Source organism: Holdemania sp. 1001095H_141210_F2 (genome assembly GCF_015558105.1).
Lineage (GTDB): Bacteria > Bacillota_I > Bacilli_A > Erysipelotrichales > Erysipelotrichaceae > Holdemania.
In genome coordinates, this window is sequence record NZ_JADNPO010000019.1 from 1 (window position 1) to 51818 (window position 51818).

The 51818-nt window shown below is 52.6% G+C and carries 40 protein-coding genes; 7 read left to right on the forward strand and 33 right to left on the reverse strand.

The genetic code is table 11. The annotated features are described in order from the left end of the window. Positions 1 to 109: 109 nt before the first annotated feature. The 3 genes from I2G61_RS11290 (at position 110) to I2G61_RS11300 (ending at position 3147) form a co-directional block, all read left to right on the forward strand. On the forward strand, positions 110 to 706 hold the full coding sequence (locus I2G61_RS11290; protein ID WP_072682993.1) for a recombinase family protein: 597 nt from the start codon (positions 110 to 112) through the stop codon (positions 704 to 706). A gap of 60 nt (positions 707 to 766) precedes the next feature. Continuing rightward, positions 767 to 1885, forward strand: coding sequence for an aldo/keto reductase (locus I2G61_RS11295; RefSeq protein WP_072682992.1), 1119 nt, complete (start codon positions 767 to 769; stop codon positions 1883 to 1885). Between the two features lie 113 nt (positions 1886 to 1998). Then, on the forward strand, positions 1999 to 3147 hold the full coding sequence (locus tag I2G61_RS11300; RefSeq protein WP_195548282.1) for a MupG family TIM beta-alpha barrel fold protein: 1149 nt from the start codon (positions 1999 to 2001) through the stop codon (positions 3145 to 3147). A 309-nt stretch (positions 3148 to 3456) separates the two neighbouring features. Here the strand turns inward: I2G61_RS11300 and I2G61_RS11305 are convergent, their stop codons facing one another. From I2G61_RS11305 to gap, 8 genes are all read right to left on the reverse strand, one after another. Beyond that, positions 3457 to 5700, reverse strand: a complete 2244-nt coding sequence (locus I2G61_RS11305) for a transglutaminase family protein (protein ID WP_072682990.1) — start codon at positions 5698 to 5700, stop codon at positions 3457 to 3459. A 10-nt stretch (positions 5701 to 5710) separates the two neighbouring features. Then, a complete protein-coding gene (locus I2G61_RS11310; RefSeq protein ID WP_072682989.1) occupies positions 5711 to 6865 on the reverse strand; it encodes a DUF58 domain-containing protein in 1155 nt (384 codons plus the stop codon). Continuing rightward, entirely contained in the window at positions 6862 to 7812 is a 951-nt protein-coding gene (locus I2G61_RS11315; RefSeq protein ID WP_195548283.1) for a MoxR family ATPase, read from the reverse strand. Before I2G61_RS11315 ends, I2G61_RS11310 begins: the two co-directional genes overlap by 4 nt. Then, positions 7809 to 11210: a leucine-rich repeat domain-containing protein gene (locus I2G61_RS11320; RefSeq protein ID WP_195548284.1), complete on the reverse strand. Its 3402-nt coding sequence runs from the start codon at positions 11208 to 11210 to the stop codon at positions 7809 to 7811. The genes I2G61_RS11315 and I2G61_RS11320 overlap by 4 nt, the downstream gene beginning before the upstream one ends. Continuing rightward, the gene (locus tag I2G61_RS11325; protein ID WP_195548285.1) at positions 11207 to 12943 is read right to left on the reverse strand and encodes an ATP-binding protein; all 1737 of its coding nucleotides are present in this window, start codon (positions 12941 to 12943) and stop codon (positions 11207 to 11209) included. The genes I2G61_RS11320 and I2G61_RS11325 overlap by 4 nt, the downstream gene beginning before the upstream one ends. A gap of 534 nt (positions 12944 to 13477) precedes the next feature. Then, positions 13478 to 13744 carry a DUF4339 domain-containing protein gene (locus tag I2G61_RS11330; RefSeq protein WP_072682985.1) on the reverse strand — a complete coding sequence of 89 codons (267 nt, stop codon included), beginning with the start codon at positions 13742 to 13744 and terminating at the stop codon, positions 13478 to 13480. Further along, on the reverse strand, positions 13731 to 15818 hold the full coding sequence (locus I2G61_RS11335; RefSeq protein ID WP_195548286.1) for a helix-turn-helix domain-containing protein: 2088 nt from the start codon (positions 15816 to 15818) through the stop codon (positions 13731 to 13733). Before I2G61_RS11335 ends, I2G61_RS11330 begins: the two co-directional genes overlap by 14 nt. Before the next feature lie 211 nt (positions 15819 to 16029). Continuing rightward, positions 16030 to 17040, reverse strand: a complete 1011-nt coding sequence (gene gap, locus I2G61_RS11340) for a type I glyceraldehyde-3-phosphate dehydrogenase (RefSeq protein ID WP_072682983.1) — start codon at positions 17038 to 17040, stop codon at positions 16030 to 16032. Positions 17041 to 17194: 154 nt separating this feature from the next. Between gap and I2G61_RS11345 the strand changes: the two genes are divergently transcribed. Then, the gene (locus I2G61_RS11345; RefSeq protein ID WP_072682982.1) at positions 17195 to 17776 is read left to right on the forward strand and encodes an ATP-dependent Clp protease proteolytic subunit; all 582 of its coding nucleotides are present in this window, start codon (positions 17195 to 17197) and stop codon (positions 17774 to 17776) included. A gap of 364 nt (positions 17777 to 18140) precedes the next feature. Next, positions 18141 to 22799, forward strand: a complete 4659-nt coding sequence (locus tag I2G61_RS11350) for a GGDEF and EAL domain-containing protein (RefSeq protein WP_195548287.1) — start codon at positions 18141 to 18143, stop codon at positions 22797 to 22799. Between the two features lie 108 nt (positions 22800 to 22907). Here the strand turns inward: I2G61_RS11350 and nagA (I2G61_RS11355) are convergent, their stop codons facing one another. The 22 genes from nagA (I2G61_RS11355) to uvrA form a co-directional block, all read right to left on the reverse strand. Continuing rightward, positions 22908 to 24101: an N-acetylglucosamine-6-phosphate deacetylase gene (gene nagA / locus I2G61_RS11355; protein ID WP_195548288.1), complete on the reverse strand. Its 1194-nt coding sequence runs from the start codon at positions 24099 to 24101 to the stop codon at positions 22908 to 22910. A gap of 196 nt (positions 24102 to 24297) precedes the next feature. Beyond that, the gene (locus I2G61_RS11360) at positions 24298 to 26520 is read right to left on the reverse strand and encodes an FAD-dependent oxidoreductase (RefSeq protein ID WP_195548289.1); all 2223 of its coding nucleotides are present in this window, start codon (positions 26518 to 26520) and stop codon (positions 24298 to 24300) included. Positions 26521 to 26589: 69 nt separating this feature from the next. Then, positions 26590 to 27393 (reverse strand): MerR family transcriptional regulator, encoded by an 804-nt coding sequence (locus I2G61_RS11365; protein WP_195548290.1) that lies wholly within the window; start codon positions 27391 to 27393, stop codon positions 26590 to 26592. A gap of 281 nt (positions 27394 to 27674) precedes the next feature. Then, positions 27675 to 27902 carry a hypothetical protein gene (locus tag I2G61_RS11370; RefSeq protein WP_072682977.1) on the reverse strand — a complete coding sequence of 76 codons (228 nt, stop codon included), beginning with the start codon at positions 27900 to 27902 and terminating at the stop codon, positions 27675 to 27677. Between the two features lie 167 nt (positions 27903 to 28069). Then, entirely contained in the window at positions 28070 to 28984 is a 915-nt protein-coding gene (locus I2G61_RS11375) for a GNAT family N-acetyltransferase (RefSeq protein WP_195397091.1), read from the reverse strand. Further along, a complete protein-coding gene (locus I2G61_RS11380) occupies positions 28981 to 29895 on the reverse strand; it encodes a DUF2156 domain-containing protein (protein WP_195397090.1) in 915 nt (304 codons plus the stop codon). The genes I2G61_RS11375 and I2G61_RS11380 overlap by 4 nt, the downstream gene beginning before the upstream one ends. Beyond that, positions 29864 to 30166: a hypothetical protein gene (locus I2G61_RS11385; protein WP_195397089.1), complete on the reverse strand. Its 303-nt coding sequence runs from the start codon at positions 30164 to 30166 to the stop codon at positions 29864 to 29866. Before I2G61_RS11385 ends, I2G61_RS11380 begins: the two co-directional genes overlap by 32 nt. 97 nt (positions 30167 to 30263) lie before the next feature. Next, positions 30264 to 30791: a hypothetical protein gene (locus I2G61_RS11390; protein WP_072682973.1), complete on the reverse strand. Its 528-nt coding sequence runs from the start codon at positions 30789 to 30791 to the stop codon at positions 30264 to 30266. A gap of 54 nt (positions 30792 to 30845) precedes the next feature. After that, positions 30846 to 31805, reverse strand: a complete 960-nt coding sequence (whiA, locus tag I2G61_RS11395) for a DNA-binding protein WhiA (protein ID WP_195397088.1) — start codon at positions 31803 to 31805, stop codon at positions 30846 to 30848. 2 nt (positions 31806 to 31807) lie between these two features. Beyond that, positions 31808 to 32779, reverse strand: coding sequence for a uridine diphosphate-N-acetylglucosamine-binding protein YvcK (gene yvcK, locus I2G61_RS11400; RefSeq protein ID WP_072682971.1), 972 nt, complete (start codon positions 32777 to 32779; stop codon positions 31808 to 31810). Further along, on the reverse strand, positions 32769 to 33632 hold the full coding sequence (rapZ, locus tag I2G61_RS11405; RefSeq protein ID WP_072682970.1) for an RNase adapter RapZ: 864 nt from the start codon (positions 33630 to 33632) through the stop codon (positions 32769 to 32771). Before rapZ ends, yvcK begins: the two co-directional genes overlap by 11 nt. Before the next feature lie 261 nt (positions 33633 to 33893). After that, on the reverse strand, positions 33894 to 35879 hold the full coding sequence (locus I2G61_RS11410; RefSeq protein ID WP_195548291.1) for an HTH domain-containing protein: 1986 nt from the start codon (positions 35877 to 35879) through the stop codon (positions 33894 to 33896). Between the two features lie 168 nt (positions 35880 to 36047). Further along, a complete protein-coding gene (locus I2G61_RS11415; RefSeq protein WP_195397086.1) occupies positions 36048 to 36869 on the reverse strand; it encodes a PTS system mannose/fructose/sorbose family transporter subunit IID in 822 nt (273 codons plus the stop codon). Beyond that, positions 36866 to 37666 carry a PTS sugar transporter subunit IIC gene (locus I2G61_RS11420; RefSeq protein ID WP_195548292.1) on the reverse strand — a complete coding sequence of 267 codons (801 nt, stop codon included), beginning with the start codon at positions 37664 to 37666 and terminating at the stop codon, positions 36866 to 36868. The genes I2G61_RS11415 and I2G61_RS11420 overlap by 4 nt, the downstream gene beginning before the upstream one ends. A gap of 18 nt (positions 37667 to 37684) precedes the next feature. Next, positions 37685 to 38161: a PTS sugar transporter subunit IIB gene (locus I2G61_RS11425; RefSeq protein WP_195548293.1), complete on the reverse strand. Its 477-nt coding sequence runs from the start codon at positions 38159 to 38161 to the stop codon at positions 37685 to 37687. A gap of 339 nt (positions 38162 to 38500) precedes the next feature. Further along, entirely contained in the window at positions 38501 to 39712 is a 1212-nt protein-coding gene (gene nagA / locus I2G61_RS11430; RefSeq protein WP_195548294.1) for an N-acetylglucosamine-6-phosphate deacetylase, read from the reverse strand. A 181-nt stretch (positions 39713 to 39893) separates the two neighbouring features. Further along, positions 39894 to 40802: a 1-phosphofructokinase gene (gene pfkB / locus I2G61_RS11435; RefSeq protein WP_195548295.1), complete on the reverse strand. Its 909-nt coding sequence runs from the start codon at positions 40800 to 40802 to the stop codon at positions 39894 to 39896. 99 nt (positions 40803 to 40901) lie between these two features. Next, the gene (locus tag I2G61_RS11440; RefSeq protein WP_072683278.1) at positions 40902 to 41288 is read right to left on the reverse strand and encodes an OsmC family protein; all 387 of its coding nucleotides are present in this window, start codon (positions 41286 to 41288) and stop codon (positions 40902 to 40904) included. 106 nt (positions 41289 to 41394) lie between these two features. Further along, on the reverse strand, positions 41395 to 42312 hold the full coding sequence (gene trxB, locus I2G61_RS11445) for a thioredoxin-disulfide reductase (RefSeq protein WP_195548296.1): 918 nt from the start codon (positions 42310 to 42312) through the stop codon (positions 41395 to 41397). After that, positions 42291 to 43745, reverse strand: coding sequence for a prolipoprotein diacylglyceryl transferase (gene lgt / locus I2G61_RS11450; protein WP_195548297.1), 1455 nt, complete (start codon positions 43743 to 43745; stop codon positions 42291 to 42293). The genes trxB and lgt overlap by 22 nt, the downstream gene beginning before the upstream one ends. 6 nt (positions 43746 to 43751) lie before the next feature. Beyond that, positions 43752 to 44723: an HPr(Ser) kinase/phosphatase gene (gene hprK, locus I2G61_RS11455; protein ID WP_195548298.1), complete on the reverse strand. Its 972-nt coding sequence runs from the start codon at positions 44721 to 44723 to the stop codon at positions 43752 to 43754. A gap of 4 nt (positions 44724 to 44727) precedes the next feature. Then, positions 44728 to 47553 carry an excinuclease ABC subunit UvrA gene (uvrA, locus tag I2G61_RS11460; protein ID WP_072682960.1) on the reverse strand — a complete coding sequence of 942 codons (2826 nt, stop codon included), beginning with the start codon at positions 47551 to 47553 and terminating at the stop codon, positions 44728 to 44730. Between the two features lie 239 nt (positions 47554 to 47792). Between uvrA and I2G61_RS11465 the strand changes: the two genes are divergently transcribed. Beyond that, complete coding sequence (locus I2G61_RS11465; RefSeq protein ID WP_195548299.1) at positions 47793 to 48461, forward strand: DUF4272 domain-containing protein; 669 nt, start codon at positions 47793 to 47795, stop codon at positions 48459 to 48461. 201 nt (positions 48462 to 48662) lie between these two features. Here I2G61_RS11465 and I2G61_RS11470 read toward each other — a convergent pair whose 3' ends face one another. After that, positions 48663 to 49532 carry a DegV family protein gene (locus I2G61_RS11470; protein ID WP_072682958.1) on the reverse strand — a complete coding sequence of 290 codons (870 nt, stop codon included), beginning with the start codon at positions 49530 to 49532 and terminating at the stop codon, positions 48663 to 48665. Positions 49533 to 49826: 294 nt separating this feature from the next. Here I2G61_RS11470 and I2G61_RS11475 point away from each other — a divergent pair, with 294 nt between their 5' ends. Continuing rightward, positions 49827 to 50465 (forward strand): TetR/AcrR family transcriptional regulator, encoded by a 639-nt coding sequence (locus I2G61_RS11475; protein WP_072682957.1) that lies wholly within the window; start codon positions 49827 to 49829, stop codon positions 50463 to 50465. Between the two features lie 199 nt (positions 50466 to 50664). Here the strand turns inward: I2G61_RS11475 and I2G61_RS11480 are convergent, their stop codons facing one another. After that, positions 50665 to 51267, reverse strand: coding sequence for a hypothetical protein (locus I2G61_RS11480; protein WP_195548300.1), 603 nt, complete (start codon positions 51265 to 51267; stop codon positions 50665 to 50667). 16 nt (positions 51268 to 51283) lie between these two features. Further along, a complete protein-coding gene (locus I2G61_RS11485) occupies positions 51284 to 51541 on the reverse strand; it encodes a hypothetical protein (protein WP_072682955.1) in 258 nt (85 codons plus the stop codon). Positions 51542 to 51818: the final 277 nt, after the last annotated feature.

Below are 51818 nucleotides of genomic sequence, written 5' to 3' on the forward strand. Positions count from 1 at the left end.
TTTTATAAAGGTGTACCTTTATAAACGGCAGACAATTTCAGCTATTCAAGGGAGGGGATAGCTGTTTTTGTCTTTCGTGCCAAACGTTTGTCAAGGAGGAATTAAAAACGTGAATTATGGCTATGCGCGAGTATCTTCTCGAAGTCAGAATCTGGATCGCCAGATTGAAGAATTAAAGGCTTTCGGCTTGACGGAATCGCAGCTTTATATTGATCAGCAGAGCGGCAAGGATTTTGACCGTCAGGCTTACCGTCAGTTAAAAGAAGTTCTGCGGCCGCAGGATTTATTAGTGATCAAAAGTATCGACCGGCTGGGCCGCAATTATCAGGCCATTCTGGAGGAATGGGCGGATTTGACCAAACGCCGGGACGTTCAGATTGTCGTGCTGGACATGCCGCTATTGGATACCCGCAGCCGCCCGGATAACCTCGTCGGCTGTTTCATCAGCGATCTGGTGCTCCAGATTCTCAGCTTTGTCGCGGAGAATGAGCGGATCAACATTAAGACCCGTCAGGCGGAAGGGATCCGGATCGCGAAGGAAAAGGGTAAGCACTTAGGCCGCCCCCGCTACATCCCGCCGGAAAACTTCAGCCTTGTGGCCGCCCGTTATCTGCGGCATGAATGCACGCTGCAGCAGGCTTTAGATCAGCTGCAAATCAAAAAAAGTACGTTTTATAAATACATCCGGAACCTCGATGCAGTATAATGAAGTTAACAAATGGATTGAACAGCGGACGCCGTTGTGAATCATAGAAAGAGGATTGTTATGAAATACAGAGAAAAAGGGAAAATCCCGGCGCGGACTTCCTTGCTGGGCTTCGGCTGCATGCGTTTCCCCGTCAACGAAGATGGAAAAATCAATCGCCCGGAAACGATGAAAATGCTCGACTACGCCTACGAACATGGCGTCAACTATATCGACACCGCCTATCCGTACCACAACTTTGAAAGCGAGGAAGTCGTCGGCCAGTGGGTCGCCACCAAACCCCGCGGCAGCTTCTACCTGGTCACGAAATCACCAACCTGGATGTGCAAGGACATCGCCGATTTCGATCGGATTTTAGAGGAACAGCTGACCAAGCTGCAGACCTCCTACATCGACTTTTATCTGCTTCACGCCTTAAGCCGCGAGCGGTGGGAGCACATCAAGGAAATGAATCTGCTTCCGCATCTGAAATCCGTGCTGGACAGCGGCAAGGTTCGCCGGATCGGCTTCTCGTTCCACGACGATTATGAGGTCTTTGAGGAAATCCTCAACGCTTACGACTGGGACTTCTGCCAGATTCAATTCAATTATATGGACACCGAGATTCAGGCGGGATTGCGCGGCTACGGGCTGGCAAAAGCCAAAAATATCCCGATGACGATCATGGAGCCGGTCAAGGGCGGCATGTTAGCGAACGTTCCGGAGGAAATCCAGGCGGAATTCCGGCGCGTCCATCCGGATTGGAGCGACGCTTCCTGGGCACTGCGCTGGGTCGGCGGCCACGACAACGTGCAGACCGTGCTTTCCGGCATGAGCACGATGGAGCAGGTCATCGACAACGTCAAGACGTTCAGCGAAATTGAACCGCTGAACACAGAAGAACAAGCGACCATCGAACAGGCTCGCCAGCTGTTCCAGGCCCGGATTCAGGTGCCGTGCACCGGCTGCCGCTATTGCATGCCATGTCCGTTCGGCCTGGACATTCCGAAAAACTTCCGGCTGTTAAATACCGCTCACGTCTACAATGTCCACGCGGCCCAAAAGGAAAGCTACGACGCGCTGGACGTCACCGCGAAAGCATCCCATTGTCAGAAATGCGGCGCATGCAAAACCAAGTGTCCGCAGCACATCGACATCCCGACGGAAATGGAAAAAGTCGTGCGGGAATTTGAAAAATAAGCTGAGAATTACGGCGGAGGCGTTCCGGATTATCACCCGGATCAAGTCCGCCTTTTTCTTTTACCCGGAGTGCGCTATAATGAGAAAGGAAAAACAAGAAAGAGGAAAATACCATGAGTCTTTTAGGGATCTCTCTCTACCCGCATCTGCAGTCAGAAGCGGTGATGAAACAACAATTAAACCTGGCGGTCACGCTCGGTTACAGCCAGGTCTATACAACCGTCCAATCGCCCCAGGCCTGGAACGGACCGACACAGTTAAAGCCGCCGTTTCAATGGCTGATCGGTGAATGCCGGAAGCTGGGGCTGACGCTGCATGTCGACATTAATCGCCGCGTCATGGAACAGGTCGGCGCCCAACCGGACGATTTATCGCCGTTTGTCCGTCTTGGCATCCGGATCATCCGTCTGGATTTCGGCTTTGAGGAAGATCACGAGCTGGTCGCGCAGATGACCTGCAACGAGGATGGCGTATTGATCGAAGACAACGCGTCGATGCAGGCGGAACCGATCAATCGGATTAAGGCGATCCAGCGCCATGGCAACCTTGAAAATTACATCGCCGTGCATAATTTCTTCCCGCATCCGGACACCGGCATGTCGTTTACCGACACGTTTAAAAACGCGAAGCTGTTTAAAGCCTGCGGCATCCGTACCGGGGTATTCATCAACTCGCTGGACGCCGACAACCTGTTATTCCGGTATGGCCACGGGTTATGCACGGTGGAAAATCACCGCTACAAACCGGCTTATTTAAGTGCCGGGGAACTGACGGCAACCGGGATGTTCGATTACATCTTTTTCGGCGATGGCAATCCTTCCCGCACCGAAATGGAACAGGTTCAGGAAATCGTACATCATCATTGCGTTTCCGTTCCAGTCTACTTTAATTCCCGGCTGGATGATGAGCTGCGTCAGAAGCTCTTGAACGTGGTACTGAAATCCCGCAGCGATCAGCCGGAATTCATCCTACGCGCCACGCAGACCCGCGGCTTGGGACATGTCCCAGCTCATCCGGGATCGGATCGCGATAAACTGTGCATCACCCTCGATAACGAATTATCCGGCAAATATGAAGGCGAATTGCAGATTGCCTTAAAAAGCATGCCGGGTGTGGAATATGCCACGGTGATCGGACAGGTAGATATGTTAGCGGAAAATCTGATCTCGCTGATCCGTTATGGCAAGGTTGCCTTCCGGTTAGTGGAAGCGGAAAAGATCCGGAATGCGACTGTGGGTCAGGAACAGACGCATCAGGAGTAATTTCCCAGGCAATATGGAACAAGGCCCCGCTTTCCCTGTCGGACAGTTCCCGCGGATGGCGCTGACCTTCGCCTTTCACTCGCCAAGACTTCCGGTTTACGGATGCTTTAAAAACTACGCAAGCAGCTCTCAGGAACACTCTGAAGCTGCTTTTTTCTGTTCCTTGTTCATGAAATAGAGCAGAATAGACAAAGAAAAAGAATGCTTGAAATGACAGTGGATAACGCTGAGAAAGCAGCTAGAACACGAAAAAACCGCAATCCGGCAGGGACAGCTTGTCCTCCATACCGATTGCGGTTTATTAAATTTTTACAATGCGATGCGATAGCGCAGCCGCAGCCGTTCTTTGCCTGTCAGCGATTTCCGGTTGGCGTAAATCTGTTCGATCACAGAAATCAGGACGCGTTGTTCATGGGGCTGCAGCGACTCTTGAGCATAGATCAGCTTTTCAATCAACGCCTGCGCCCGCAGAATATCCGCTTCCGCGATCCCCGGCAGTTTCTGATTCAGCCTCCATGCGGTAAGCTCAGCTTTCCAGCCAGGCTGATAAGGAACTGCCAGAGCTTTCATCAAGCTGCCGATCAGCTTGTACAATATTTCATCCCGCGCCGAAGCGTCTTTCCAACGCCGCCGCCAGCGGCTTATCCGCAGCTGACGCCGGACTTCCAGCACGATCAGCAAGAACAGAACAAAATCGCACAAAAGCAGGATTGCTCCAAGAACACCGCTGACTGGCGAAAGCAGCGGCGTCTGGGGTTCGGTTGGTTGGGAAGCGAGATCGTCCAACAGCTCGCCCGGATCTTCCGAGTCCTTCAAGGCTGCCGTCATTTCAATATCCTGCGGTTGTTCCGCCATCTGCAGCAATGCAAATGTATCGTAATAACAGCCGGGAGTTACATCGACAGGAATCCAACCCAAGCCATCCAGATACACCTCGCACCAGGCATGGCTGTCCTGAGCGGTCAGCTCTGCGATCCCCCCGGCGCTGATCTGTTCTCTGGTCAGCCGGTAGCCTTCCGCGTAACGGGCTGGAATTCCCATAACACGAAAAGCCATGACGGCCGCAGAGGCGTACTGCACTGCATTGCCGGTTCGGCTCTCGCTTAAAAACCAGCGGACCGGATCCGCTGACTGCGGCGTTTGCGGCGGTGTTTCGGCATATTGAACCTGCTTTTCCAGAATATCCCGAATTCGCGTCACAGCCTCATAAATTCCCGGAGAGCTCATCGGTTCCTTGAGAAACAAAGTGCGGATCAGCGACTCAGTTTCCGCATCGACATCCAGATAATTCTGATAGACAAAACTACGGTAGACGGCTTCAGCCTGAATGTATTGACGCTGCGCATCCGTTTGAGGTGCTTTTATCCAATCCGGGGCGTGAAGCAGTTCGCCCGGCTGATCGCCAGACCATTCGACAAACTCCCCATGCCGAAAACCCAACAGAGCGTTGGCATGATAGCCCATATCCAGCCAGCTGCGGACTGAACCTGTTATAGTGTCTGCTTCCACTGAATAAGGAAAGTAGGAATATTTCCGATTTGCGCCGTGATTGGCCACTTCTATCCGATTTGCCTGCAGCGGGGTATCCGGATCCAGCCTCAACGTTGCGGCTGACTGCGCCCCGACGGGGAAGTTCTCCATTTCCAGCCACTTTAACATGCCTTCATTGCTTCCGGCATAGGCCGCTTTCTTCAGCGCCAGCCACCGGCCCCCTTCATACCGGCCGCCAATATAGCCGCGCAGATAAAAGGTTTTCAGCTGCTCCGTCGTAACCGTCAGCGTCGCTCCTTCCCCGCTTAATAAACGATCCGCTTTCCAAACATCGCCCTGCGGCAGGGAATCCCCACCATAGCGCAGCGTATCCAGATTGGCAAAGAGATCCTTCCGCAGCCGCGTCATTTCCATTAATTCCTGATTCTTTCCGATGAATGTCAGAAGCAGCGCGCTGATCACGCCAAGCCAGAGCCAGCGTTTTCCCACAGACGCCGCGTTGACCCATTGAAGCCAGAGAGCTGCAATCCCCGCCAGCATCAGCACCATCGCCCAGGAAGACACACAGCGTAACCGCAGCCCGGGCATCATCAGAAGCAGAACGGTCAGTCCCATCCGGCCCGGATGGCTGCGCCATGTCCAGATCAGAATCGCAAATCCGCTCATCAAGACGGTGAAAAAGATCGAATAAGAGAAACGTGTTAACAAGGGATTAGCCAGAATATTCCGGGCGTCCTCCTCATAGACATTCCAGGCCTGAATCAGGCCATTCACGCACGCCACCAGTCCGGAAACCAGCCATGGCAAAAGAAGCAGCGTCAATCCCAGCCATGCCAGCCACAGGCTTCGGCAAAGCCGCAGCCGGCTGGTTTTCGTCAATCCCGCCTGCAATCCAAGCAGCGCGGCGCCAACCAGCCACGGACCCCAAAGGCCGCTGACTGGTCTTGCGCAGATCACAGCCAGCTGGGCGGCAAAACCGGCAAGCAGAAGAAAACCCGCGATAATCTCCATCGCGTAAACAATTTCTCTTTCGGTTTTCTTCCGACGCCCTTTTTCACTCATGCTCTCTCTCCTAAATCATCAACTGCACGGCTGCGTTGTCCAATGCGGACAGCGGCAGCTCAATCTGTTGGCAGCGCCCTTTTTCACTCATGTGGATCGTCTGTTGATCCGCTCTGACAGTAATCGCCGTCACGTCCAGCTGCGGATCCAGCGAATTCAGCATCCGCGGGAAATCCCCGGCCGTCACATAAATCATCTTATTGTATTGCTTCCAATCCCCCAGGCCCGCGAACAAGCGCAGGCCATTGCCCGGACTTGAAGGCAGACGCAGATGAATCCAGAATGCCGCCAGCTGAGCGCCGTCCTGAACTGAACGTACCGGTTTTGACGCCAGCTGATTTTCTGCCGCAAACACCGCCTGATGACCTACACCCTGTTCGATCAGCTTCTGACTGAACGATAACGCCAGTTCCACGACAGCGGAAAGCACTGTCGGCTCCTGATTTTCCAGACTGGCGTCCAACATCAAAATCGTATCGTAGTGACTTGTATCACTGGCTTCCTTGACGACCATCGTATCGAGCTTACTGGAAAGCTTCCAGTGGATTTGACGGATATCGTCCTGCGGTTGATAATCGCGCAGATCGAACACCTCGCTGGGATCGCTGCCTTTGCGGTTTTCATAGACGGTTTCCCCTTCCAGAATCCCATGCGGCATCTTTGTGATCTTTAACTGGACCGGCACTGACTGCGGATAAACCGTCAGGCTCTGGCTGGACAGCGGAGGCAATCGGAAAGCGCACAGACCGAACAGATCGCTGACCCACAGCGCCTGACAGCTCATTGAATATTCGCCGCAGCAATCCGGAATCCACTCGACCGCGGCCTCCCGTTTCTTATCCAGCGCAAAAACCGCGGATTGTTCTTGAATTTGTCCAATCAGATGATTTTCAACCGTCAGCTGAACATGCAGCTGGCCGGCGGCCAACAGGGGAAAACGATTGACGATTATGCGATAGAACGTTTTTTCTCCCCGCAAAATGCTGCCATCCAGACAGACCTCAAAGCGCATCCGTTTGACATCCAGAAATAACAAGATCGCCAGGACCGCCGGTAAACTCAGTCCCAGAAGCAGGATCAGAAACACAAGCCGGCTGCTGAAAAACCACGTCAGAAGCAGACAGGTCATTAAGAAAACGACGTAAGCACGCCGGCTTTTCTTCATGCCCGGGCGCCTCCCGGTTTCTGCGGCGGCGCAATTTCATCCAGGACCGCATTCATCAAAGCCTTCGGCATAATTCCTTCTACCCTGGCCTGCGGACGTAAAATCAGACGATGCGCACAGACGTCGTTAAACACAGCGCGGACATCCTGCGGCAGCGCATAATTGCGGTCCATTAATACCGCATGGGCTTTGGTCATCTGCGTCAGCGCCAAAACACCGCGCGGACTCACGCCCAGCTCAATCGCCGGCAGCTCGCGCGTCCGTTCGCACAGGCGGATCAGATAATGCAGCACATCGTCATGAATCCGAACGGAAGTCAGATAATTCTGCACCTCGCGGATATTCTCGCGGGATGCGATTTTCTGGATCTCATCGAGCGGGTTCACATAACGGCGGGCTTTGAGAATCCGCACCTGATCCTCCGTTGCCGGATAACCGATCGAAAGCCGTACCATGAAACGGTCCATCTGCGATTCCGGCAGCGGCTGCGTGCCGGTCGTTCCCAACGGATTCTGCGTTGCGATGCAGATAAACGGATCAGGCAGCCGATGCGTCGCACCATCAACGGTGACGCGATGTTCCTCCATGGCTTCCAACAGCGCGGATTGTGTCTTCGGCGACGTCCGGTTGATTTCGTCTGCTAACAAAAGGTTGCAGGCAGCCGCGCCTTCACGGTATTCAAATTGATTCGTCTGGCGGTTGAACATGCTGAAACCAGTGATATCGGAGGGCAGCGTGTCCGGCGTAAACTGAACTCGTTGATAATCCAGCCCCAGCGCTTTGGAAAAAGCCAGGGCCAGCGTTGTTTTTCCCACGCCCGGGCAATCTTCCAACAGGATATGGCCGCCGGCATAGATCGTCATCAGCACCTTGCGGATGATTTCATCTTTCCCGGTAAACGCTTTGGAAACTTCGCGGATAATTTGTTCCGATTGTTCAATAATCATGACTGTCCCTCCTGTGTCTGCGGTATTGCCTCTGATGGCGGCGTTGCTTCAATCGACGGCGGGATGACCGCCGGATCATTGTTCTCTATTGCTTTGGGCGGAATCGAATCCGGTGCGGCCGTTGATTCCGGAATGGGCGCTGTTGCCTCGGGAGTCGGAATTGCCGGATCCCATTCTGGCGCAGATTCTATTTCCGGAGAAGGTTCGGGACTGAGGGACGCCGCGGGCTCCATCAAAGAGGTCGCAGGCCATTGTCCCCCAAACAGCTGCCAGGCTCGCCGCTCGCCCTCATCCAGTTCCCCGGCAGTCATTTCATCCGGACTTCCATAGCCCATTAATTGTGTTTTCCACTGGTCGACATACGTTTGCGTCCAGGCTGGATCGGTCAATGTGACATGGAAATCTTCCGGCAGCGCGTCGCCGAAATAAAATGGCATTGCGTAGCTCGGCACGACCAGCGTCGGCGGCTGCGGATTGTGAAAAATCGCTTCACTCAGCTGAGTGCATCCATAGAAAACTTCAGTTCCCAACGCCGTCAGACTGGCGGGCAGATCAATGGTTTTTAACGCCGTATTGGCAAAAGCCGCTGTGCTGATCATGTCGATCGCGCTGTCCTGTGCAAATTCAACTGTCGCCAGCGAGACGCATCCTTCAAATGCAGAATCTTCTATCTGCGTCAGAGAGCTGCCGGTAAAGCGGACAGCTTCCAGATTCACACAATTCGAAAAGGAACGGATTCCAATATACTCCAGACCTTCCGGCAAGATGAACGTTCCGGAGTACCCTGAATTTTCAAACGCGGAATCCATGATCCAGGTCAGTTCTTCTCCATTTGTTAAGGTAAACGGATTGGCGCAGTCTTTAAACGCCGCCTCGTCGATCCCCCGCGTATGCGGAAGCAGCGGAATTTCGCCAGCCGCATTCCAAGTAGACTGCAGAACTGCCAGTGCCTGGGGATCCAGATCTTCGCCCCAGCCATACAACAAGCCCGTCTCCCCGACCTGTTCCAGAGAATAATGATGATTTGCGTAATGGAAACTATAGGGATATTCATAGTTGAAATAGGTATCTTCCGGCGCGAACCCCGGTATTGAAGGCTGATAGTCATTGACAAATTCCGCATGACCGGCATTGAATGCCGCAAAATGCAGTTTGGGTGCGCCTTCCAGCGCCTGATCCTGCACGGTGATTGCGGTCGGATTCAAGCTGACCAGTCCTTCCAGCTTAAGACAGTCGGCAAAAGCATGCCTGCCGATCGCTACCACGCTTTCCGGAATCTCCGCCGCAAACAGCGCAGCGTTGCCGGCAAAGGCCCGGCTGCCAATTCGGGTAATTCCCTGCGGCCAGTCCCCGGCGCTTAAGAATGTCGGACACATTTCCGCGCTTAACAGAATCCGTTCCTGGTCCAGCGTCAGAATTTCAAAGTTGCCTTCCGCTTTGACGCTCAGCTCTGCGGCGGTCCGCAGCATCTGCGGCTGCTTCTCCAGCAGTGCCGCCCAGCGGCTGCGATAGCTCTCCGCCTGAGCTTCGCTGACCCAGGCGCTGACCGCGGTCAGATCCGTAAAGCTGTCCGGCTGAATTTCCGGCGCTTCGCCCAGACACACGATCTGCGGAATATTCGCCGTTATACTCGCGGAATCCAACTGGCTTACACTTGCGGGCAGCAGAAGCAGTTCTACGTTTTCCAGATTTTCCAAGGCGCCTGGCAGAATTTCAACGACGCCCTCAGGAATTCTTACAATCCCCTCGGCGCTGGCAAGCATGCTTAACAGCTGCGTACCGTCTTCCGAAAGCAGCGCTTCACCTTCAACCCGATACCGAATCGCCTGGCCATCGTCGCGGACCAGCTGATTATCGGCAAGCTGACTGCCCCAGCGGGACAAATACCGCCACTCCGTTCCCGAAGGCACTACAATTTCCGCGCCGTGAAGCTGGCTCAGATCCATTTCCACTGGCTGATCAGAGGTCAGAATCAGCCGCTGAATGTGATTTCCCGTCGTGAGTTCTACCGCCTCGACTTGCTCGTCCAGCGTTATTTCCGTGCGGGATAACGGGATCTGAAGCAGGCGGGTTTTCGCTTTGTTGTAAAGCAGACCATCTTCTGAACTCAGATACAGATTTCCCGCATCCACGCTCCAGGCAAAGCGCGGCGTCAGTTTCTGATTGCTGATTTTATACACGGACTTCGGCAATGAAACCGTATCGACGGAAGCCGAAAGATCAACCCACTGCACGCCTTCTGACACGCTCAGCTGTTCTGCCGGTTGGACAAGTCCGGTCAGCGTTTGCACATATTCCAAATAGGCAAAAGAATTTTCATCAAAATCCTGCTGCCAAGATATTTCCTGATTGGCGTCCAGCTCTGCCAGCGGCAGCGGAACAAGTACCTGCCGGCCGGCATGATCCGGGACAAACAACGGATTGACCGCAGTTTTCCCATCCAGCGACCAACCTAAGAATAAGGTCTTCAGCGGGCCTTCCTGCGGCAGCATGGAGTGATAATAATGAATCAGATTGATCTTCTGGCCCGGACTGTAGGTAGTCAGATAATCGCCCGCCTGCCAGTTTTGAACAAAAATCTTATAGGACTGGATCGTATAGTCGACCGTGATCGTCTGCCAGGGACTTTGCGGATTCCGCCGGATCCGGAACGCTACTGTAAAGTCCTCAAGCGCGACCGGCGGATAATCGCCAATTTCAAAATTTTCGCCATAAGCTTCAATCCGGTAGATCTCGCCGCCCTCAAAAATATAAAAATTCGCAGCACATAACAATTTCCAGTCGTCCAATACCGCGCCATAATAAATCAGGCTGAGATCTCCTTCATAGACGTTGACTTCGAGTTTCTGATCGCTTCCCTGCGAAATTCCCTCTTCCGGAAACGGCTTTGTCCCCCAGAGTTCAAAGATGTCCGGCGGCAGCTCAGGCACCGGATCGGGATCGACAACCGGCTCAGGTTCCGGTTTATGGTCAGGCACACTCCCGCCTTGATGACCGCCATCGGGCTTAACGATTACATGCTCGCTGTCCGGATCGATCACGACCTGCGCGCCTTGCCCTTCCCCGCCGATGACCAGCTGATGAGCATCGTTCGCTTCCGTTTTCTGCAGCGTATCGGCGACCCCGGGATTCTGTTTTGGTTTCTGCGTATTCTCAGCGTCCGGATCCTGCTTTAAAAGATCGTTATCATTTTCACCGCCTGCCTGTGTGCCAAGCTGTTCCTGATCGGAGAACTGAATTGGGTTCTCCTGAAATCGTTCGTTCAGCGAAATCCGGGAAGGATCAAACAGGCTGCCGGCCTGATAGATTTTCCACAGTGCCAAACCGGCGATGATCCCCGCCGCGATGCCGACAACCGTCAGCCCGATTCGCAATCTTATTTGTTTTTTATCGTTCATAGGTAATCCCTCGTTTTCAGCGCGTCAGCCAGTGTTTTCTGCATTTCTTCAAAATTGATCGGCTTGGAAAAATGTCCATTCATCCCGGCTTCCAGCGAAGCGCGCTGATCCTCGACAAAAGCGTCGGCGGAAAGAGCGTAAATCAAAATCTGGCGGGCATCCTCGCGGGGTAAAGCGCGGATGGTCCGGGCCGCCGTTCTTCCATCCATCACCGGCATCTGGATATCCATTAAAATTGCGTCGTACGTATGCGGTTCATGACTTTCAAACATCGCGACCGCCTGCGCGCCGTCCCGGGCAATATCCAGCGATGCTCCTGCCATTTCAAGCATGCTTTCGGCAATTTCCGCATTGATTTCATTATCTTCAGCCATCAGGAAGTGCCGCCCCTGCAGCGAGGTGGTTCCGGAAGCGGCTGCCGGCGATGGCACACGTCTGGTTTTCACGGTCTGATCCGCGGCGATCGGCAGGTTCAGCAGGACTGTAAAATCCGTACCCTGTCCCGGCGTCGTATCAACGACAATTTCGCCGCCCATCAGCTGTACAAGCTGATCAGTAATCGCCATCCCCAGACCCGAGCCGCCGTATTTTTTCGTAACTTCCGTGCTTTCCTGTTCAAATGGATGAAACAGATGGCTGATAAACTCCGGATCCATGCCGATTCCCGTATCATGGACGCGGATTAAAAGATCCAGCCGGCCGTTTAAGCGCTGCATCTGACGGAAGGTTACGCGGATTTCCCCATGCTCGGTAAATTTTACGGCATTGGAGATAAAATTGATTACCACCTGCGAAATTCGCAGTTCATCTCCGATTAAATTATGCACGTCAAAATCCAGCAGCTCGACAATAAACTGCACGCCTTTGTTCTCCACATTTTTCTGAAACAGACTGCGCAGTTTTTCCGCTAAATCCTGAATGTCGAATTCTTTTTCTTCCAGCTCGATCCGCCCGGCTTCAATGCGCGACATGTCGAGAATATCGTTGATCAGGGAAAGCATATACTGAACTAATTCTTCCGCTTTGTGCAGATAAACGATGGCCGGCGCGTTTTCGTCGAGCGCATGGTGAGCCAGCGTCAGCATGCCGACAATGCCGTTCATCGGCGTGCGGATTTCATGACTCATCTTGGACAGGAACGTCGTTTTCGACTGGCTGGCGGCCTCGGCTTCTTCCAGCTGAACTTCCAATGCCCGCATCGTTTCATGATTTTCCGTCCAGTCTTCAAACAGAAAGATGTCAGCCGTCTGATCCTCGCTGCGCTGTACCGTCAACCGCAGCCACCGATTGGAATTTACTGTCTGAAATTGCTGATGGAGCAGCGCAGTCCCGTCCCAGTTCTGGTAACGTTTTAAAAAAGCCCGGCTTTCCGCAGGATCGCCAATGTCCATCAGCTTTCGAATATCGCTCTTCAGCTCTGAAAATGAAAGTCCCGTAAGCGCGCTGAGACCGCTGGACGCCGCCAGCGGCATCTTGTCGCTTAAACGCAGCGTCAGCAGCGCCGCTTTCGTTTGTTTTAAGAGCAGAGCGTCGCCCTGATTCCGGGCAGAGGTTTCGATCTTGTCCTGCTTTTGCTTTACCTGTAAGCGTTGCCATACAGACAACAGAAAAAGCGCGGCCAGCAGCTCCGCAAGAAAAAATAATCCCAGCATCAAGGCTGGCTCAAGCTTTGTCAAAAGCGTCCCCATCGTCATCTTACCCTCTTTCGGCAAGTAAATTGTTATCGTTTTCATTTTAACATCATTCCTTAAAGAAGTATAGAAAAGCAACTAATTTGGTCAAGATTCAACCCGTTTTGGACAATTCTTATTCTCCTGACCGTTGTTTGAACTCCAATCCCGGGCAAACAGGCCCTGATGTTCCCCCTTTAAAGCACCGATCAGATCCTGATTATGCGTAACGGCGACATCGTGGAACGTGGAAATCATCAGGAACTGTTTGTGTTAAACAAATTCTATACTCCGGGGCAACAGTCCATACGCAGCGGCTTGAAAGAACGGCCAGGCAGCTCCGTTCCAGCCTGACCGCTTTGCGGCTTTCTACCGAATTGGAAAACTCCGGGAAGATTGGGGACTGGATCTGGCCGACACTGATACGTTAAGCCTGTTGAACTGTCTGTTCATTTTAAAGGATCAGCGGAACAACGACCCTGACATGTAACACCGGTTTCCCACACAGAGCTGTAATGTTTAACGCTCGTCTCTCTTTTCTCACCCAATAAAAAAAACCGGTTCCTTCACCCAGAAATCGGTTTTTCTTTATGCTTCTTAAACTTGTTCGTCAGCTGCGGATTGAACTTCCGTTTGTAACGCTACTTCAGTGTCTTCCAGGACGAACGGCATTTCTTCACGCGGCAGATAGAAACTGTAAATGGAATCTTTCAATGCCATCCAGTCGGTCATCTTCATCGTCCAGATTTCATCCTCCGGCTCGACGATCCCCTTACTGATCAAAGCAGCCAGCTCCGCGTCAGAGAAACTGCCATCTTTCTTTCCATCTTTTCTGCGCACATACCAGCGATTATTCGTTTCCATGATTATCCTCGCTTTCCTGATCTGCGCCTTGACCCCCATCCTCCGGAGTCGCCGTCGGCTCCGATGATTCTGACGGCGACGGAAGCACCGTTGGCGTTGGCGTTGGCGTCGGGGTTGGCGTTGGGGTCGGCGTTGGGGTCGGAGTCGGCGCGATATAATTGTAATTGGTAACGGATTCCACCGAATTCTCATACAGCGTGCTGTTGGATCCGGCGATGATCGTGATCGTTACCTGTCTGCCATCCTCAAAGGAACTGTTGGGCAGCGTAACCGAGGTCCCGCTGACTTTCTCATGATAGCCGTTTTGATTGGTAACGCTGACTTCATAGTAATCGGCATTCTCCACCGCATCCCAGCTGATTCGGACATTGTTGGCGTCCTGACTGATCTTGACGTTAGCGACGGAAGCAAGCGTCTGCGACGGCGTAGCGGTCGGAGCGAAATAATTGAAAACCTGCGTTGCCGCTTCCGACGGCTTGAAACCATCCTGTCGCGAATACGCGACGATGCTGAAAGTCACCTGCTTGCCATCCTCGAATAAATTTCCATTTAAGGAAACGGAAGTTCCGTCGATCTTGGCCGAATATTCCTTTTTCAAAGCGGCGCTGACTTCATAGTAATCCGCGTTTTCCACTTTATCCCAGCTGATTTTGATCTGATCTCCAGTCTGACTGATCGTGATATTTTTAACCGCCTCCAGCTGTTTTTCTTCTTCGTGGTTATCGTTCATTTCGCTCTGACCGCGGCTGTTATCTCCGGATGCAACCAGACTGCCATTTTTCAGCAAACCGACGGAATGCTTGTCTCCCGCGGCAACCGCGATCACATCTTTCCATGCTTCAACTTCCAGCCGGCCGTATTCCTTATCGCCTTCGGCGCTCACCGTGCCATCGCTGCCAAGCAGCAGGACGTGCTCTGCGGAAGCAGCGGCCATCGTGATGTTCGACGGCGTCTTCGCCGGACAGACGCCGGTTTTGCCCGGGATGCAGTCAAGGCCTCCGGACTTGTTTATAATCAACAACGTTTCGCCGCTGATCACGACATTCTGCACGTCGGTGAGGGAGGATACATCCGCGCTGCTGCCAGCGGTCAGGACTTTTCCTTCCCGGGTAATGCCGACGCTGATATCTCCGCCCGCGGCGATTTTCGCAACGTCCTTCCATTCAGAAACTTCACATTGTTTAGCGCTGTTGTCGCCAGTACAGACAACAGTCCCGTCTTTTTTTAATCCCAACGTGTGATTTTCACCTGCCGCAATGGCCGTGATCCCGCTCCATTCACCGACTTCGGTCTGATGCTGCCGGGAACTGCCGGCCGCGACGACCGTGCCGTTTTTCTTCAAGCCGACGCTGTGCCGTGCTCCCGCCTTGATGGAGGTGATGTTCGCCCAGCTGCCGACGTCAAGCTGACCTTCGTCGTTGCTGCCCTGGCCTTTCACCGTCCCGTCGGTATTCAGCACCAGCGTGAACTCCTCGCCCGCCGCAATCCGATTTTCCGCGGTCATGATGTTGGTGACGTTCTCCTTTTTTCCGCCACTCAAGCCGTTCAGCGCCAGAATCAGAAGCAGCACGCCTAATCCGATCCCCACAGCCGCGCCGATCAGTTGAGTCTGTTTCTTCTTTTTGACGCTGGCCGGTCCGGGTTTCGGCCGGGCTGTACCGGCGGCATGCGGCGATACCGGGGATTCTTTAACAACGTTCAGCGGTTTGGTCTTCTCCAGATCTTTCACGGCCGGAATGACGCGCGTCTGACCCAGCTTTTCCTGCGGCGGAATCGGCTCGTTGATCAGTGGGGGGGCAGGCACTTCCTCCTCCGGCTTCTTCATAAATGGAATATCCAGTGTTTCATGCAGATCCTTTTCCGGAAGCTTCACTGCTTCGTTGCGGACCATCTCATCCAGACTGACATTGAAGCATTCCGCTAATAAGATCAGATGATCCACATCCGGAATCGCTCTTCCGTTCTCCCATGCCATATAATCCAGAACCGAAACCTGCGCTTTCTCGGCGACAGTCTGTTGTGAAAACCCGTTATATTTTCTTAGCTGTGTTAATTTCTCAGGCAGCTTATTCATGTCCAGCACTCCTTTCCTCTGTTGTGATATAAAAAGGGCCATAAAAATCCATTAATATCATCCCTGTTTTCACTCCGATTGTCAACCGCTGTGGACCGCAAAGTCCGTTTTTACCGGGGATTTCCTGTCAAATTTTTATTTTTTTCCACAAAAAAGCGCAAAAAAAGCGACTTTGGAAAAGCCGCTTTCTTTATGCCTTTGACTTTCGCTCTTACAGTTCAGCGAAGTATTTGATTGTACGAACCATCTGGCTTGTGTAGCTGTTCTCGTTATCATACCAGGAAACAACCTGAACCTGATAAGTATCGTCGTCAATCTTGGTAACCATGGTCTGTGTTGCATCGAACAGGGAACCATACGTGATACCGATGATATCGCTGGAAACCAGTTCTTCTTCCGTATATCCGAAAGACGGGTTGGAAGCAGCCTTCATCGCAGCGTTGATGCCTTCTTTTGTAACATCTTTGCCCTTAACAACCGCAACCAGCAGCGTTGTGGAGCCTGTCGGAACCGGTACACGCTGAGCAGAGCCGATCAGCTTGCCGTTCAGTTCCGGGATAACCAGACCGATTGCTTTGGCAGCGCCGGTGCTGTTTGGAACGATGTTGATCGCAGCCGCGCGAGCACGACGCAGATCACCTTTACGCTGAGGGCCGTCCAGAGTCATCTGATCGCCTGTGTAAGCATGAACTGTCGTCATGATGCCGCTGACGATCGGAGCGTATTTGTTCAATGTGTTCGCCATTGGAGCTAAGCAGTTCGTGGTGCAGGAAGCCGCGGAAATTACGGTATCTTCCTTTGTCAGAACGCCTTCGTTAACGCCGAAGACAACCGTCGGCAGATCGTTTCCGGCAGGAGCGGAAATGACGACTTTCTTCGCGCCGGCTTCGATATGAGCGGAAGCCTTTGCCTTCGATGTATAGAAGCCTGTGCATTCCAGAACGACGTCAACGCCCAGTTCTCCCCAAGGCAGTTCTTTCGCGTCAGCCTTCGCATAGATTTCGATTTCGTGTCCGTCGACAACGATCGAAGATTCCTTCGCTTCAACTGTATGTCCTGTGAAAGGGCCCTGAGCTGAATCATATTTCAACAGATGAGCTAACATTCTAGGGCTTGTCAGATCGTTGATGGCTACAACTTCATAACCTTCGGCTACAAACATCTGGCGGAAAGCAAGACGTCCGATGCGTCCAAAACCATTAATCGCAACTTTTACTGTCATTTTATAGACCTCCTTATGACACGACTTAATTATAGTGTTTAAGGCATAAAATGTCAATTGTGAATGACTTCACTTGACGGTTTTACAATTTTTTTTCATCGAGGTATTGATCCGCTGAATTCTGGCATACTGTAAAAGGAAAGGAGTCTTCTCCATGACCTTAATTCCTACGATTATTGAACAGTCCGCCCGCAGCGAACGGGCTTACGATCTGATCTCCTGTCTGTTGAAGGAGCGGATCATTTTATTGACCTCGCCGATTGACGACACGGTATCCGGCAGCCTGTGCGCGCAGCTGTTATACCTGGCCTCGCGGTCGTCTCAGGATATCCAGCTGTATATCAATTCCCCTGGCGGCAGCGTCAGCGCCGGGCTGGCGATTTACGATACGATGCGGCTGATCCGCTGCGACGTATCGACGATCTGCATGGGCATGGCTGCCAGTATGGCCGCCGTCCTGTTAGCCGGAGGAACCCGCGGCAAGCGCTATGCCCTGCCCAACAGTGAAATCATGATTCACCAGCCCCTGGGCGGCGTCCAGGGACAGGCCGCCGACGTCAAGATTGCCGCCGAGCATATCCTGCAGATCCGCCAGCGCTTAAATACACTGTTAGCCGGCGACACCGGCCGCAGTTTGCGGGAAATCAGCGAAGACAGCGACCGCGACCGCTACTTCAGCGCCGAAGAGGCAAAGAATTACGGTTTGATCGACGATCTGGTGCATAAACAAAAATAACGCTGCGAAGATTGCACGAATTTCCAATCCCCGTTTCCCATCCACCGGTCTCTTAAATCGCCCGCAGGTTCTCTGCGGACGTTTTTTTTATGTTATGGCCGGTTCTTGCCGCTTCCTTCGATCCGACTGATTTCCGCCTGTTTTCCCATCGTTTGAATTCAAGGCGAGTGAAGCGAAACTTTGCCGCTCAAGACCGGTTTGCCCACCCTCAGTCTGCCCGTTTTTTTATCCACCCCCTGCCGCTCCCGAAAATTCGCTGTCCGCCGCTGACCCCGCGCTGGTTTTTGCCCCGGGGTTATGCTATCCTTATATTATTAAATAAGAATCAAACTCGCACGGATATCGAAAATGAGGCAAACCGATCATGGAAAAAAATACAGTTAAATTACGTGAAGCCTTTGAACAATTAGTGGACGCCGTCTTTCTTTGCCGGGATTGGCCGGCATTGAAGGAAGCGTTGAGCGAAGCGCTGATCTGCCGCGGGCTCTATCCGGACATGATTGCCGGCCGCGACGATCTGCTTTTGTCGTTAAACCGCTACTATAAACAGACCCTCCCGCCTGTGCAGATCCGCTGGATCAGTCTGGAAGTCCTGCGCGAACAGCCCCATCTCTGCGCCCTGTTCGCCGCCTTTGAGCTGGACTATCCCGACGGGAAGATCGCCTGTCTGCAGCTGCGGGCAACGTTGGAAGAACTACCCCGGCCCGTCTATGTGCGGCTGGACCTCGATCTGCCTGCCTCGCGGGTCTTCTCGCCGCAGCCGCAACTTTTCACTGCCCATCCGCGGCCGTTCACAATGGCGGAACCGGCGCTGCAGGCGGAGATGGCCGGCGTGTATCTGGAAGCCAACATGCCGTTGTTTTATATCAGTTCCCCGCTGCTGAAGCAACTCGGATTCACCTACGAAGAATTCTATGCTCATTGTCGGAATCAGCTTGATCTGATCCTGGTTCCCGACGATGTCGGAACGATGAAAACCCAATGTGAAGACGCCTTTCAGCATGGCGATGAATTTCAGATGCCTCTGCGGTTTGTGCGCAGGGACAGAACGGCTTTGTGGCGGCAATGTCAGGGCTACCGCTTTCTGACAGATCAGGGCCGCATCGCGATCCTGCTTCGATTTGCCGATATCCACGCTGTGAAAGAACGTCAGGCTGAATTGGAGACGCAGATTCGTCAGCTGCGCCAGCGCAACGATGAGATGGCGATGTTAACGGACAATCTGCCGGGTGGAATCTGCCTGCTTCAGCTCGACGACGCGCAGACCCTGCTTTACGGCAACCGCCGGTTTTATCAGCTGCTTCAGACTTCGGAAGATGAAATCCGTCAGCGTTATCAAAACGAATGGATCCGGATGGTTCATCCCGATGACCGAAATGCCGTTTTAGCCCAGATCAAAGAAGCCTTCACCGCCGGCTTGCCCGGCTTGCACTATCAGCTGCGGGTTCCGACAAAAACCGGCATTTTATTTCTGATGGTCTATGCTTCTTTCGCGCTGACCGGCAGCGTCCAGACGATCAACTGCGTTGTGCTCGACATCACCGAGGGCAAGCAGCGGGAATTGAACATCGCGATCAACGAGCAGAGGATGACGAAAGCTCTTGAACAGGTCGGCTGCGTGCTGTTTGATTATGACTTTAAAACCAATCAGATTCTCGGTACGCCGCAAGCCTGCGCCCGCTACAATTTTCCAGACACCGCCGTCAATCCGGAATATTTTATCGACCGCGGACTGATCCTGCCGCCCTTCGGGGAATCTTTCCTCGCGATGATTCACCGGCTGCGTCAGGGAGAGGAACGCGTCAGCTGCATTATTAAAAACCGCAATCAGGACAACATCGTGCACTGGTCGCAGCTAACGCTGGTCATGCTGCCCGACGAGTTTGGTCAGACGGAACAGGCCGTCGGCATCATTGAAGACATCACGCTGCAGAAAGATGCCGAACTGGCTTACGCCAAGGAGCAGCAGTACCGCAAGGCCATCGCGGCCGGCGCCTGTCTGATGATTGAGATCAATCTGTGCGACAATCTTGTGGAAAAAATCAGCGGCGACTGGGGCTTTTTGATCGACGACGCGCTGCGGACGCCTTACGATCAGTTCCAGCGCCGCATCGCCCGGCAGCAGATCCATCCCGACGACCGTCTGACGTTTCTTTCGACGTTCAGCCGGGACGCTTTGAAAGCCGCGTTTAATCAGGAACAGCGGGAAATCACGCTGCAATATCGCCGGTTGTCGGAAAAACGCCAGATGGTATGGGTGGAAACGACTGCGCATATCATTCAGGATCCGGCGACCCAGCATCTGAAGGTGTTGTTTTTTATCCGCGATATTGATAAGGAAAAGAAACATGAGCTGATCCTGCAATATCAATCCCAGCGAGATTCGCTGACCGGCTTATTGAACAAAGGCTCCTCTGAAGCTCAGATTCAGTCGGTGCTGGAAAACGATCCCCAGGCAATGCACGCGCTGTTGGTTCTGGATATCGACGAGTTTAAAAAAATTAACGATACCTTCGGCCATCTCTATGGTGATCAGGTGCTTTCCCGAATTGCCCGGCAGATCCGCGAGGTTTTCCGCGGCGATGATGTTTTGGGCCGGATCGGCGGCGATGAATTCGCGATTCTGATGAAAAACTGCAAGACGGAACAGATCGTACGGGAAAAAGCAGGACAGCTGTGTCAAAAGCTGGCGGCGTTGTTTGACGACAGCGTTTCCTGCAGCATCGGCGTTTCTTTCTATGCCAAGGACGGAACTTATTTCTATCAGCTCTATCAGAACGCAGACATCGCGCTCTATCAATCCAAACGTCAGGGCAAGAATCAGGTGCAGTTTTACCTGCCTTCGATGAAGCAGGAAAGCTGGACGGTCAACAGTACCGAAATCGACGAGCTGCGCACGGAAATGCCGGTGATCGCAGCAGCGCCGGGGCTGGAAGAACATCTGACCTCGCAGCTGCTTGAGGAATTAAACGACGTGATCTATGTCAGCGATCCAAAGACTTACGAATTGTTATTCATCAACCGGACGATCAAAGAAGATCTCAATATCATCGACGACTACATCGGCAAGAAATGTTATAAGGTGCTGCAGGGCCGCGATACGCCGTGTCCGTTCTGCACCAACGACAAGCTGAAATTCAACGAATATTATGTCTGGGAGCATACCAACGAGCTGATGAACCGGGATTTCATCGTCAAAGATAAGCTGATCCAGTGGCAGGGCCGGACTGCGCGGATGGAATTTGCGATGGATATCGCTGAACACAATCATTTAAGCAAGGAACTGTCATTGCAGCTGGAGCGAGGCAACGCGCTGCTTGAGCATGTGCGCCAGATCGTCGACGCGGATTCCGTCAGTCAGGCGATAGAGGAAAGCCTGACCGGTATCGGCCGATATTACGCGGCGGAGCGGGTCGTGCTCAGCTTTTTGCAGGAAACGCCTCCGGTTTACGAGTGGATGAAGACGCCGCTGCCTTCGTTCAAGGAAGTCTGGAACAATCTGGCGGAAGTGCTGCTGGAACCGGGGTACACCTATTTTCATGCGCACGACGCCTATGTCTTAGTGGATATCGACGCCTTGAAGAGTCAGAACGCCGAACTGGTGCGCACGTTTTTACGGCTGGGTGTGCGGTCGCTGCTTGCGGTGCCGCTGCTTTCCCAGGAGAAGATTATCGGCTGCTGCGCCATCGTCAATCCGTCGGCGCAGGGACAGGATTTAAGCTTTGCGGAATCGCTGATCGCCTTTTTGGTCAGTGAACTGCTTAAATATCAGGCGGTGGAACAGCTGCGGTTTATGAGCTATCACGATCCGCTGACGGGGCTGGGCAACCGCAACCGGTATGTCGAGCAGCTCCAGCATTGGCAGCAGCATCCCTTATCGCAGGCGGGCGTTCTGGTCTGCGACGTCAACGGACTGAAGCAGCTCAACGAGCTGTATGGGCATCACTATGGCGATCAGGTTCTGATCGAACTGGCGCGGATTCTGAATCTGCATGCCCGGCCGGAGCAGTTATTCCGCTTAGGCGGCGACGAATTCATCGCTGTCTACGAGAATATTTCGCACACGGAATTCCAGCAGCGGCTGGCCCGGCTGAAAAACGCGTTTACGATCATTGTCAACGGCGTGTCGATGGGCAGCAGCTGGAGCGGGGACGAGCCGGACGTCAGCGCCTTGATGAATCATGCCGATCAGCTGATGTATATCGCCAAGCAGAATTATTATAAAACGACTTACAATCTGTCCAAGCATTACCGGCCGGAGACCTATCAACAGCTGATGGAGGCGCTCAAAGAAAACCGGTTCACCGTCTATATCCAGCCAAAAGCCGACTTGGAAAGCGGACGGATCCTGGGTGGGGAAGCCTTGATCCGCTATCTGCATCCGCAGATGGGTGTGATTCCGCCCGCGCGCTTTGTCCCGGTGCTGGAAAACGAACATCTGATTCGGGTCATTGATTTGTTTGTCCTCGACGAGGTCTGCCGGATGCAGCAGCGCCGGCAGCGGCAGAGCCGGAATGCCGCGGTGTTGTCGTTAAATTTCTCACGCCTGACCTTGTTGGAAGAAAACATGGCGCTGGAGGTGGAGAAAATTTTATCGCGCTATGATTTCGATCCTTCGTTAATTGAAATTGAAATCACTGAAACGGTCGGTGAAATTGAAAAGGAAACGCTGCGCACGGTCATTCAATCGTTGAAACGGCTGCATCTGCGAATTTCCCTGGATGATTTCGGGACAAAATACACCAATTTAAGCATGTTGACGGTTGCGGATTTCGACGTCCTGAAACTGGACCGCAGTCTGATTCAGGGACTGGTCGATTCCGCGCAGAATCAGATCATCGTTGCCAGCATCATTTCCATGTGTCATCAGCTGGGGGTCAGCGTCATCGCCGAAGGGGTCGAAACCGAAGCGCAGCGGGATAAACTGCGGCAGCTGGGATGCAGTTTGGGGCAAGGGTATTTCTATGGCAAGCCGATGCCGGTGGGTGATTTCCGCACGTTATTCAATAAGAATTGGGAATAATTTGATTTTCAGAGGTGAAAGAGAGGAATGGCCGATCTTTCTTACTCCGCATTCAAACCAGATAGAAAGAGAACGCCCTGCTTTCCAACCAAAACGTTCTCTTTTTTTCTATGCGATTTTCAGATTCATAAACTCCGGATTGACCAGCGTATTGCGCTGATCGCGGCCGCAAACCTGCACCCCTTTTTTAAATGTCGCGCGGCATTGGTGCAATGGGTCGACGATGATGAAGTCGGCCTGCTTTCCCACCTTGAGCGAACCCAGCCGGTCGTCGACGTTCAGAAACCGCGCAGCGTTCAGCGACGCCATGGCCACCGCTTCCGGCACTGGAATTTTCAGAGTGTCGATCAGGTTGAACACGTCCTGCAGAAGCAGCCGTCCGCTGCCGTAGATCGTGCCGTCCGGCAAATGAATTTTCCCGTTCGATTCCAGCGTTTCCGGGGTCTCACCGATCTGATACGTGCCCGGCGGCATGCCGGTCAGACTGTCGCTGTCAGTCATCATCAAAATCTTATCCCACGGTTTCATCTTCAGCAGAATTTCAATCATCTGCGGACAGACGTGGATGAAATCGCAGTTGATTTCATTGTATATCCGCGGATCCAGAAGAATCGCGCCGGTCACGCCAACTTCCCGATGATGTAATCCGCGCATCGCGTTGAACGAATGCGTCGCCATCTTACAGCCGGCGTCAATCGCGTCCATCGTCTGATCATAGTCGGCCCCGGTATGCGCAATGCCGACCCGCACGCCTTTCTGATTTAAAACCGTGATGACCTCCATCGCTCCCGGCAGTTCCGGAGCCAGACCCAGACTGATTAAATCACCGCCAGCGGCTTCATAAAACCGCAGGGCCTGATCAACCGAAGGCTTCTGGAAATACTGCACGGGCGTCCCGCCGTTATACTCCGGGTTGTAAAACGGTCCTTCCATATATAAGCCCAAAATTTCAGCCCCCTGCCGCTGATGGATTCTCGCCTCATGCAGCGCGCGGACGTTTTCCAGCATCACCGGGGAGGAAATGCAGGAAGGTACACAGGCTGTCACTCCCGCCCACAACAGTGCATCGGCCATGTGGAGGATCTGCGTTTCATCGGTTGTTTTCGAGGCGTTCCAGCCCATAAAGCCATGCAGATGAGGATCGATCAAACCAGGTAAAAGCCAGTCGTCCTGAACCTCCTCTATCCGTGTGCCCACGGGTGTATCGCCGATCGCCGCAATTCGGCCTTCGTCGTCAATCGTCAGCCATCCGTCGACGACTTCAGTTTCCGTGACGATGTGATGACTGTGAATACTTTTCATAAATCATTCCACCTTCCTTTCTTGTAGTCTATGGAACAAGGTGGGACTTCAATGCTTTTTAATATAAAAAATTTCTTTGCCTTCGTTTGTCAAGACCGCCAGATGTCCTGCGAGAAAGGAAGGATACAATCACCTCTGAAAACAAAAACATGGCGAGCCCTCGATAAGAGGATTCACCATGTTTGCCTGATGTTCTTTATTTCTCGTTGGAAGCGCTGTTTCCGGCAATGCGTCCGGAAACGATGATCTCCGTGATTGCGTTGCCGCCCAGACGATTTCCTGAATGGAAGCCGCCGGTAACTTCGCCTGCCGCATACAATCCCTTGATCGCTTCGCCGTTTTCATTCAGGACGCGGCGATCGGTATCGACCCTCAATCCGCCCATCGTGTGATGCGTGGAAGGAGCCAGGAAACGAACCCGGATCATGTCCAGCTTGTACGTATCCGGCAGATAATTGCCTTCGTCGTCCATTTCGACCTGACCGACAGTTCCGCGATACGAAAGCTTCTCCACGTCCAGCGTATCGGCAACGCCCATGACGTAGTTATCGTAATCCAGAATTGTCTGCCGCAGCGTTTCCGCGTCGCAGCCGATCAATTCCGCGGTTTCTTCCACCGTTCTGAAAATCATCCGGCCTTCAACATCTTCAGGAATGTTGTTGAAACCGCCGGTGCCGGCCGTTGTTCCCACATTGGAAATTTCAACGTAGATCCCCGGTACATATTTTAATCCCAGTTCTTTTGCTTTTGCTTCGCTCATTCCGTTTTCAAAGCCGCCTTCTGACAGAACGTCGCGTTCCGCGGATTCATCGACATACCGCTTGCCCGTTTCCGGATTGACGTAAATGACGTTCTCGCCGGCGCCGCCAGCCAGATTTCCATTATCAACCCAACCTAACGGCATCATCTGTGTCCAGCCTTCGCCGATTGTCGCTGCACCAACAGCCTGACCCATCGTCGTGCCGTCGCCCTTCAGACTGGAACGATTGGTTGTCCCGATATTGTTGGCAATGAATTCATCTTTCCAGTAATCATTTGTCTTCTGGACCATCTCAATATTCGCGCCATAGCCGCCGGTCGCCAGAATGACGCCCTTGTTGGCCATGACTGTGACCGGAGTTCCGTCAAACTGCGTCGCCTTCACGCCGGTAACGCGCCCGGATTCATCCGTGATCAATTCGTTCGCCGTCGTGCGGGTCATAATTTTATTCGCTTCGTTCGCTTTTAAAACTGTATTGGCCGGGACCGCAAAATATCCGCCCCACTTGCCTTCATAGAATTCACCGTCAACCGTGCCGCCATTGACTGCGTTTTCACGCTGCCATAAGCATCCGATTAATGTATAAGCACGGCTCTGGTCGATTGAAGCACCCTGAGCTTCCAGCCAGTCTTTAATTTCCTGACCACCTTCGACAAACTGGCGAACCAGCTTTTCATCGCCGTAAATCCATTCCGTATTCTCCCGGTTTGGACGCAAGCCGCCATAATATGTCTGGAAGATATGCAGGTTGATCGTGGAGAACAACGTCAGCTTTGTTTCATGGACGCCCGCATCCAGCTGCGGCTGGGCCCAATCCAGATAAGCCCGGATTTCTTCTTTCAGCGCTTTCAGCGTCGGCAGGTATTCCTCATGGACGCCGCGCACCGCATTCAGCGCAATATCGCCCGCGACAAACGGATGTTCGTCGTCGATCGTTCCGTCAAACGGTTCTTCCGACCAGTTCAGAATTGTTTTCAGCGTATCAATCCGTCCCGCGTCATTTTTAACTTTTTCATAGGTTTCGCCATTGTATTCGCCGGTCGTCGCATCCGGATTGGCCGGATCCCAGACAACAGCGTCAAAGGTCGACTGATAAGCGCCGCCGGAAACTAACGTATTTCCGCCCATTTCCGCGTTCTTTTCCAATACCAGAACCGTGTCCCCGTTTTGGGCTGCCTGCGCGGCGGCCATCATGCCTGCTCCGCCGGCGCCGACGATGACGACGTCCCAGGTCCCTGTAATTTCTTCCTGCGCCGCATGTTCTACGGTGTTCTTCTTAAAGGCGTCCAGATCAGAAGCGCCCGCCGCTTCCGCCGCTGCGTTGACCGCGTTCTTCAAAGCGATGCTCGTAAAGGTCGCCCCGCTGACAACGTCAACCCCCGTGCCGTTGGCTGCCAGGATATCCTCAATCAAAATGGGATAAGCGACATCGCCGACATGCGCCGTTTCCTTCTGTTCTTGAACCTGAATGTCCGTAATTGCGTTTTCTGAGAAAGTCGCTTCAATCGACACTTCCCCGTTGTAGCCCTGTGCTGAAGCCGTATAGCTTCCAGCCGTGAATTTGAGTTCTGCTTTCTTGGTTTCCTCCTTCGTTTGCCCGCAGGCAGCGCAGGAAAGCACCATGAAAAGAGAAATCAAGATAAGGCCAAGTCTTTTCATATTTTCCTCCCTCGTCGATATTTTCACAATCGATCTGACCTTACTATAAACCCCGTGGTTACCACGGGGTCAAGATCCCAAGTCCAGACTGCAGCTGAAATAATACCAGAGTTTGCCGTCTTCCTGAACCCGTGTGATCAGCCGGCCGACCAGCTCCTTGCGGATGGGTTGATCGGTGCATTCCAGCAAAGAGGCCAGCGCCGTTTTCGGGATTTGCGTTAAGCTTTCACTGCGCGAAACAATCATTACCATTTTTCCGCTGCCGCAGCTGGTCTCGGCTTCCGCATACGGAAGTTCGTTTTGTCTGGCAAAATCGGTTCGGATCCCTAATCCGACACGCGGTTCCACGATATCAGAATCAGATGTCAGCTGCTTTGGATCGATCCGGAAAGCCAGATGCAGCAGTTCAGGAAACTGCATCCATTTTTCGATCATTTTCAAGACGTTCTGGCGGTCCAGATTGGCGGGAGAAAACTCCAGGAAGCTCAGGCTGAACAGCTGCTGCACATTCAAATACAAGGGCTGCCCCTTCTGATGGATCGCGCGCTGAATTAAATTCCGATAATAGATATTACGCTCAATCTGCCGTTCCAGCAATGCTTTTTGTTTTTGCAGCTGAAGCAGATTTTCCTGATAGCGCCCATCCTGATCCGCCAGACTTTCGGCCTCGTTTTCGGGATGGAATTGATTCAGACTCGCTCCCAGTCCCCGTTCATGTCTTAGATAGAAGACCTCGACCGCATTATCAATGGAAAATTCCCGGTAGCCGTTCGCCAGCACTTTCGCTGGTTTTAAAAGCTCGAGGTCGATATAATGCCGCAGCGTCTCCAGGGTAATCCCTGAAATAGCGCAAAACTTCTTGCTTGTGACCATATTTCTGCGGATGCTTCCCTGAAAGTACCGCCGTTCACCTGCCTTCTTTGTTGATTTTACGATTATCGTTTCTATCTTACCATAGAATCACCCGCCGTTGTACTCCGGGCGTTTCTGGTTTCACTTCGCAGGTTGGCGAAGTCCAAGATTGGAATATAGAAGAATCCCTGAAAAGTTTGTAAACTGTAAAATAAAGGCATTACGTTAAGTTGTTTCGATGACTTAACCCAATGCCTTTGTTTTTACATTGTTCCTGATTTTTATAATGACTCTTAAAAATATCATTTGAATATTGTTTTATCCAATATCACCTCAATAAAAGGGAATACCATGACGATGGCAGTCATGATCAATAAAATACCGCAAGCTTTGATAAAATAGATGGAAAATAGAGTCGGTGTTCCATCTTTAACCGTGAGGAAATGCTGGTACTCCCAGACTTTCTCAGGATTTTTAAAAGCATATCCGCCATACCAGAAACAAAACGCAATGATCAATACCATAATCATCGGCAGGATCCTCCTTCGCTTCTTTCTGATTACGATCTCTGTCCACAAGACTTTTCAAGCGCTGGATCACCAGCATGCGCGGCATAACTCTTTTCAGCAGACTGCTTCCTGTCCTGACAGAACCGCGAGATAACCCTTATCATTAAAGCTTGGTACTTCATTCTCTTTTACGCGTATTCGTGCATAAACAACGGCTTGCCGCTCAGCGCAAACGCTTCCTTCGGCGAAGTCACCGCGCTCCCGTACAGCCGGTTGAACAGATCGTAATCGTTAATCCGCGCCATCGTGAAGCCATAGTCCTGCCATGTGAGGCCCTGAATAATCTTTTCCAGATGCTCATCCTGCGTGGTATGCAGGATAATCTCCGGTTTCAGCTGCAGCGCCAGATTCAACAATTTGAACAACGCGACGCTGTTGAGATAAATACACTCGCGCACCTCGATGCCCTGCGCGGTCTGATATAATGACGCGTAGCCCTGAATCTGTTTGTTCTGATCATAGTAGGCGATCAGCTTGCCGCCCTCGGCATTGCACTCCTCCTGCAGATGATCGAAGTCCTCTTTCGTCCGCAGATAGAAACCATCGAAGCGCCGCACATACGCCGTATACACATCGAGCAGATCCTGCGACTGCACCTTGTAGGTCAGGCCCTCGTTGCTGCAAAGGGGAATCTGGGAGCGATGGATGGAATACCGCCGGCGGTAATACACCATTTCAAAGCCAAACTGCGTATACATCGACGGATTGTAAGCCTGAATCAAGGTCACCAGCTCCCTGTGCTCCACCTCGTCCAGCACGTCGTTCATCAGCTCGTGCATGCAGCCCCGCTTGCGGTAAGACGGAATCGTCGCCACGCCTAAAATCATCGACGTTTCCAGAACATGCCCGGCTAACATGATCGAATGCGGAATCCGCATCAGCGTCGATACGATATTCCCCGAATCTTTCAGCACCAGCGTATTCTCCGGCTTATACAGCGTGCGGAAGAAATAATCCGTATAACCACCGTCATCGCCGGCAAACACCTGCTTCCAGATGCCGTACACAATCTTTTTTTCCTGCGGCAGCGCCTTGCTGATCATAGCTGATTCTCCTTTCCGCAAATCCGGTACTTCTCGATCAAAAACTCCGGATGGTACGCCAGTTTAGCCTGACGGATATTCTCATGGCCCATGTCGTCTTCACGGTTGACGTACTCGGCTTCATCAAACTCATGCGTCAGCCATTCCTTCATGATCGCCTGATATAATCCCCGAATCTCGTCGTCAGCTTTTTCAATGTTTTCCTGACACATCCGCGCGCTCAGCCAGGAGCCGACCGCAAACGCCTTCACTTCCCCGTCGATGCGGATCAGACCGCCGCGGTAAGGAATCTGCCCGAATAATTCCAGAATCCGGAAAACGCCGCGCCGTTCCGTCTGCAGAAATTCATCCGGATCCTCGGCATGCCACTGCCGCAGAAACGCTTCACATTCCTTCACATTATCCGCGTTGAACGACTCATATTCCCAGCGTCCCGCATACTCCTTATAGAATGCGTTGAGATGATTGCGCTTCTTCTGCAGCTTCTTGCCTGCGAAGGTTTTCAGCTTCTCGCACAGGTAAACATAATCCGCGCTGTCGCGGTTTTCCTCCAGACAGGTGTTGGGAAACGTATCCGCAAACCACTGCGCCGCTTCCTTTGTGAAGCAGCTCAGCACAAATGGCAGCCGATAATGCTCAAAGATGCCTCTGGCTGCCAGAATTGCTTCCTTGAAATATTCCGGCCGGCATAAGGGCATGTAAATAAACAACGTGCCTTCGTGCACGCCCAAAAGAAGCAGCCAGTTTTCATTCTGACACTTAAACAGCGGATAGGAATTGATCCACAGGATCATGTTGACCAAGTTGTGGTTGCTTTCTTCATACTGCGCCAACGATAAATAACGCTGGATCAGCGGATAATCGTCTACGGTAACGGGATCAAAGTCCCTTTGTATCTGACTGGCTTCCATCCTCATCCGTCCTTCTTTCAGTATATTCCGCTTCAAAAACCTCAGGCTGAGCTACCCGCTGTTCAAACGGGCTGTCCTGAGTTTGTTCGTCAATCCAAACTGAATCCTGATTCTGATCCTTCGACGACCACTGGTCGTTCATCGTCTTGGTCATCTTTCTGATCTTGAACATGCCAAAGATCCCCAAGACCGCCATGACTGCCAGCATCGCCAGAATAAACGGCCAGGCCATGCTGAGAAAGGCGATGATCAGCAGGATTGTAAAAATCATCGTTAGAAATCTCATGTTTATCACCGGTTTCATTATATCCTAATTGACCGCAAAAGAGAAAAGTTTTGCAACCCGAACCTCAAATTTAAGAATTTCTTCAGCTTCTCTGCGGATGACGGCGGCGGGCATGACGGACGCCAAGAATCCACAGGACAAGAAAGCCGGACGTCATAAAGCACAGCACCGCCAGTCCCACCTCGCCCCGCCGGCGGCTGTACTCCGTGACTGAATTGACAGAGCCGTGGGCGATTACCGGCTGAGATTGGGCGGCCTGCAGCTGGGCGGCATAGGTGTATTCCGGGTTGGAGATCGAAACCGAAGCCAGCCCTTCCTCAATCAACAAGCGCTGCACCAGCTCCCCATCCGCAAACAGCCATACCGGCAGCGGCGAGGTCTGGGCGACATGATCGTCGATTTCCAACGTCAGTGTTTCCGCCTGACTCACAATTTCGCAAGCCCGGGTTTTCCCGGCGTCTGTCAGCTCGACATCAAACAGGGAAATCGGCAGCGATTGTTCGTGGAGCACGACGGTAATCTGCCCCTGATCGCAGTTCCATTCTTCCGCGGTGTACGTTAAATTCCAGGATAAACCGGCCAGCTGGATCAATAAAAGAAAAAAAGCCAATGTCCTCACCTCCTTAGAAGTATGGAACATCCTGGCTTTTTTTATGCGGATTCTTCAGGATTCATTCTGGATTTCCGAAATTGGGGGAAGCTGCTCCGCGATCTCGTGGAGCTTGCCGAAGCGGTGCTTCATGCCGGATTTGGACATGGCAACCCCCGTCTGTTTTTCATATTCCGCGCTCAGTTCGTTCAGACTGGCCTCCGGGAACTGCACGCGCAGCTGGGCCACAGCTTTCAGCTTTTCATCGAGAAACCGCAGCCGGCCGGCTTTCTCGATCCGGGCGATATCCTCCAGCTGCTTCTTGGCCGCCGCCTGACTTTTCATTTCGTTGGCGACCTCGCAGTTGTCCAGCCGCGTCAGGTTGTTGCGGAAATCGCGGTGGATGCGGATATCCTCAAACTTCATCAGCGCTTCATACGCACCGGCGCAGCGCAGGAAATCAGCGATCTTATCGGCCGCTTTCAAATACACGACGAAGGACGTGCGGCGGGCGATCACCTTGGCCGGCAGATCAAATTTATGCATCAGCTTCTGAATGAACAGCGCGTGAGCTTCGTCGTTGGTTACAATTTCGAGATGATAATTGGTCTTCTGCGGGGAATTGACTGAACCCATCGCCATGAACGCCCCGGCCAGATAGGCCCGTGCGCAGCATTCTTTCTGAACGAGCTTGCGGGTCGGATGGTTCTGCAGCCCGTGATCGGTGAACAGGCCCAGATCGTTGAGAATCTCGGTCGTCTTGTTCAGCACCTGCAGCCGGTAGATGTTGTTTTTTTTCAGATTCATCTTCTTGATGACCGACAGATCGGTTTCCACGGCGTAATTTTCCTTCAGCAGCTTAAGGATTCGTTTTGCCGTCGCCGCGTTTTCCGTCTTGATCATCAACGACATGCCCTGAGCGTTGATCGTTAACGACGAACACAGCTGCACCAACGCGGAAAGCTCCGCCTTCTGGCAGCAGGGTTTCAGCTCATTCTGAGCGATTTCGGATTTGACTTCAGTGGTAAACGACATACTTACTCCTTTATTTTCGCTAACAGCTGCTGCATGCAGCGGCGGATCTTATCGGCGTCGTGGCGGACCAAATCGTCGCTGAAATCCAGCAGCGGCGCCGGGGTAACCTGATAGGGATGCTCTTGCTGCAGGATGCTGACAGGCTTTCCGCCTTCTAACGCATAGCGGTTCAGGACCGCATCCGGGATCGGATCCTGAGCGACCAGCACCTCGTCGATCTTCGCACCGTGACGGACCAGTGCGTCGACATGATCCTCCATTGTAAAATCGTCGGTTTCACCCGGCTGGCTCATCGCGTTGCACAAATACACGCCGTAAGCGTCCGACTGGCGGATCGCTTCGGCGATCTCCGGAATGATCAGATTCGGCAGGATACTGGTGAAGATGCTGCCGATGCCGTAAATGATCACATCCGCTTCGCGGATCGCCCGAACTGCCTTCTCGGAGGCCTTGACGGTTTCCTGATAAAACACCGTGTCGATCCGGTTATTGATATTGGGAATGTTGGACTCCCCGCGCACGATCGTGCCGTCGGCCATCCGGGCGAACAGCGTGATCACCTGAGTAGTAGCGGGAATGATATCGCCGCGCACATTGAGGATCTTGGAAAGAATTCCGATGCTTTCCAGAAAGCTGCCGCAGCTCTGCGTCAGGGCGGTCAGAATCAGATTGCCGAGGTTGTGGCCCATGACGCCCTGATCTTCCTGATCAGGATCCGGATCGCCTTCAAAGCGATACTCCATCAGATTTTTAAGCAAGGTTTCCGACTCCGCCAGCGCGATCAGCACCGCGCGGATATCGCCCATCGCGGGGATATGAAACTGACGCCGCAGCCGTCCGGTGCTGCCGCCGTCATCCGCCACGGTGACGATCGCCGAGATTTGAATATCCTGAATGAATTTAATGCCGCGCAGGATGACCGACTGGCCATGCCCGCCGCCGATAACGACGACCTTCAACGGGTTATTGTTCATCCAGCCCCCGCTTATCGCGATGTTCTTTATAGCAGTTATACTGGATCTTATAGTGATCATACAGGAAATTCGTGATCGCGACGGAGCGGTGCTGGCCGCCGGTACAGCCAATCGCTACGGTGAAGTGATTCTTGCCTTCCTTGACATATTCGGTAAACGCGTAATCGAGAAATTCCAGCAGCCGCTTGATAAATTCCCGGGTTTCCGGTTTGTCCATGACGTAATGGTAGACCTGCGGATCGTCGCCGGAGTAGGGACGCAGTTCGACTTCCCAATAGGGATTGGGGAGAAAGCGCACGTCGATCATCAGATCGGCATCCAGCGGGACGCCGTGCTTATAGCCAAACGAGATGAAGCTGATCGAAAAGACCGGCGCGCTGCTCAGTGAGAAATACTTCTCGATTTTCTGCTTCAGTTCCGACGCTTTTAAAAACGTCGTGTCGACGGAAAGAAACGCGGTGTCTTTGTAATTCTGAAACATCTGCCGCTCGACGCTGATCGCTTCCTCCAGCGTATTGCAGACGTTGGAGATCAGCAGCGGATGCGTGCGGCGCGTGGATTTGTAGCGGTGCAGCAGCACATCGTTGGACGCATCCAGAAACAGTACGCGCACATCCATATCCTCGCCCTCAAAAGCATTCAGGAACTCCGGGAAATCCTTGGCCGACGTTGCCAGCGCCAGATAGGAATAGCGCGGATCGGTACTGCTTTCAATTAGATCCACCAACAGGCTTAACAGCTGAACGGGAAACTGGTCGATGCAGTGATAACCCATATCTTCCAAAACGCTGGTCGCGCTCGTCTTGCCTGCGCCGGACATTCCGCTGACCAGGATTACACGCTTTTTCTTCATCTCGATCACCTCTTGTTTTGTTAGCTGTATTTTACCACAGCCCCTGGCGGTTCTCAATCGGGAACATGCCGATTTTTATTCGGAGAACTTTCTTCTTCAGCTTCAGCGTTTAGTCCAGGAAAGATTCCTGAGGAGCGCATCTGTTTCACAAAAAAAGAGAAGTCAAAATCCGGCGGCTCCTTGTCGATAAGATGGCGGCGGCTTATCAAACCTTGTAGCCTTATCGCTTTCTTATCCCGAAACGCCCGGCCGACTTCCCGATCAGCTGATTTTAACCTTGCGGTGATGAATATAATAGGCATACGGATCTAACAGACTTCCCGCCTCATCCCTCAGAATCCTGGGCTGTCCCTCCGTCATCCGCCGGATCAATGTTTCCGCCGTATTTAACCGGATCGGGTCGCCGCCGGTCTGAATCACGAAAAAATAGATGCGTTTAATCTTCTTGTTTTTGACCGGCAAGGGTTTCGCAAGATCGAACAGCTTGGTCATCATCCGTCTTTTTTCCGAGGTAAACAGAATGATATTCAGCGTCTCATCCCATACCAGCCAGTCCAGATGCAGAAATTTCCGATACAATAAATAAGCCAGCCACTGCTGGTCAAGCTCTTCCAGATAAAAACTGATCAGCGTCTGCTTCAGTTCCTCCATGCTGGAAAAACGGGCGTCCAGATAAACGTCCTCCCGGCTCAGCGGCGAGAACGGCGTTTCATATTTCAGCGACGGCTGAATCATATTCTGATACAGCGACTGGTAGTCATCGTTGTTGAGATAGTAGTCAATTTTTAAAACCGGGATGGAAGAGGGCACGGAAACCGGCACACTTTCGTCAAAGCAGATTAAGAAGTCCACGGTTTCCGAAGAAATGTCCGCCAGTTCCCGCTCTCTTAGAATATCCACGGATTTGACATAATAATGCAGCCGTTCCAGCAGCGCTTCCTTTAGCGCCTCCCCGACAAACACATTCGCGACCGGATACAGGGCCAGCCGCAGCTGCATCCGCTTATTCTCGATCTTCTTGATCTGACGATAGATAAACAGTGAAATCAGACATTGCGAGACCTCGCCGATATCGCAATCGAACCAGTTCTGAATGATATCGTGAATGATGATCGCGATCTGACAGGAAACCGGCGTCTGCTTGGCAATCCGCACCAGCTCGGAGGTCGTGTTGTTTTCCGGGATTTTAAACGACATCCGCACGACGATCGGGATCAGAAAACGCAGAAATTCCGTCTTCATCGCCTCCATCGCCGTGAGGTTTAAAATGTCTAAAGAGGCGAATTTTCTGCGGATTTTATCAAACAGGACGACTGCCAAATCATAAAAAGGCCCGAATCGGGTTTCTTCGATCGCCGTATCGGACAGGTCCAGATTGCATAAGAGAAACAACAGCTGAAAGCGCTGTTCCTGCGGCGGCAGTGGTTCTCCATAATACGCTGCCAGCTGCGAACCCAGATCATCCAACGGAAACAGCGGCCGGAATTGATCGAGCAGCTGCGCCTGTTCCTCAGAAAAGCTCACAAAATGACCGGCCTTCCGGCGTTTTTCCGACAATATGATCATGACGATCCATTTCCGGGTTTCCAGGTCGCTGATCCCCATTTCCCGCGTGCAGATCAAATCGGAAACCATTTTCGCGATCGCCTCGCGTTCCTCGCCTTCCATCTGATCCTTGTGATCGACGTCCAGAAACACGTCCATCATCTTTACCTTGTGGTTGTAGTAACAAATTGAATCCATGTAGCAGAACCGGTAGTTGATTTCGTTGCCTTCGATCTTCATCCCCCGGTAAGGGCGGCTGATCAGTTCCAGATTGTAATCGCCCAGCATTTTCCGGACTTCCTTCATCTCCCGGGAAATCGACTGCGGATTCAGCCACATCCGATCGGCGATCGTCTCCAGCTTGATATACTCCTCGCTGATCAGCAGCTGTTTCAAAATGGTGTTGATGCGCAGCTTGAAGTTCTCCTGAAGATCGTAGACATTGTAGAACCGGTAGCGGAACTGGTTTTTCAGCTCCCGGATCACCCGCGGATCCTGCGCCTGCAGAAGAAATCCCCGGTTCTTGCGCAGACAGATCTGAAGGTTATTCTTGCGGATGGTATCGTTGATCACCTGAATATCGTTATGGATTGTTTTCTCGGAGACGTTCATCTGTTCGCACAGCATCGAATAAGTCAGATATTGTCCCGTATGATTAAGAAATTCGTAGAGCAGGGACAGCTGCCGGTAATTTGCGTTCATGCCCAACATCCTTTGCTTTTCATGCCTGTTTCCTCCTCATTATAGCATTGCGCCGCTTTCTTTCAGGTCAGCAATCCTATGCCAAATTTTTCCTTTTCTTGGGAATTCCTGTCTTCTCAGCTTGAATCAACACAAAAAAGGAAGGGGACTTCCTTTTTTGCGAGCCGATCAGAAAATGCCGAAGAATGAGCCGGTGATCGCCATGACCAGAATCAGCGCGATCACGGTGATCGGCTTCCATTTGCGTTTAAGCAGGGCAACGATGCCGAACAACAATCCCAGTTCCAGCAAGCCCGGCATGATCTCGTCGAAGATTGTCTGGACGACCATCTCCGCGCCGCCGCCCATCGGGACAACCAGCGGAATCTGCACGGAAACCATCTGCGCCACCAGCGCGCCGACCATCATTAAGCCCATGATGCACGCCGACTGGGTGATCATGCCGATGATGCCGGAATGGAAGGCTTCGGTGATAACGTTGGTACCCAAGCCATAGCCGAGCTTGATCAGCGTCCATTTCAGCGCCAGAAACAGACCGCCGTAAATCGCCACGAACAACACGACGCCTAACGGATTGCCTTGCGAGGCCAGCGCGATGCCGATGCCGCCGGAAATGACGCGGATGCAGTTGAAGAACAGGGAATCGCCGATCGCTGCCAGCGGTCCCATCAGGGACGTCTTGATGTTGGTAATCATCTGCGGCGAGACGGAATCCGGATTGGCCGCCCGCTCTTTTTCCAGCGCGTAGCTGACGCCCAGACACAGACCGGACATACTGGCATTGCAGTTAAAGAACTCGGTATTGCGCAGCATCGCTTCCCGACGCAGGTCTTCCTTTCCGGCGTAGACTTCGTTAAGAATCGGGAACAGGCAGAACGCATAGGTCTGGCCCATCATCTTCACCATGTTGAAGGTCGCCCAGAAATGGCCGGAACGCCAGAACAGGTGTCTCAGATTTTTCTTTTCTTCCGGTGTATACGTCTTTTTCATCCGAACAGGTCCTCCTTCCCTTCCTGATTTTCAGGCAGCTGCGCGATGATTTCATCCTTCATTTTCTTAATCTGGCCTTGGCGGGTGTAGTTCAGAATCGCTGCGGCGAGGGCAAAGATACTGACGCCGATGATCGGCAGATGGAGGAACTTGACGCAGGCGAAGCCGATGAAGAAGTAAATCCCCAGCTCTTTCGACCAGATCATTGAGGTCAGGATCGCGAAGCCGACGGCCACTAACATGCCGCCGGAGACGCTCAGCCCGTTCATGACGAAGGCTGGAAGCAGGTTGGTAACCGCCTGCAGATTTTCCACGCCCAGCACAGCGGCCAGGAAAACGACCATCGTTTTCGGCAGCGGACGGATGATAAACAGGCTTGCATAATGCAGCAGCGTATAAGATTTATCCTTGCCTTCGCGGGCAAATTTTTCAAACAAGCCGACTAACGAAATATCAATCGGGGAGATCAGCGTGCTGACATACTGCATGACCGTGCCGATCGGCACCGCCAGCGCCAGCGCCAGATTGAGATCTGCGCCGGTCAGCACGACGAAGGCCACCGACAGAATCGAAGCTGAACAGGGATCGGAAGGAATTACGCCGCCGATCGCGGAGATGCCCATGTAGATCGCTTCCAGGGAAGCGCCCATGATCAGACCGGTTTTCATATCCCCTAACGCAAGTCCGGTCAGAAATGCGACGAACAGCGGACGCCAGGTAGCGTCCCAGGCCATGCTGCAGTCCAGCAGGTAGACGATGTAGTACACAAACGCCAGAATCAAGGCACTTTGTAACATGGATTTTCCTCCTCTTTCTTAAAGAAATTGTTTCAGGTCTTTTTTGGGCAGCGACGGCAGCACCTGCACCTCGCAGCGGACGGATCGGGCGATTTCCCGCAGCTGTTCCAGCTCTTCTTCACTGGCTGAGAAATTGTCAGTCAGCGCCCGGCGTCCCCGGCGGTTGCCGACGCGGCCGAAGTTGCCGATATTGACGCAGGGAATCCCGGGCACCTGCCGAACCAGCTTCAGCGCATCGCACGGCTTGTCCACAACGATCAGAATCTTTAACCCTGCCGTGCGCTTGTCGTGGAACAGGCTGACCGCTTCCCGGACGGTTTTTACCGCGACCTTTATCCCCGGCGGTGTTGCCATCCGCAGCGTCATGGTAACCAGCTCGTTGGCTGCCGCCTCATCGTTGGCCACCACCACGGCGGTGATCCCCAGCTGGCGCGTCCAGGCCGTAGCGACCTGCCCATGGATCAGACGTTCGTCAATCCGCAATAACTGAATCATTCACTTTCACCTCGCTTTCTCTTTCCAGAAATTCATCTTTCTTTTTGGGATCGTGTGAAGAGATCCTGCGGTACGCTTCTGATAACTTCATTGTAAAGAGCTTGGGAAGCAAATACCATCGCACAGAATTCGTGTTTAACCGGTAATTTCTCCAGGCTTTTTTCCTGCGTAAAAGGTTCCTTTTCCCTGCATTTTCAAGACTGCCTGATTGTCAAATACAAAAACAACGGGATGAACCCGGAGTTTATGCAGGGAATTTCGCTGACAGGAAATCAAAAAAAGATCTGAAACTCCTCGGTCAACCCCGAGTGTTCCGGACCTTTATTGCCATTTTGGCATTCAGCCGATTTTGAGATCTGTAATCGCCGGATTGCGTTCGATCTTATCATTCTGGCGATAGACCGTCCGTCCCTGCACAATGGTCTCCAGGACGTGAAATTCCTTGTCAATGACGATCAAGTCCGCCTGTTTCCCCGGCTTGAGACTGCCAATCCGAGAATCCAGCTGGAAATGCCGGGCGGCGTTGAGCGAAGACATTTTCACCGCTTCCGTCAACGGTAAGTGCAGAGCGGAGGTCAGATTGCGCAGACCGTCGATGACGAACAGACTGCTTCCGCACAGGACGTCGCTGCCCTCCACAACCACCCGGCCATTCGGCTTCAGCCGCACCGGCCGGGGCTGAGTATCATAGACGCCCTCCTCCAGACCAGCCAGCTCCGAGGCGTCGGCGATCATGCACAAGTGATCGCTGCCCTTGACCTGAAGCATCAGCTGGATAAATTCCGGGCTGAGATGGATAAAATCACAAATCAGCTCGGCCATCACTTCCGGATGAAGCATCAGCTGGCCCAACACCCCGATGTCCCGCTGATGGATCATCGACATCGCGTTGCCGGCATGACTCACGCTGCGCACGCCCCATTCAATTCCCTGCTTCATCTGGCTCGAAGAAGCGTCGGTATGACCGGCCGCCACCTGAATTCCCGCTTTCCGATACGTTTCAATCGCCGCCTGCGCCCCCGGCAGCTCCGGGGCCAGCGTTACATATTTCAGCAGACCGCGCCCGGCTTCGATGAAACGCTCAGCCAGTTCTCGGCTTGGATTCGGCATCCATTGCGGCGTCATAAACCCGGCGCCGGATTTCTTCAAGCTGAAACACGGCGCCTCCAGATTGATGCCCAGAATCTGTGCGCCCGGCATTTTTTCATGATGGACCAGATCCGCGATGCCAGACATGATCGCGCCCATTTTCTCCTCGGACCACAGCGATACCGTCGCCATAAACGAAGTGACGCCGCGGGAAGCATAGAACCGGGACAGCTTGCGGATTTCATCAATCGAGCCGGAATTGGCCAGATAATTTGTGAGATATCCGCCGCCCCCATGGGTGTGAATGTCGATGATGCCCGGCAAAATCGCCCAGGCTTCACTTCCTTCCGCTTCATTCAGCGATTCCGGCTGAATGGCGGTAATCGTATCTCCCTGAAACGTCAAACTGCCTTCAACGATGCCCTGTTCTGTCACGATCTGACGGGATAGTAGCTTTCTCATTCGTTTGTACCTTCTTTCTGCAATGCTCTGATTTCACTATAAAGAAGCAGCGCCTGAATTTCCATCAGAAAAAGTTCGGGTTTCAATGGAAACCAAAACCAGGGAAGAACCCATCCGGATCGTTCGCAGGACGAGCCTTATTCCTCATCTGCACGGAATTCATCAGGATAGAAACGGTTTTTCAGAATTCGATCTGAATCTGATCCCGCAAAGCTTCGACCCTTTCCCGCCGGGCGATCCCGCGGCTGAACGCCGTCGCGGTGCCGCAGGCGGCTGCCCAGCGCAGACTGTCTTCCAGCATGCAGGCAGGATTTTCAAGCGCTGCCAGAAAGCCTGCGACCATAGAATCGCCGGCCCCGACGGTACTGACGGTCGGGCCTGCCAGCGGCAGCTGGCGATAGACGCCGCCCCCGGCCGCAAAGAGGACTGAGCCTTCCGCCCCCATCGACACCAGGATATGCCCGGCGCCCTGATCCCGCAGCTCCTCAATCTGATCCGATATAGGCGCTTGAGGATTGGCAACGAGCTGGCGTAGTTCCGCAAGATTGGGCTTGATCAGAAACGGATGGAAGGGCAAGGTATCCCGCAGGAGTTCGCCTTCGGCGTCCACAACGACGCGAATGGCGGGATCCGCAGCCTGTGCCAGAATTTGTTGATAAATCGATCCGGGCAGCGTGGGCGGCACATTCCCGGACAGCACCAGCGTATCCCCGGGCTGAATCCGGCGGATCCTGTCTAACAGCGCTTCTCTTTCCGATGCGCTGACCTGGGGTCCCCGGCCGTTGATCTCCGTTTCCACTCCCGCACTGATTTTGACGTTAATCCGCGTCTGCCCCCTCGCACAGCGGATAAAATCCGCATTGACGGCCTGATCCCGCAGCTGGCGGATCAATTCCTCGCCGGTAAACCCGGCGGCGAAGCCCAGCGCCGTGGTTGGCACGCCCAGCTGCGCCAACATCAGCGACACGTTGATACCCTTGCCCCCGCCGATCAGACTCTCGGTGACACAGCGGTTCGTTGCTCCCAGCTTGAACGTTTCCATGGTGCAGTAATAATCCAGCGCCGGATTTAAGGTGACAGTATAGATCATAATTTTCCTCTTTTCTTCGTGCCGTTTTCCCTTCATCAAAAACCGCAGATGATTGAAAAAAACCTGAACCGGATAAGGTTCAGGTTCAATTCGTCACGCTTAGGCGAAATGCAGCTCGTAGCTCATTTCCGCCACGTGGCTGATCGTCTGGTAGACGGAGCAGTATTTCGTCGCCAGATCAAAGGATTTGCGGACCGCGTCTTCCTTATCCGTTCCGTGAATCGTTACGGTCAGATGCACCGTTTTTAAGGTTGTCGGAACCTCTGTGCGCTTTTCGCCTGCGACCACGATTTCCGCGCCTTCAATTTCAATCCGTTTCTTTTCCAGAATGCCTGAGAACGTCGCGTACAAACAGGACGCCAGCGCGCCGTAAAGCATGTCATAAGGCGCTGCCTCGCCCGCCCCGCGGCCGATCTTGACGCTGCCCTCGTCCAGCAGCAGCTCGCCGTTGAAGCCGTTGGCAAATCGAATTGTTCTTGATGTCATCTTTTTCGTTCCTCCTTTTTACTTCTTCATGAATCCGCAGGATTCCATTTCCGGTTTCCCTGCGCGTTCCTTCTTACTCTACGCTTTGACGATTATGTCGATGCGCTTACTGCTTAATCTGATGGAATGCCTGCTGCGCGGCGATCGCGCCGTCGTTGGCCGCGGTGACCACCTGCCGCAGCGTCTTGGCCGTCACATCACCGACGCCGTAAATGCCGGCCCGGGCAGTTTCCATATTGTTGTTGACCCGGATATAACCACGCTCGTCCAGAATCCCCAAATCCTGCGCAAATTCCGTGCACGGATCTGCGCCGATGTACGGGAACACCGCTTTGGTTTCCAGCTTCATCAGCTGCCCGTCATGAACGTTTTTCAATACGATGCCGCCGACTTTCCCCTCCTGTTCCAGAATTTCGACCGGAACATGGCTGCGGATGATGTCGATTTTCGGATTCTGTTCGATCGCCTGCTGGATGATCGGCTCCGCACGGAAGACGTCCCGGCGGATCACGATGTGAACCTCGCTGGCAAATTGTGTCAGATATAACGATTCCTCAAGCGCGGAATTGCCGCCGCCGATGACCGTCACCGGCTGATCGCGGAAGAAGCTGCCGTCGCACACCGCGCAATAGGATACACCCTTGCCCGTCAGCTCTTTCTCATTTGGAATGCCCAACAGCCGCTCGCGCGTTCCCGTGGCGATGATCACCGCCGGAGCGGTATAGATCTGACCATCCGCGCAGACCACCTGCTTGATCGGACCGTCGATGATTTTTTCGACGTCGCCATAGAGATATTCCGCGCCGAAATGGGTGGAATGCTCGAACATCTGATACGCCAGCTCCGCGCCGTTAATCTCCTTGATTCCCGGCCAGTTCTGAATTTCAAAGGTTTTAATCATCTTGCCGCCGGGCGCCGCTTTTTCCAACATCGCCGTTTTCAGACCTGCACGACTGGCATACACCGCCGCGGTCATGCCGGCGGGACCGGCGCCGATGATGATTACATCATATTGTAAGTCCATGCAAGATCCTCCTTCACCAGTGCTTCCACCTGCCGCAGATCGTCGATAATCCGGTTCGGTTTCTCATTTTCCAGCTGTTCCCGGCGTTCCAGATTAAACAGATAACCGACCGAGAAGACGCCGGCATTACGGGCGGCCTGAATGTCCATCGGACTGTCGCCGATGTAGATCACGCTGTCGTGACCCTCGTTGACCAGCCGGCAGGCCGTCAGAATGCCTTCCGGATCCGGCTTGCCGTTTTGCACATCGTCATGACCGACGATCACATCGAAATAATGATCCATGTGATTCAACGTCAGCCCCAGCAGAACCATTTCCTTAACCTTCGTGGACACAATGCCCAGCTTATAGCCCTGCGCTTTCAGACTTTCCAGCAGCTCGACCGCCCCGTCCATCGGCTTGACCAGATCGGCGTGCGCGGCGCGGTTGTGCTCGCGGTATTCTTTGACCAGCTGCTCGGTATCCTGCTCTGGGAAATATTGCGCAAACATCGTCTGCAGCGAAGGCCCCAGCACTGCCAGCTGTTTATCGCGGGTGAATTCTTCTTCCGTTCTGTACTTTTTAAACAGTTCCCGGTAGCTCTTCAAGATCGCCGGTTCCGTGTTCAGCAGCGTTCCATCGAGATCGAACAGGATCACCGGCTTCGGATTTTTCATGACCTTGCGGAAGACGCCGAGCATCCCCAGCAGACCGATGATGATGAAGACGACCGAGATCACCTGCGCCATTCGCAGCCGGCCGAACATCAGACTGTCTGTACGCAGACCCTCGACGACGATCCGCACCGCCCCATACCAAAGCAGATACGCGTAGACCATATCGCCGCGCTTGGGTTTGGAATATTTCTTATAGACAAACACGATCAGAATGAAGCCCAGAATATCGCCGACGCTTTCATAGAAGAACGTCGGTTCACGGTAGGCTCCCTGGATATACATCTGGTTTTTAAACCACTCCGGGAAAAACCGGTAGAAGGATTCGCTGACCGTGCGGCCGAACGCCTCCTGATTGATGAAGTTGCCCCAGCGGCCGATCCCCTGCGCCAACAGCACATTCGGCACGATCGCGTCAGCCATCCGCATGAAATTGATCTTATGCTTGTGCGCATACCACAGACCGAACAGCACCCCGCCGAACAATCCGCCCTGGATCGCCAGACCGCCCTCAAACGTATAGAGAATATGGATCGGATTGGCCAGGTAATATTCCAGATTGTAGAACGCGCAGTACCACAGCCGCGCGCCGATCAGCCCGCAGATCAGACAGCCGAGGAACAGATCCTCCGCGGTTTCGGCTTTATACCCCATCTTTTTGATTTCCTTGACGCAGAAAGAATACGCCAGGACCGCTCCGCAGAGGATGATCACTGCGTACCATTTAATTGACAGACTTCCGATGGCGATAAAAGTCTGCGGATCAGGAAAAAACTGCATTGTTGATTACTCCTTTTCTGTTTCCGGGACAGCCGCATTGGCGGCGTTCTGCCGCTCGATGTAGTCGTACACCCGGTTTTCAAACGCTTTCGCGCTGTCGAAGCCCATTTCTTTCAGGCGGAAATTCGTGACCGCTGATTCGATCAGGACCGCGATCGTCCGGCCTTCTTTGACCGGAAGCACGATCTTCGGCACGTCGACCTCCAGAATGTGCATGAACTGTTCCGTTTCAATTCCCACCCGTGCGTATTCGGCGCTGGAATCAAACTTCTCCAGCGACACGACCAGGTCGATCGTTGCCGAAGGCAATAACGCGCTCGCGCCGAACATCTTGGCGACGTCGATGATACCGATGCCGCGGATTTCCAGCATTCCCTGAAGCAGCTCCGGGGAATGACCGATGATGCTGTTGTGGACGCGGACCACGTCGACGCGGTCGTCCGCGACGAGAATGTGGCCCTTGCGGATCAGTTCCAGCGCGGTTTCACTCTTGCCCATGCCGCTTTCGCCGCAGATCAGCACGCCCTTGCCATAGACGCTGATCAAAACGCCGTGAATACTGTCAGACGGCGCCAGACGTTCGTCCAGAAAGCTGATCAGATCGACCATCAGCCGGGAGGTCGTCATCGCCGTGCGGAAAATCGGGAAATTCTTGTATCCCGCGACTTCCAGCAGCACCGGCGGACATTCGCGGTGATGGGTGAGAATGATCGTCGGCGTATACCCGTCGGTCAGCTGCTCAAAACGCTCTCGCTGGATTTCCACGGAGAGCGTGTCGATATACGCTTGTTCTTTATCGCCGATGATGACGATCCGGCGCGGCTCGGTATGCTTGTAGAAGCCCGCCAGCTCCAAGCCCGGACGATTGACATCCGGTACGATCACCCATCGGTTTAATGATTCCTCATTGCCAGAGAGCTGTTCAAATTTAAAATAACTTTGCAGCTCGCTGATCATGACCTTGCCTTCGTATTCCATAGCCTCATCCTTTCTCAAGCATGGATTTCAGATATTGGCCGGTATAGCTCTTTTCCACCTTGACGATCTGTTCCGGCGTGCCCTTAGCGATGATCGTACCGCCCTGATCGCCGCCTTCCGGGCCAATATCAATAATGTAGTCGGCACATTTAATCACATCGAGATTGTGCTCGATGACAATGACCGTATCTCCATTATCGACGATTCGCTGTAAGACCGCAAGTAATTTTTTAACGTCGTGGGTATGCAGGCCGGTCGTCGGTTCATCCAGGATGAAGACGGTCTTGCCCGTCGCCTTGCGCTGCAGCTCGCTCGCCAGCTTGACACGCTGCGCTTCGCCGCCGGACAACGTCGTCGCCGGCTGGCCCAGCTTGACGTAATCCAGGCCGACGTCATGCAGCGTCTGAAGCTTGGATTTAATGCGGTGGATGGAGGAGAAGAACTCGATCGCTTCCTCAACCGTCATCTCCAGCACATCGTAGATGTTCTTCCCTTTATAGGTGACCTGCAGCGTTTCCTCGTTGTAGCGCTTGCCATGGCATTCCTCGCACGGTACGTAGACGTCCGGCAGAAAGTGCATCGAAATCCGCTTTACGCCATCGCCCTGACATGCTTCACAGCGGCCGCCGCGGACGTTGAAGGAGAAGCGCCCCTTGTCATAGCCGCGCAGCTTCGCTTCCGGCGTCTGGGTGAACAGATCGCGGATATCGTCGAACACGCCGGTGTAGGTGACCGGGTTGGAACGCGGAGTGCGGCCGATCGGATCCTGCGAGATCTCAATCACCTTATCGATGTTTTCCAAGCCCAGGATCGCTTTGTGCTTGCCCGGCTTGATGCGCGTGCGGCCGAGCGAATGCTGCACAGCTTTGCACAGGATTTCATTGACCAGCGAGGATTTGCCGCTGCCGCTGACGCCGGTGACGACGGTCAGGGTGCCTAACGGGAACTTGACGTTCACATTTTTCAGGTTGTTCTCCTGCGCGCCCTTGATTTCCAGAAACAAACCGTTGCCCTTGCGGCGTTTGTCCGGAACGTCGATCTTTTTGCGGCCGCTGAGATATTGGCCGGTAATCGAGTTTTCACATTGCATGACTTCCTGCGGTGTTCCGCTGGCGATCACTTCGCCCCCATGCACGCCTGCGCCCGGCCCGATATCGACGATCCAGTCGGATTCCATCATCGTTTCCTCGTCATGCTCGACGACGATCAGCGAGTTGCCCAGATCGCGCATATTCTTCAACGTCTTGATCAGCCGCGCGTTATCACGCTGATGCAGCCCGATCGACGGCTCGTCCAGCACGTACAGTACGCCGGTCAGCTGTGAGCCGATCTGCGTCGCCAGCCGGATCCGCTGCGCCTCACCGCCGGACAACGTGCCCGCCAGCCGGTCCAGCGTCAGATATTCCAGACCCACGTCCTTCAAGAACGTCAGCCGGCTGACAATTTCCTTAATCACCAATCTTGCGATCTCCGCCCGCATTGGATCGAGCTGCAGGTTTTTCATAAAGTCCAGCGCCTGAATGACCGACATCGTCGTCCATTCATAGATGTTCTTGCCGCCCACGCGCACGCTCAGCGCCATCTCGTTCAGCCGCTTACCGCCGCACTTCGGACACGGCGACTCCGCCATAAACGAAGCATACCATTCGCGCGACATCGTCGAGGTTGTTTCGACAAAACGCCGCTCGATCAACGTCTTGACGCCTTCAATGTAATCGTTGCGGCTGAAGCGGTTGCCGGAACGGGAAGCGATGCTGTAAGCAATCGGTTCTTTAGAACCGTATAAAACAATTTCCAGTTCTTCCGGCGTGAAATCCCGAATCGGTTTATCCAGGTCGATATGGTAATATCGGCACAAGGTATTGAATGTCTGCCATTCAATGTTCTCCGTGTCGACAATATTTTTGTAATACACGATGCCGCCCTTGCGGATCGACTTCGACCGATCCGGAATCAGATAATCAATGTCCACCCGCTGGGTGATGCCCAGACCCTTGCATTCGTCGCACGCCCCCAGCGGCGAGTTAAACGAAAATAACCGCGGTTCCAGTCGCGGAACCGAGAAGCCGCACTTTGGACAGGAATAATTCTGAGAGAACAACAGCTCATCTTCGCCTGCCAGCACCACGACGATGCCATTGGCCAGCTTCACTGCCGTTTCCAGTGAATCATGCAGCCGGGAGCGGATACCGTCGTTTTTCACAATTCGGTCGACAACGACGTCGATCGAATGCTTTTTGTTTTTCTCTAACGGTTTGACGTCTTCCAGCAGAATCATCTGTCCGTCGACGCGGGCCCGCAGATAACCGTCTTTCAACAGTTTCTCAAAGACGTCCTTAAACGTTCCCTTTTCCCGATGCGCTACCGGAGCCAGGATCTCCAGCCGCGTCTTTTCCGGCTGTTCCATAATCCGGTCGACCATCTGCGTGATCGTCTGGGAAACGATCGGTTCGTTATGAACCGGGCAATACGGAACGCCCACGCGGGCATACAAAAGCCGCAGGTAATCGTAGATTTCCGTGACCGTGCCGACAGTCGAACGCGGGTTGTTGCTCGTGGTCTTCTGATCAATCGAAATCGACGGCGACAAGCCTTCGATCAAATCGACGTCCGGTTTCTCCACACCGCCCAAAAACATCCGCGCATAGGCGCTTAACGACTCGACATACCGACGCTGTCCTTCCGCATAGATCGTATCAAACGCCAGCGACGTTTTCCCTGATCCGGACAAACCTGTCATGATGACCAGCTTATCCCGCGGGATCGTCAGATCAATATTCTTAAGGTTGTTTTCACGCGCGCCTTTAATCACAATTTTATCATGTTGCATGTTCTTACACCTCGCTTCATATAGCTTTCCCAAGAGTGCTTCTATTGTACATCATTCTTTAAAAAAATGCTTGGGAATGACTACTTCCTCCTTATTATAGAGGGTGAGCGGAACTGCCGCAAGCTTTTCTTGAACGATATTCAAGTTAAATTTATGAATTTCAACAATCGTTGACAAAGACGTCAGCTTTTCATCACCTGTTCGTGATAGAATAGAGGAGATAAAAAAAGGAGGCTGCCATGAAAAGCGCTGAAGAGAGAAAGCAACAATCCATCGCTTTGCTGAAAGAGCAGGGCGTGCCTTATATTGAACATCTGCCAGTCATTGAAACCGCCGACGACGTCCGCCTGCGCAGCGCCGAGGAAATCGCGCGCCGGGCGATCTGCTGCCTGATCACGATCCAGCTGGCCTGCGATTTACAGAACCAACAGGACGTTGAGGACTCGCGATTGTTTATGACTGGACTGTTAGACCGCTTCGGCGTTCGGCTGTTTCTGACGGAGAAAGAAAAAGCGATCTTTAACGATACGGCAACGGAACAGGACTGGGTCAACATGGTTTGGAAATACGAAGCCTACTGGCCGCTGATCTGGGCGCTGGGTCTGGTCGATTCGCTGGCCTTCCCGGATCAGATCTGCGATTGTCAGAAAGCAATTGAAGTCGTCAGCACCAAAGCGACGTTTGACGAATTCATGAAGGACGTGCAGCTGCGGCCGATCGACGACATTCTCGACGAAGCGGATTTAATCTTCCGCTATGACTGGGCGTGCGTCGACGCGCGGATCAAAGGCGAACCGGCTCCGGCCGGCTTGAACAGCGAAGTCGTCTATGAACGGCATTGGGGACTGAACTGGCTGATCGACGTCGACGGACAGAATGACTGGGATCACGTCAGCTGCAATACCTGAAGTGAAATCGGCGATCTTTATTTAAGGAGACGGCTTTACCTGCGGAATACCGCAGGAAAGCTGTTTTTTTTGATATCCTTTTCAGCTTTGTTTGATCTTGGAAATTTTTCTTAAATCAAAAAGACACGAACCCCTTCCTTTGACAGCTGCTTGCCTGAAAAAGGAGAAGACGTGTCTTTTTTATCCGTTTATTCAATAGGATTATCGGTGATCACCCATGAAAAACAAGCCGATAACGCCCGCGCCGGTATGACTGCCGATCACCGGTCCGGTATAACTGATCAGCGACTGGGAAATACCGAAGCGGTCTTTCACCATCTGCGCAACCTGTTCAGCTTCCGGCTGGACATCGCCCTGGCAGATCATGAAAATCTCATCTTTGTCTTTCCAGCTGCCCATTTTTTCTTCCATCAGATCTACCAGCGTCTTCAATGATTTATTGCGGCCGTGGACTTTTCCGATCACCTGCAGCGTGCCGGCGTCGTCGACATGCAGGATCGGTTTGATACTGATCATTGAGCCAACAATGGCGGCGGTCTTCGACACCCGTCCGCCGCGGTAGAGATGATTCAGATCATCCACGGTAAACACATGGCAGACGTTCAGCTTATGCGCTTCAATCCACGCCGCCGTTTCATCCAGCGAAGCGCCGCTGACTTTCATCTGATTGGCCTGATAAAGAAGCAATCCCATTCCCGTTGAAGCGCACAACGAGTCGATCACGACGATCCGGCGGCTGAAGCCTTCCTCACTCAACATCTGTGCCGCGATCCGGCAGCTGTTGTACGTGCCGCTAAGCGCCGATGAGAAGCACACGCACAGAATGTCTTTATCCTGCCGCGCCGCTTCGCGAAAGCCCATCAAGGCCGCTTCAGGATTCACCTGGGAAGTGACTGGCATTGCGCCCTGCCGGAGCTTGTCATAAAATTGCGTCATCGGCAGGCTGTCCGCCAGCGTATAGGTATGATCGTCAAGTGTATAAGTCAGGGATAAAACAGGAATCTGATTCTCGCGATAGAAAGACTCCGGCATATCCGCCGTGCTGTCAGTCATCAGAATAAATTCGCTCATAGGAACTTCCTCCTCGTTATAAACTACAAGTCATGGTGTTTTTTTATCATTTTGGAGAATAAGCAACACCTGGTACTTATTGGATGATAGAAGTATAAGCCCTATCGTTATCTGAAACAACGGTCAGATTCTTGTGCAGCGTGGTTTATGTGACTTATTTCACAGCATTTGTTGTTTTATTAAGAAATTTTTCTGCTCTGGAATGAAATAGAAAGGCTTTTATTCAACAAACCTGCTTCTTTATTGACATAAGCAACACATGGGGATTATACTAGGCTCAAATCAGGTGAGGATATGGAAAAAAACTTAAATGCAAAAGACAAGCGCGTGATCAAAACACGAAAAGCAATTATCGGCGCAACCATTCAACTTATGGGCGTTAAACGAATCGAACAGATTACTGTTAAAGAAATAGCGGATACCGCGTTGATTAACCGCAAGACCTTTTATACTCATTATGATTCGATTTACGATGTTCTTAACGATATTGAAAACGAAATCATCCAATCGCTGATTCAGATTCTGGACAGTACGGATTTTTCCGCAGAACGGCTGAATCCGTATCCCCTGTTCGAGAAATTAACGGCGATGATCAATCAGGACGCGGAGTTTTTCCATTGTCTGCTTCAATCCTCAGGGCATAGTCACTTGTTAAATAAAATTAAAGGCGTCATCAAAGATCATCTTCTGATTCAATTTGATAAATACTTCCCCAACGATACGGTTTTGCCGCAATATGTGCTGGAATTCATCGCATCCGGTTTGATCGCCGTTTATCAGCAGTGGTTCGATGCGAATGAATCAGAGCCTTCATTGGAAGAGATTTCCAAAATTACCGGTTTGCTTATCTTTGACGGTGTCAACGGCGTGTTTCGTCAAAAGCAGCAGGAATTACTCGATGCCGCAAACTCACATTCGCAGAGTTTTCAGTAAAGTGCAAGAGGTCACTCCCAGCCAGTGGGGCGTTCGCTTTTTTCCGACTTTGCCCTTTTGAAACCGGGGATTTCGCATCGCAGCTTGATCGGTTCTGGAACACTTTATCTGAACACATTGTAAAAAACCTGTTGATTCTGTCCTTCAATAAGGCAAAATCAACAGGTTTTTTTATGAGAATCCCAATATTCCGTATTTCTTATTTATACGGCTTATCCATCTTTAAGTGCGGATAACGGGGAACAATCTCTTCATTCACCGCCTGATCCAGAGCTTGAAGCAGCGTGCTGAAATGCCGGGGATCAAATTTTTCGATCATGTCCTGCAGCAGCTTTAAACCTTTCTCTCCGCGCTGTTCGCGTTCTTCTTCTGTAACAGAATACTCCAGTCCGCCATGTTCTTCTAATTCCGCATAGAACGAGCCGAATCCGCCGGTGCCGGAATTCAGTTTATGCAAATCTTTCTTAAACCATTGTTTCGCATTTCCTTCCCGGCGTTTAGTCAGGAAGGCTTCCCGATCAAAGTCAGGCAGAACCGGAATGAATTCCAGCTGATTCATCGCTTTATACGCACCATACATCAAATCTGTGAATGTTTCCATGCGATCCTCGCCGCATTCCCAACCGTTTTCCCTTGCGATTTCCATGACGTGGCCAAGCTCAAGATGACATATTGGATTCTGTGTTTCATGAAAAAAATCCATGCAGACGGAATTGATCGTCAGATAGGCCGGTCCATGCATGCTCAGGAAAAAGATCCGCTTGAATCCCAGTTTATAAAAGGCATAAACCAGAGTTTTCAAGTAATCATATCCCGCTTTAATGGAGATATTCACCGTACTTTGTCCGATCGCGGTTGGCCCCGGCATGAAAAAATGGAAGATTAATCACCGCCAGCCCATCAGCCTTCTCCGCCATCATGATGGCGGCGGCTTCTGCCAGAATGGATTCGCAGTCCACCGGAAGCTGACCGTGAAGTTCAGTCACCCCGACGCTCATAAACAGCGTATCCCCGCCGTTTTTCAAATATTCCGTAATTTCTGCGTCAGTGCATTTATTGTAGATTCTTGTTCTCATTGTTCATCCTCCTTATTTTCAATTATATTTCTTCACAAATTGAGCCGCAAGCTTGACGTCGCTGCGATCAGGAAAGAAATTTTCCGCTTTATTGAAGCCGCATTCTGCCTTTTTCTCTGCGAATTAATTTTCCACACGTTCAATTTATACAACGTGCTTTATCATCTGTTTGGGTTTGAATGATGCGAGAAACAAAAAAAGGCTCCCTGAGAAAGGGAACCGGAGAACCTGGCAACGAGCTACGTTCACTATGGCAGGCATAGCTATTCTCGCCGCG

Bases quoted from the DNA above. Each gene is read 5' to 3' on its own strand.
- I2G61_RS11295 (WP_072682992.1), top strand. From the start codon at position 767: ATGAAATACAGAGAAAAAGGGAAAATCCCGGCGCGGACTTCCTTGCTG.
- I2G61_RS11300 (WP_195548282.1), top strand. From the start codon at position 1,999: ATGAGTCTTTTAGGGATCTCTCTCTACCCGCATCTGCAGTCAGAAGCG.
- I2G61_RS11305 (WP_072682990.1), bottom strand. From the start codon at position 5,700: ATGAGTGAAAAAGGGCGTCGGAAGAAAACCGAAAGAGAAATTGTTTAC.
- I2G61_RS11310 (WP_072682989.1), bottom strand. From the start codon at position 6,865: ATGAAGAAAAGCCGGCGTGCTTACGTCGTTTTCTTAATGACCTGTCTG.
- I2G61_RS11315 (WP_195548283.1), bottom strand. From the start codon at position 7,812: ATGATTATTGAACAATCGGAACAAATTATCCGCGAAGTTTCCAAAGCG.
- I2G61_RS11320 (WP_195548284.1), bottom strand. From the start codon at position 11,210: ATGAACGATAAAAAACAAATAAGATTGCGAATCGGGCTGACGGTTGTC.
- I2G61_RS11325 (WP_195548285.1), bottom strand. From the start codon at position 12,943: ATGAAAACGATAACAATTTACTTGCCGAAAGAGGGTAAGATGACGATG.
- I2G61_RS11330 (WP_072682985.1), bottom strand. From the start codon at position 13,744: ATGGAAACGAATAATCGCTGGTATGTGCGCAGAAAAGATGGAAAGAAA.
- I2G61_RS11335 (WP_195548286.1), bottom strand. From the start codon at position 15,818: ATGAATAAGCTGCCTGAGAAATTAACACAGCTAAGAAAATATAACGGG.
- gap (WP_072682983.1), bottom strand. From the start codon at position 17,040: ATGACAGTAAAAGTTGCGATTAATGGTTTTGGACGCATCGGACGTCTT.
- I2G61_RS11345 (WP_072682982.1), top strand. From the start codon at position 17,195: ATGACCTTAATTCCTACGATTATTGAACAGTCCGCCCGCAGCGAACGG.
- I2G61_RS11350 (WP_195548287.1), top strand. From the start codon at position 18,141: ATGGAAAAAAATACAGTTAAATTACGTGAAGCCTTTGAACAATTAGTG.
- nagA (WP_195548288.1), bottom strand. From the start codon at position 24,101: ATGAAAAGTATTCACAGTCATCACATCGTCACGGAAACTGAAGTCGTC.
- I2G61_RS11360 (WP_195548289.1), bottom strand. From the start codon at position 26,520: ATGAAAAGACTTGGCCTTATCTTGATTTCTCTTTTCATGGTGCTTTCC.
- I2G61_RS11365 (WP_195548290.1), bottom strand. From the start codon at position 27,393: ATGGTCACAAGCAAGAAGTTTTGCGCTATTTCAGGGATTACCCTGGAG.
- I2G61_RS11370 (WP_072682977.1), bottom strand. From the start codon at position 27,902: ATGATTATGGTATTGATCATTGCGTTTTGTTTCTGGTATGGCGGATAT.
- I2G61_RS11375 (WP_195397091.1), bottom strand. From the start codon at position 28,984: ATGATCAGCAAGGCGCTGCCGCAGGAAAAAAAGATTGTGTACGGCATC.
- I2G61_RS11380 (WP_195397090.1), bottom strand. From the start codon at position 29,895: ATGGAAGCCAGTCAGATACAAAGGGACTTTGATCCCGTTACCGTAGAC.
- I2G61_RS11385 (WP_195397089.1), bottom strand. From the start codon at position 30,166: ATGATTTTTACAATCCTGCTGATCATCGCCTTTCTCAGCATGGCCTGG.
- whiA (WP_195397088.1), bottom strand. From the start codon at position 31,805: ATGTCGTTTACCACTGAAGTCAAATCCGAAATCGCTCAGAATGAGCTG.
- yvcK (WP_072682971.1), bottom strand. From the start codon at position 32,779: ATGAACAATAACCCGTTGAAGGTCGTCGTTATCGGCGGCGGGCATGGC.
- rapZ (WP_072682970.1), bottom strand. From the start codon at position 33,632: ATGAAGAAAAAGCGTGTAATCCTGGTCAGCGGAATGTCCGGCGCAGGC.
- I2G61_RS11410 (WP_195548291.1), bottom strand. From the start codon at position 35,879: ATGAACGCAAATTACCGGCAGCTGTCCCTGCTCTACGAATTTCTTAAT.
- I2G61_RS11415 (WP_195397086.1), bottom strand. From the start codon at position 36,869: ATGAAAAAGACGTATACACCGGAAGAAAAGAAAAATCTGAGACACCTG.
- I2G61_RS11420 (WP_195548292.1), bottom strand. From the start codon at position 37,666: ATGTTACAAAGTGCCTTGATTCTGGCGTTTGTGTACTACATCGTCTAC.
- I2G61_RS11425 (WP_195548293.1), bottom strand. From the start codon at position 38,161: ATGATTCAGTTATTGCGGATTGACGAACGTCTGATCCATGGGCAGGTC.
- nagA (WP_195548294.1), bottom strand. From the start codon at position 39,712: ATGAGAAAGCTACTATCCCGTCAGATCGTGACAGAACAGGGCATCGTT.
- pfkB (WP_195548295.1), bottom strand. From the start codon at position 40,802: ATGATCTATACTGTCACCTTAAATCCGGCGCTGGATTATTACTGCACC.
- I2G61_RS11440 (WP_072683278.1), bottom strand. From the start codon at position 41,288: ATGACATCAAGAACAATTCGATTTGCCAACGGCTTCAACGGCGAGCTG.
- trxB (WP_195548296.1), bottom strand. From the start codon at position 42,312: ATGGACTTACAATATGATGTAATCATCATCGGCGCCGGTCCCGCCGGC.
- lgt (WP_195548297.1), bottom strand. From the start codon at position 43,745: ATGCAGTTTTTTCCTGATCCGCAGACTTTTATCGCCATCGGAAGTCTG.
- hprK (WP_195548298.1), bottom strand. From the start codon at position 44,723: ATGGAATACGAAGGCAAGGTCATGATCAGCGAGCTGCAAAGTTATTTT.
- uvrA (WP_072682960.1), bottom strand. From the start codon at position 47,553: ATGCAACATGATAAAATTGTGATTAAAGGCGCGCGTGAAAACAACCTT.
- I2G61_RS11465 (WP_195548299.1), top strand. From the start codon at position 47,793: ATGAAAAGCGCTGAAGAGAGAAAGCAACAATCCATCGCTTTGCTGAAA.
- I2G61_RS11470 (WP_072682958.1), bottom strand. From the start codon at position 49,532: ATGAGCGAATTTATTCTGATGACTGACAGCACGGCGGATATGCCGGAG.
- I2G61_RS11475 (WP_072682957.1), top strand. From the start codon at position 49,827: ATGGAAAAAAACTTAAATGCAAAAGACAAGCGCGTGATCAAAACACGA.
- I2G61_RS11485 (WP_072682955.1), bottom strand. From the start codon at position 51,541: ATGAGAACAAGAATCTACAATAAATGCACTGACGCAGAAATTACGGAA.